General features: G+C 66.2%; 47 protein-coding genes and 1 riboswitch (2 of these 48 running past the window's edge). Of the genes, 30 read left to right on the top strand and 17 right to left on the bottom strand.

Features of this window, described 5'->3' with window-relative positions:
• The 8 genes from VGM20_01255 to VGM20_01220 form a co-directional block, all read right to left on the bottom strand.
• Nucleotides 1–902: the 5' portion of an NAD-dependent epimerase/dehydratase family protein gene (locus VGM20_01255; GenBank protein ID HEY4099485.1), read on the bottom strand. 7 nt of this gene lie to the left of the window's left edge; the window shows 902 of its 909 coding nt (coding positions 1–902); the start codon lies at nucleotides 900–902; the stop codon falls past the left edge of the window.
• Between the two features lie 2 nt (nucleotides 903–904).
• Complete coding sequence (locus tag VGM20_01250; GenBank protein ID HEY4099484.1) at nucleotides 905–2,122, bottom strand: glycosyltransferase; 1,218 nt, start codon at nucleotides 2,120–2,122, stop codon at nucleotides 905–907.
• Complete coding sequence (locus VGM20_01245) at nucleotides 2,112–2,798, bottom strand: polysaccharide deacetylase family protein (protein ID HEY4099483.1); 687 nt, start codon at nucleotides 2,796–2,798, stop codon at nucleotides 2,112–2,114. The genes VGM20_01250 and VGM20_01245 overlap by 11 nt, the downstream gene beginning before the upstream one ends.
• Nucleotides 2,795–4,195, bottom strand: a complete 1,401-nt coding sequence (locus tag VGM20_01240; protein HEY4099482.1) for a hypothetical protein — start codon at nucleotides 4,193–4,195, stop codon at nucleotides 2,795–2,797. The genes VGM20_01245 and VGM20_01240 overlap by 4 nt, the downstream gene beginning before the upstream one ends.
• A 4-nt stretch (nucleotides 4,196–4,199) precedes the next feature.
• On the bottom strand, nucleotides 4,200–4,727 hold the full coding sequence (locus VGM20_01235) for a DNA-3-methyladenine glycosylase (GenBank protein ID HEY4099481.1): 528 nt from the start codon (nucleotides 4,725–4,727) through the stop codon (nucleotides 4,200–4,202).
• Nucleotides 4,728–4,738: 11 nt separating this feature from the next.
• Nucleotides 4,739–6,403 (bottom strand): NYN domain-containing protein, encoded by a 1,665-nt coding sequence (locus VGM20_01230; protein HEY4099480.1) that lies wholly within the window; start codon nucleotides 6,401–6,403, stop codon nucleotides 4,739–4,741.
• A gap of 189 nt (nucleotides 6,404–6,592) precedes the next feature.
• Nucleotides 6,593–7,645, bottom strand: coding sequence for a HAMP domain-containing sensor histidine kinase (locus tag VGM20_01225; protein HEY4099479.1), 1,053 nt, complete (start codon nucleotides 7,643–7,645; stop codon nucleotides 6,593–6,595).
• Between the two features lies 1 nt (nucleotide 7,646).
• Entirely contained in the window at nucleotides 7,647–9,149 is a 1,503-nt protein-coding gene (locus VGM20_01220) for a sigma-54 dependent transcriptional regulator (protein HEY4099478.1), read from the bottom strand.
• 348 nt (nucleotides 9,150–9,497) lie between these two features.
• Between VGM20_01220 and VGM20_01215 the strand changes: the two genes are divergently transcribed.
• Nucleotides 9,498–11,867, top strand: a complete 2,370-nt coding sequence (locus VGM20_01215; GenBank protein HEY4099477.1) for a polysaccharide biosynthesis tyrosine autokinase — start codon at nucleotides 9,498–9,500, stop codon at nucleotides 11,865–11,867.
• 78 nt (nucleotides 11,868–11,945) lie between these two features.
• Here VGM20_01215 and VGM20_01210 read toward each other — a convergent pair whose 3' ends face one another.
• Nucleotides 11,946–12,794: a response regulator gene (locus tag VGM20_01210; protein ID HEY4099476.1), complete on the bottom strand. Its 849-nt coding sequence runs from the start codon at nucleotides 12,792–12,794 to the stop codon at nucleotides 11,946–11,948.
• Nucleotides 12,795–13,266: 472 nt separating this feature from the next.
• Between VGM20_01210 and VGM20_01205 the strand changes: the two genes are divergently transcribed.
• Genes VGM20_01205 through VGM20_01190 form a run of 4 tightly spaced genes read left to right on the top strand, consistent with a single transcriptional unit; the run spans nucleotide 13,267 to nucleotide 16,377 of the window.
• Nucleotides 13,267–14,076, top strand: coding sequence for a polysaccharide biosynthesis/export family protein (locus tag VGM20_01205; protein ID HEY4099475.1), 810 nt, complete (start codon nucleotides 13,267–13,269; stop codon nucleotides 14,074–14,076).
• Nucleotides 14,077–14,109: 33 nt separating this feature from the next.
• Entirely contained in the window at nucleotides 14,110–14,847 is a 738-nt protein-coding gene (locus VGM20_01200) for a sugar transferase (GenBank protein ID HEY4099474.1), read from the top strand.
• The gene (locus VGM20_01195; GenBank protein ID HEY4099473.1) at nucleotides 14,841–15,746 is read left to right on the top strand and encodes an exosortase/archaeosortase family protein; all 906 of its coding nucleotides are present in this window, start codon (nucleotides 14,841–14,843) and stop codon (nucleotides 15,744–15,746) included. Before VGM20_01200 ends, VGM20_01195 begins: the two co-directional genes overlap by 7 nt.
• A complete protein-coding gene (locus VGM20_01190; GenBank protein ID HEY4099472.1) occupies nucleotides 15,739–16,377 on the top strand; it encodes an EpsI family protein in 639 nt (212 codons plus the stop codon). The genes VGM20_01195 and VGM20_01190 overlap by 8 nt, the downstream gene beginning before the upstream one ends.
• A 33-nt stretch (nucleotides 16,378–16,410) precedes the next feature.
• On the opposite strand, the gene VGM20_01185 is transcribed toward VGM20_01190, so the two are convergent.
• Nucleotides 16,411–16,938 carry a hypothetical protein gene (locus VGM20_01185; GenBank protein ID HEY4099471.1) on the bottom strand — a complete coding sequence of 176 codons (528 nt, stop codon included), beginning with the start codon at nucleotides 16,936–16,938 and terminating at the stop codon, nucleotides 16,411–16,413.
• Nucleotides 16,939–17,082: 144 nt separating this feature from the next.
• Here VGM20_01185 and VGM20_01180 point away from each other — a divergent pair, with 144 nt between their 5' ends.
• The 9 genes from VGM20_01180 to VGM20_01140 are packed head-to-tail and all read left to right on the top strand — an operon-like array spanning nucleotide 17,083 to nucleotide 27,219.
• Nucleotides 17,083–18,204 (top strand): glycosyltransferase family 4 protein, encoded by a 1,122-nt coding sequence (locus VGM20_01180; GenBank protein HEY4099470.1) that lies wholly within the window; start codon nucleotides 17,083–17,085, stop codon nucleotides 18,202–18,204.
• 24 nt (nucleotides 18,205–18,228) lie between these two features.
• Nucleotides 18,229–19,251, top strand: a complete 1,023-nt coding sequence (locus tag VGM20_01175) for a glycosyltransferase family A protein (GenBank protein HEY4099469.1) — start codon at nucleotides 18,229–18,231, stop codon at nucleotides 19,249–19,251.
• Nucleotides 19,248–19,940 carry a class I SAM-dependent methyltransferase gene (locus tag VGM20_01170; protein ID HEY4099468.1) on the top strand — a complete coding sequence of 231 codons (693 nt, stop codon included), beginning with the start codon at nucleotides 19,248–19,250 and terminating at the stop codon, nucleotides 19,938–19,940. The genes VGM20_01175 and VGM20_01170 overlap by 4 nt, the downstream gene beginning before the upstream one ends.
• Nucleotides 19,937–21,058: a glycosyltransferase gene (locus VGM20_01165; GenBank protein HEY4099467.1), complete on the top strand. Its 1,122-nt coding sequence runs from the start codon at nucleotides 19,937–19,939 to the stop codon at nucleotides 21,056–21,058. The genes VGM20_01170 and VGM20_01165 overlap by 4 nt, the downstream gene beginning before the upstream one ends.
• Nucleotides 21,055–22,440, top strand: a complete 1,386-nt coding sequence (locus VGM20_01160) for a hypothetical protein (protein ID HEY4099466.1) — start codon at nucleotides 21,055–21,057, stop codon at nucleotides 22,438–22,440. The genes VGM20_01165 and VGM20_01160 overlap by 4 nt, the downstream gene beginning before the upstream one ends.
• The gene (locus VGM20_01155; GenBank protein ID HEY4099465.1) at nucleotides 22,437–23,912 is read left to right on the top strand and encodes an O-antigen ligase family protein; all 1,476 of its coding nucleotides are present in this window, start codon (nucleotides 22,437–22,439) and stop codon (nucleotides 23,910–23,912) included. Before VGM20_01160 ends, VGM20_01155 begins: the two co-directional genes overlap by 4 nt.
• A gap of 3 nt (nucleotides 23,913–23,915) precedes the next feature.
• Nucleotides 23,916–25,070, top strand: a complete 1,155-nt coding sequence (locus VGM20_01150; GenBank protein ID HEY4099464.1) for a glycosyltransferase — start codon at nucleotides 23,916–23,918, stop codon at nucleotides 25,068–25,070.
• Entirely contained in the window at nucleotides 25,067–26,110 is a 1,044-nt protein-coding gene (locus VGM20_01145; GenBank protein ID HEY4099463.1) for a hypothetical protein, read from the top strand. The genes VGM20_01150 and VGM20_01145 overlap by 4 nt, the downstream gene beginning before the upstream one ends.
• Nucleotides 26,107–27,219, top strand: a complete 1,113-nt coding sequence (locus VGM20_01140; protein ID HEY4099462.1) for a hypothetical protein — start codon at nucleotides 26,107–26,109, stop codon at nucleotides 27,217–27,219. The genes VGM20_01145 and VGM20_01140 overlap by 4 nt, the downstream gene beginning before the upstream one ends.
• A gap of 41 nt (nucleotides 27,220–27,260) precedes the next feature.
• On the opposite strand, the gene VGM20_01135 is transcribed toward VGM20_01140, so the two are convergent.
• Nucleotides 27,261–31,916: a S8 family serine peptidase gene (locus VGM20_01135; protein HEY4099461.1), complete on the bottom strand. Its 4,656-nt coding sequence runs from the start codon at nucleotides 31,914–31,916 to the stop codon at nucleotides 27,261–27,263.
• A gap of 525 nt (nucleotides 31,917–32,441) precedes the next feature.
• On the opposite strand from VGM20_01135, the gene VGM20_01130 reads away from it, so the two are divergent.
• From VGM20_01130 to VGM20_01115, 4 genes are all read left to right on the top strand, one after another.
• Nucleotides 32,442–33,170: a PEP-CTERM sorting domain-containing protein gene (locus tag VGM20_01130; protein ID HEY4099460.1), complete on the top strand. Its 729-nt coding sequence runs from the start codon at nucleotides 32,442–32,444 to the stop codon at nucleotides 33,168–33,170.
• Between the two features lie 83 nt (nucleotides 33,171–33,253).
• Entirely contained in the window at nucleotides 33,254–33,961 is a 708-nt protein-coding gene (locus VGM20_01125; protein HEY4099459.1) for a PEP-CTERM sorting domain-containing protein, read from the top strand.
• An 86-nt stretch (nucleotides 33,962–34,047) separates the two neighbouring features.
• On the top strand, nucleotides 34,048–35,070 hold the full coding sequence (locus VGM20_01120) for a glycosyltransferase family 2 protein (GenBank protein ID HEY4099458.1): 1,023 nt from the start codon (nucleotides 34,048–34,050) through the stop codon (nucleotides 35,068–35,070).
• Between the two features lie 11 nt (nucleotides 35,071–35,081).
• Nucleotides 35,082–36,095 (top strand): endonuclease/exonuclease/phosphatase family protein, encoded by a 1,014-nt coding sequence (locus tag VGM20_01115; GenBank protein ID HEY4099457.1) that lies wholly within the window; start codon nucleotides 35,082–35,084, stop codon nucleotides 36,093–36,095.
• Here VGM20_01115 and VGM20_01110 read toward each other — a convergent pair.
• Entirely contained in the window at nucleotides 36,071–36,490 is a 420-nt protein-coding gene (locus VGM20_01110; protein HEY4099456.1) for a hypothetical protein, read from the bottom strand. The genes VGM20_01115 and VGM20_01110 overlap by 25 nt on opposite strands.
• A gap of 47 nt (nucleotides 36,491–36,537) precedes the next feature.
• Nucleotides 36,538–36,632, bottom strand: a riboswitch (cyclic di-GMP riboswitch).
• A gap of 229 nt (nucleotides 36,633–36,861) precedes the next feature.
• On the opposite strand from VGM20_01110, the gene VGM20_01105 reads away from it, so the two are divergent.
• From VGM20_01105 to VGM20_01095, 3 genes are read left to right on the top strand one after another with little or no spacing between them, the layout of a single operon-like run.
• On the top strand, nucleotides 36,862–37,719 hold the full coding sequence (locus VGM20_01105) for a glycosyltransferase family A protein (GenBank protein HEY4099455.1): 858 nt from the start codon (nucleotides 36,862–36,864) through the stop codon (nucleotides 37,717–37,719).
• Entirely contained in the window at nucleotides 37,716–38,882 is a 1,167-nt protein-coding gene (locus VGM20_01100; protein ID HEY4099454.1) for a glycosyltransferase family 4 protein, read from the top strand. The genes VGM20_01105 and VGM20_01100 overlap by 4 nt, the downstream gene beginning before the upstream one ends.
• Nucleotides 38,879–40,111, top strand: a complete 1,233-nt coding sequence (locus VGM20_01095) for a VanZ family protein (protein HEY4099453.1) — start codon at nucleotides 38,879–38,881, stop codon at nucleotides 40,109–40,111. Before VGM20_01100 ends, VGM20_01095 begins: the two co-directional genes overlap by 4 nt.
• Nucleotides 40,112–40,124: 13 nt before the next feature.
• Here the strand turns inward: VGM20_01095 and VGM20_01090 are convergent, their stop codons facing one another.
• Together VGM20_01090 and VGM20_01085 are read right to left on the bottom strand one after the other, a co-directional pair.
• On the bottom strand, nucleotides 40,125–41,117 hold the full coding sequence (locus tag VGM20_01090) for a hypothetical protein (protein HEY4099452.1): 993 nt from the start codon (nucleotides 41,115–41,117) through the stop codon (nucleotides 40,125–40,127).
• Nucleotides 41,118–41,119: 2 nt separating this feature from the next.
• Nucleotides 41,120–44,131 (bottom strand): carboxypeptidase-like regulatory domain-containing protein, encoded by a 3,012-nt coding sequence (locus VGM20_01085; protein HEY4099451.1) that lies wholly within the window; start codon nucleotides 44,129–44,131, stop codon nucleotides 41,120–41,122.
• A gap of 258 nt (nucleotides 44,132–44,389) precedes the next feature.
• Between VGM20_01085 and VGM20_01080 the strand changes: the two genes are divergently transcribed.
• The 4 genes from VGM20_01080 to VGM20_01065 are packed head-to-tail and all read left to right on the top strand — an operon-like array spanning nucleotide 44,390 to nucleotide 49,279.
• The gene (locus VGM20_01080) at nucleotides 44,390–45,577 is read left to right on the top strand and encodes a HAMP domain-containing sensor histidine kinase (GenBank protein HEY4099450.1); all 1,188 of its coding nucleotides are present in this window, start codon (nucleotides 44,390–44,392) and stop codon (nucleotides 45,575–45,577) included.
• The gene (locus VGM20_01075) at nucleotides 45,574–46,956 is read left to right on the top strand and encodes a sigma-54 dependent transcriptional regulator (protein ID HEY4099449.1); all 1,383 of its coding nucleotides are present in this window, start codon (nucleotides 45,574–45,576) and stop codon (nucleotides 46,954–46,956) included. The genes VGM20_01080 and VGM20_01075 overlap by 4 nt, the downstream gene beginning before the upstream one ends.
• A complete protein-coding gene (locus tag VGM20_01070; protein ID HEY4099448.1) occupies nucleotides 46,953–48,689 on the top strand; it encodes a polymer-forming cytoskeletal protein in 1,737 nt (578 codons plus the stop codon). Before VGM20_01075 ends, VGM20_01070 begins: the two co-directional genes overlap by 4 nt.
• 5 nt (nucleotides 48,690–48,694) lie before the next feature.
• On the top strand, nucleotides 48,695–49,279 hold the full coding sequence (locus tag VGM20_01065; GenBank protein ID HEY4099447.1) for a hypothetical protein: 585 nt from the start codon (nucleotides 48,695–48,697) through the stop codon (nucleotides 49,277–49,279).
• Between the two features lie 5 nt (nucleotides 49,280–49,284).
• Here VGM20_01065 and VGM20_01060 read toward each other — a convergent pair whose 3' ends face one another.
• From VGM20_01060 to VGM20_01050, 3 genes are all read right to left on the bottom strand, one after another.
• Nucleotides 49,285–49,701 (bottom strand): HNH endonuclease, encoded by a 417-nt coding sequence (locus VGM20_01060; GenBank protein HEY4099446.1) that lies wholly within the window; start codon nucleotides 49,699–49,701, stop codon nucleotides 49,285–49,287.
• Nucleotides 49,702–49,918: 217 nt separating this feature from the next.
• On the bottom strand, nucleotides 49,919–51,133 hold the full coding sequence (locus VGM20_01055) for an amidohydrolase family protein (protein HEY4099445.1): 1,215 nt from the start codon (nucleotides 51,131–51,133) through the stop codon (nucleotides 49,919–49,921).
• Between the two features lie 2 nt (nucleotides 51,134–51,135).
• Nucleotides 51,136–53,301: a PBP1A family penicillin-binding protein gene (locus VGM20_01050; protein ID HEY4099444.1), complete on the bottom strand. Its 2,166-nt coding sequence runs from the start codon at nucleotides 53,299–53,301 to the stop codon at nucleotides 51,136–51,138.
• 101 nt (nucleotides 53,302–53,402) lie between these two features.
• Here VGM20_01050 and VGM20_01045 point away from each other — a divergent pair, with 101 nt between their 5' ends.
• The 5 genes in view from VGM20_01045 to VGM20_01025 are tightly spaced (at most 54 nt apart) and all read left to right on the top strand, a layout consistent with a single transcriptional unit that may run on beyond the window.
• Nucleotides 53,403–54,359, top strand: coding sequence for a glycosyltransferase (locus tag VGM20_01045; GenBank protein HEY4099443.1), 957 nt, complete (start codon nucleotides 53,403–53,405; stop codon nucleotides 54,357–54,359).
• Nucleotides 54,356–55,630: a tyrosine--tRNA ligase gene (gene tyrS / locus VGM20_01040; protein HEY4099442.1), complete on the top strand. Its 1,275-nt coding sequence runs from the start codon at nucleotides 54,356–54,358 to the stop codon at nucleotides 55,628–55,630. Before VGM20_01045 ends, tyrS begins: the two co-directional genes overlap by 4 nt.
• 54 nt (nucleotides 55,631–55,684) lie before the next feature.
• Nucleotides 55,685–56,752 (top strand): hypothetical protein, encoded by a 1,068-nt coding sequence (locus VGM20_01035; protein HEY4099441.1) that lies wholly within the window; start codon nucleotides 55,685–55,687, stop codon nucleotides 56,750–56,752.
• A gap of 25 nt (nucleotides 56,753–56,777) precedes the next feature.
• Nucleotides 56,778–57,656, top strand: coding sequence for an ABC transporter permease (locus VGM20_01030; protein HEY4099440.1), 879 nt, complete (start codon nucleotides 56,778–56,780; stop codon nucleotides 57,654–57,656).
• Nucleotides 57,656–57,671, top strand: partial view of an ABC transporter ATP-binding protein gene (locus VGM20_01025; GenBank protein HEY4099439.1) — the 5' end (the start) only. The gene runs 1,169 nt beyond the window's last position; only the first 16 of its 1,185 coding nucleotides appear in the window; the start codon lies at nucleotides 57,656–57,658; its stop codon lies off the right edge, out of view. Before VGM20_01030 ends, VGM20_01025 begins: the two co-directional genes overlap by 1 nt.

The following is a 57,671-nucleotide window of genomic DNA, read 5'->3' as shown; positions in this document are numbered from 1 at the left end:
GAAGTGCCCAGCCAGTTCGCGAGATGCGACGGCCGCCAGCCCAGATCGTCCGCCCGCCGCACCGGCCAGCGATGGTCCGATCCCGCGGAGGCGAGTCGATACGCGGCGTTGCCGACCGTCGGAAACGGCATCGCACTCATCATTCTCGCCAATCCGACGATCATTCCTCCCACCGGGACCGGCGTTCCCCGCCTGCTCCGTGCCTTGAGCCGGGCATGCAATGCGTCCCGGGTCACGGGCAGCGGATCGACCAGGTGCACGACGTCGCCGCGAGGCGACCGGCCGGCGACGACGATCAATCCACTGGCGACATCCTCCGAATGCACCAGCGGCATCGTCCCGTTGCGTGGACCGACGAACAGATCGATCGGCCCGACGGCGAGAGCGACCGATGTCGGCACGGTCACCGTGTCATCGACCACGATCCCGGGGCGCACCACGACGACGTCCTGCGTGGCACCCCGCGATCGCACCAGCGCCTCGGCCGCACTCTTGGCGCGGGTGTAGATCCCCCGCCGTTCCGGCATCGGCTCGAGCGCCGACTCCTCGTCGATGTTCTCAGCTCGCCGCGCCGTCTGGAGGACAACCAGTGAACTGACGTGGACCATCCGGATTGCGCGGGCCGCATCGAGCACGGCGCGCGTCCCCTCGACCAGCGATCGCTCGACCTCCTCGGGCGCACCGTCAAGTTGACCGCCGGCGTGGACCACGACGTCCGCACCGTCGACGAGCGCCGCGAGTGTCCGTGGTTCGAGCAGGTCACCGGTGATCCATTCGACTCCCGGCGGCGATTCACGACGGCGGCGGGAGAGCGCCCGCACCTGCACGCCGGCGGCGACCAGCTGCCGCACCAGCGGGGCACCGATTCTGCCGGCCGCACCGGTCACCGCAACGCATCGCATCGTCAGCGCGAGACCGGTGGTGGCGCAAATGGCCGCCCCGCGAGGGCGTCGGTCACGATCGACTCGACACGAAGCAGCCGGGCATCCCAGGTCATCGCATCGGCAGCGGCACGCCTCGCGGCGCGCTCGGCGCTGCGGTCCCCTGGCGCGAGCGCGGCAACGAGCGCCGCGTCCCATTCGTCCACCGTGCGGGCAATCGTCACCACGTCGGCGAACTTGTCGAGTTCCGGCGTCGAAACGGCGACGATCGGCTTCTCCATGGCGAGATACTCGCGCAGCTTGATCGGATTGGCGTGATGAACCTGTGTCGTCATCCGGTACGGAATGATCGACACGTCAAACCGGCGTCCGTATGACGGCAGTGATTCGTAGGGCCGGCGCCCCAGAAAGTGCAGATTGGGCTGCGTCGGAAGCGTGCTTTCCGGAACGGCGACTCGGCCGATCAGGACGAACTGCCAGTCGGGATGCCTCGTGGCGAGCTCTGCCACGAGATCGAGATCGATCCACGCCTCGATCAAGCCGAAGAATCCGATCACCGGCCCCCGCAGCTCCCGGATATCGCCAGGAACTGTCGCCTGCTCGTCTGTCGCGCGCCGGAAGTGTGCCACGTCGACCCCATGGGGAGCGACCGCAACGTGCCGGGAGACCTGCTGCTTGCGCTCGACCAATGTCGCCGACGTCACGAACACGAGGTCGGCGCGTTTGCTCAGCGCAGCGTCCATTGCGGCGACGTCCGACGCATCCATATCGGGCAGCGCGGAGTAATCGTCGACGCAATACTGGACGATGAGATCCTCGCCGACCTCTCCCGCCAGCGCGCCGACATGCGGCACCGCGAACCACGACACCACCGCCCCGCCCCGCCGCCTGGCGTCGGCGGCGACGCGCCGCACCGAGCGCCGCAGCCACCAGCGGTTGAAGGCGTGAACTCCGGGCACTCGACGAAAGGGGAGTTGCAGGAGGGTCCGGACCTCGACCTGCGGTGCAGGCGTGCGCGCCGGTTTGAACGCCCCGACGATCTTGGCAACCATGCGCCGCATGTCGCGGCCGGTCGTCTTTGGCGCGCGCAACCCCGGGCACTCGAAGTAGCGGAGTTGCGAACGCCCGCCGAGCCAGCGCGCAACGTGATGCGCCGAGGTGCGGTTCTCCGCCTCCCAGTCGGTGCCGAAGTAGAGATAGGTGATCGGCGCACCGTGGTCGAATCTCCGATCAGCCGGCATGCGGTGTTCCCAGTGCAACGAATCGGATCGGCGTTGCCGCAAGGATCGCCGGTATCGCCGCCGCGGTGTGCTCGTGCACGTCGTGCAGGAGGATGATCTCACCGGGTCGCCACGTCCGGGTCCGTGCCCAGCCAACCAATTCGTCGGCCGCCGCCATCCGGAAATCCTTCGGATCCTCGTTCCAGAGCACGATCGCGTTTCGCTGGCGCCAGACGCCGATCAGTTTTGTCGTCGTGAGCTTGCCGTGCGGAGGCCGGAAGAGCGGTACCGGCGCGCCCGTCAGGTCTTCGAGAAGCCGCCGCGTCTGTGCCGTTTCCTGCAGGAGCATCTTCGCCGACGTCGCAGCCGGTTCCGAATGCGTCCACGAGTGGTGTCCGACAGCGTGCCCCTCCGCCGCGATGCGGCGCACCACATCGGGATGCGCTGCTGCGTGCGCGCCGATCAGGAAGAAGGTCGCGCGGGCTCCCGCGGCGCCGAGGGCATCGAGAATCTTCGGCGTCCAGACCGGGTGCGGGCCATCGTCGAAGGTGAGCGCAACCGACCCCGATCCCCGTGGGAGACTGGCGATGAGCATTGAACGCGGGACCACGCGCAGGAGGACTGCTCTGGCCGCCTGACGAAACGGATTCGGTCGATCCCCTTCGTGCACCACCGCGCGATTTGCGGTGGTACTCACGCGCGCTCCGCGATCAGCCGGTCGGCGAGGCGGAGCGACAGCGCGACCAGCGTGAGGCCACTGTTGGCCACGCCACCGCTTCGCAGCACCGAGCCGTCGCAGACGAAGACGCCGGGAATTTCCGGCACGGCGAAGAAATCGAGCCCTCGCGCCGCCGGATCGAGGAAGCCTCGCGCCGTACCGGAATGGTGCGCAGCAGTGCGATAGTCCCACCGCGACGGTTCGACGAGGCGCTGGGCGACGATGTCATGCGACATGCCGGCGAGGAATTGCCGCAGGCATTCCTGATACGAGGCGTCCTCATCGTCCCGCACCTGCCAGTTGAGTTGGGGACGCCCAGACGCGGGCAGCAGCACGCCGCGATCGGCGATCGGCAGCTGTTCGCCGAGCATCAGGATCGAATAGTAGTCGCCGCGAAAACCGGCGCGCGTCTTGAACAGGAGTGCCTCGCGAATCGCCTCGATGTTTCCGAGCAGTTGCATGATCTTGCGCGGCGAAAACGGATCGTTGCGCAGATCCGAGAGCACGTACCGCGCTTCACCGGTGATCGATCGCAGGTCGAGCGATAGCGCGGGCCGGAGGTAGAACACCGCCTTGAGCCCCTTCGCCTGGTAGACGAACCCGGTGCGGATGCTCAGCGGTCCGCTGTCGACACACGAGATCTGCTTGAGCATGCTGTCCGGGCGCAGCTGCACCTTTCCGACATACGCCATCGGGTGATCGTGATAGCCGCCGAGGCACGTCCCGAACCGGGAGATCGACGCGGCGAGAATCACCGGCGTTGCCAGGCCGCCCGCCGCAACGATGACCTGATCGGCCTCCAGGACCGAGACGCCGTCGTCGCCGCGGACGATGACCCGCGCGGGAGCGGTTCCATCGGCTCCTTCGATCCGCTCCACCCGTCCGTATCGGATCGTCGCGTCGGGACCCGCAAAGGCCTTCTGCGCGAACGTCCATGCGTTGACTCGCCCCTGCGGCACCACCATGTGCGCCGCGCGCGCCGTCACAGGGGTCGCCGCGGCGTTGCGGTCGCCGATGGCCGCAGTCTCCGCGATCTGCGCGTCGGAGAGGAAGAACGACCACGCCCGCCGGTACCACGGCGCCATGTCGGTCGGGTCGAGTCCGCACCCGCGAAGATCGTCGTGATCAAGTTCGATCAGCGCGTTGTGCCAGTAATTTGTGGTTCCACCGAGCCCGGCCGCACGATTGATGGTGGTCGTCACACCACCGGTCGGACAGTCGATATCATCGAGGAGTGGATGTCGCCTCGCGGATTGCTCCACGACGGTTACCTCGAAGGCGCTTCGCAGCCGCATCGCGAGCACCGAACCGCACAGCCCGGCGCCGACGATCACCAGCCGCTGCCGCGACCGGTCGCGCGTCATGCGATCCGCCATGCGGTCATCGATCGACCCGCAGCAGGAACCGGAGCGGCCAGTCCACCGCCTGGCTGATCCCGATGCGCGGCGTGACGTCGATCGGCCCCGCGATGCTGGGCGTCGACGTCAATCGCAGCGCGCTTCGACGCGTGTGGCGCATACCGTTCTCCGCTCCGGTGAGGGCAAGCAGCTGGCCGACCTTCCCCGGACCATTGGCGAGGTGACGGTCCGCGACAGCGCCGCGGCGCGAACGAATCGCCTCCAGACCGCTCCGGGGAACCAGCGCGCGGATCAGCACGGCTGCTCCATCTTCGCCGGTCGGCGCCGTGATGTTGAGGCACCAGTGAATGCCGTACGACTGGTAGACATACCACGTATCGGCCGGCGCGAAGACACCGTGGGTCGCGCGCCGACGCCGATATCGCCAGGCGTGCGACGCCGCGTCGTGCACGCCGAGGTACGCTTCGGTCTCAACGATGATCCCGGAAACACGTTCGCCCCCGAGATCGGAGGCGAGCGTTCGTCCGAGGAGATCGCGCGCCACGATCACCGCGCGCGGACTCAGCCGGCGAGCGGTTTCGAAGTCCGGCGTGGCGATCGCTTCGCCCCTTTCGATGCGCGCGGAGCAGCGCCACCGGTGGTTGCCGGTTCAGGCGCGACGACCGGCGCATTGCTCGGCGCTGCGGCTGCTTCAACCGCCGCTTCGCCGGCGCGATGCCGCTTCCCGCCCCGCTTCCCTCGCCGATTCCCGCGACGACCAGGCACTTCTCCCTCCGCTTCCTCCGCTGCATCCGGTTCACTCGTGCTCGGCGTCACCGTCGGGATCGGCAATTCGACGGTGTTGGCGAGCGCCGGCTTGAGATCGATGACACCGACCATCTGCAGTTCGGGTGGACGCGTCGTCGATCGCGACGAACCGCCGCGAAAGCGCAACGCGGCAGTCGGGCGCGCCGTGGCGGCCGCTCCTTCCACCGCCGGCGCCTCGGGCTGCCGTGACATCTGGAGCGCGAGGTCGGCCTTGTGCGGCGAGACCTCGTACTGATTCTCGGCGACCATGCGCACGTCGGCCACCTCGGCGTCGTTCGCCTGGCGCAGCAGCTTGCCGAACCGGTCGGCGTCGAGGAGCGGATCTTCCTTGCCATGGAGTACCGCCATCCGCGCGCGCAGCGCTTCGTGCTGGACCGGTGCCGGAAGTTCGCCGAGCGAACGTGACAGGAGGTGGAACGCTTCGGCGAGCGTGAGTCCGGAGGTTGCGGGAGCGGCGGCGACCGCGGCGCGCGGAGCCGGAGTTTCCTCGGCCGCGCCGCCTCGCGACCGCCCTCGACCACCGCGACGATGACGTCCACCGCGCGCGGCACCCTCGGCGGGCTCGGCCGCCGTCGCAGCAGGCGCCGCCCCGCGACCACTGCCGCCGCGCGCAGGAGCCGATGTGACCGGTGCGATATCGAGCTGGCCGTTCTCCTGCTTGATCACCTTGATCAACCCGCGCGTGCCGGCTTCGGTGACGAACTTGCTGAAGCGGCTGTACCCCGCGGCGCCCTCGTCGAACGCGGGATCGATCTGCTGCATCACCTGCTTGAGCCGGTCGGCGCGCATCACATCGCCGTTGCGCACCATCTGCTGCACCGCCTCCGTGACCAGCTCCCACGGGTCGCGCGGCGGGCCGGCGCTGTCTGCTTCCTTGCTGAGGCCGGCGAGATCGCTGTATGAGTAATACTCGTCGCAATTCTGGATCAGGATGTCGCTGGCCGACTCGCGGATCCCGACACCGATGACGTACTTCCCGTATTCCTTGAGTTTGAGCACTAGCGAGGAAAAATCGCTGTCGCCCGAGAGCAGCATGAAGGTGCCGATTTCCGGCCGCGTGAACACCAGTTCGATGGCGTCGACGGCGAGACGGATGTCCGTCGCGTTCTTCTTGGCGGTCCCGAACGCCGGCGCAAAGATCAGGTCGATCGACGATTCCGAGAGCGAGACGATGTGCTGCGGGTACCGCCGCCAGTCGGCGTAGGCCCGCTGCACCGCCACCTTCCCCTTGATGATGTCGCTGTTGAGGAGCGTCCGGAGCTCCTTGGCGAGATCAGACCGGATGCCGAGGGTGACGTTGTCGAAGTCGATGAGGAGCGCCGCGTTCGGCGCATGATGAATGGGAGCGATCGAGGGAACATGGTGAGCCGGCGCAGCGGCCTGCTGCCGCCCGGCCCGATGGGCAGAGTGCGAAGTCACGACGATACCATTGTCTGGGCCGTCCCCGGTCTCGGCGTCAGCCGCGCACTGCGCCACAAGGCGCGGCGGCGGCGACAATCGATGATCGAGACAGCACGTAAAGCGGCACGGCGCCCCAGTGGCGCCTGCGTCCGCGTGAACCAAATGTAATCGGCCGTCGCCCGGACGGCCGCGGGCGGCACCGTCCCATCAGCTGATCAGTGCTCCCTGATCGGCAATCGGCAGCTCCAGCCGGAACGCGAAGCAGGTCCCTTCCCCCTGGACCGTCTTGACCGAAAGTTCTGCTCCCATCGCCTCGACGAGCTTGCGGCAGATCGACAGCCCGAGCCCCGATCCCGAGAACGCGTAGTCACCCGCCTGCTGGCGCCTCCGGAACGGCTCGTACAGCGTCGGCATCGCGGCCACCGGAATGCCGCGCCCGGTGTCGCGCACCGAGCATTCGATGATGTCGCCGCCGATCTCGACGATTCGCACCTCGACGAACCCTTCGGCGGTGAACTTGAGGGCGTTGGTGGTGAGATTGAGCAGAACCCGATTGATGGCGCCCGGATGCCCGCGGCGAAGGTCACTCGATGGCGCTTCGAACCGCAGTTCGAGACCCTTCTCTTCGGCGATCGGAAGGACGATGTCCCGCACCGCCTCGATGACCTCGGCGATCGAGAACGGCTGCGCCTCCCGCCCCACCAGACGGTCTCCGCCGCGGACCAGCTCGATCACGTCACTCGCCACAGCGTTGAGCCCGAACGCCGCGGAATACACCAGCCCGAGCTGGCGCTCCTGGAGCGGGGTCAGCGGACCGCTCCGGCCGTGCAGCATCGTTTCGGCGAGAAAGAGGATCGACGTGAGTGGTGAGCGAAGATCGTGGGCGACTTCGACGATGAGGTCGAGACCGCTCGGTCCGGTCATCCGATCCTGGAATCGCTCCGACCACCTCGGCTCCAGGCCGCTGGCCACCTGCTCGAGACCGTGCAACAGTCTCAAGACGTCCTGGCCGTCACCGTCACTCTGCAGCAGCAGCTGCCGGCGCAGCAGCGTCACCACCCGCCGGGTGAGCGCAGACACGGCATGATCGTCGGTCGGGACACCGCCGTTGCAGGCGTCGGCCACACGGGCCACGACATCGGCCACGCTGGCGGCGACTTCCGCCTGCGAAAGCGCGTCCTCGGAGAAGGCGCGCCAGCTGTCGACCAATGCCCCGGCCGCTTCATCGAGGCGCTGACGCGCCGCGGCCGAGAGCGCCACGTTACTCCCCGCGGTCGTCGCGCTGCAGCCCGTGCTTCTCCATCAACCGGTACAGCGTGGTGCGGTCGATGTTGGCCTGCCGTGCCGCTTTCGACATGTTGCCCGCGGCCCGGGCCACCAGCCGGGTGAGGTAGTCGCGCTCGAATTGCGCGATCACGCGGTCCTTCACGTCGTGGAACGGACCATCGAGTTGCGGCGCCGCCGTGCGTTCCGGGACGACCTCGGCGTCGTCGTAGATCGGAATGTCACCCGGCTCGATCACCTGCTCCGGTTCCACGAGGACCGCCACATGTTCGATCACGTTCTGCAGTTCGCGCACGTTGCCGCGCCACGCCCGCGAACGCAGGTACTCGATCGTCGACTCGCTCAGCCGCGGCGCGCGGTCGGGCATCTGGCGATGACGATGCCAGAAGACGCCGAGAAAGTGATTCGCGAGCATGGCGATGTCCTCGACTCGCGTGCGCAACGGCGGCAGCGTGATCGGCACGACCCGCAGCCGATAGAAGAGATCGCTGCGCAGGACGCCACGATCCACCGCTTCCTGCGGATCTCGGTTGGTCGCGGAGACGAATCGCACGTCGACCGAGTCGCCCGTTTCGGCGCCGACCCGGCGAACCACGCCATCCTGCACCACACGCAGCAGCTTCGCCTGCAGCGGCAGCGACATCTCGGTGAGTTCGTCGAGGAAGAGCGTCCCGCCGTTGGCGGTCTCGAGCAGGCCGGGCTTGTCGCGGTCGGCCCCGGTGAAGGCACCCTTGCGGTGGCCGAACATCTCCGACTCGAGCAGCGGCTCCGGCAATGCCGCGCAATTGATCGGCACCATTGCCTTCTTCACCCGGCGGGAATGCTGATGGATGAACTGGGCGATGACTTCCTTGCCGGTCCCGCTCTCGCCGCTGATGAACACCGAGGCGTCGGTCGGCGCGACCTTGCGCGCCAGCTCCACCGCCTTGCGAAACGCGGGAGAAATACCGATCAGCGCATGTGTGTCGGAATGCGAGTGCTGGCGCATCACCTGCAACCGCAGGTCGGCGGCTTCGCGCCCCTTCATCACGGCGTGCGACGCCCGCCCGATCAGAATCTGCAGATGCGTCGCGGAGAACGGCTTGGGGAGATAGTCCCACGCCCCCATGCGCAACGCTTCGATACTCGACGGAACGCTCGGATTTCCGGTCATCACCACCACGAGGCAGTCGCGGTTCGCTTCGAGCGTGGCGTTGAGCAGCTCCAGTCCCGGAACCTGTGACATGAACAAGTCCACCAGCACCAGGTCGAACTGCCGCCGCCGTACCAGATCGAGCGCCTCTTCGCCCCGCCCAGCCAGTGTGACGTTATACCCTTCGCCGCGAAGGACCGACGCGCAGCTTTCGCGCAGGGTCCGCTCGTCGTCGACGATCAGCACCCGGATCGAAGCCTTGACGTCCGCCGGAAGGGAAAGAATATCCCGTCCCCCCAGCGGCTCGCTGGAGCCAACATCGGTTCCGGCCCCGGATACAGCGGTCATCGTCGCAACTCCTCAACGTCAGGCGTGGGATTGGTCCAGCAGTCACCCAAGGCGAAAAACGTGCCGCACCTGTGGTGCCGGTCCATCGAACCAACCGCCATCTAAGCTATATCGTTGCCTCAATAGCGCATCCGTGTTGCGCAACAACTACGATACGTTGCAAGTAGCCAACAACACTACTACGACAGCTGTAGCCTTGTGGCTGCGGTCTGCGGTATCATGTTTGCGTACTACACCACGGCGGGGCCGGAACCCGGTTCCGTCTGGATTACTCCAAGTGCAGAGCCTATGACGAACCTTGCTTCACATTCCGGATCCCTTCCCGCCCCGATCGGTTCACCTGGGCTGGTGCCCGGGTCGCCGCTCACCGGTGCCAGCGGCGGTCCGCGGACCAGTCCGCTGCTCCGTTATCTCGGTGCGGTGAGGCGGGTGAAGTGGCTGGTCCTTCTCTTGACGCTCGTTGGCCTCGGCGGCGGATACCTTGTCAGCCGGCTTCGGCCGCCGAGTTTCGTGGTGCGTGCCAAGCTGCAGATCGCGCCGAGCGAAAGCCCGACCTTCCAGTCGGACCAGTGGCGGGAATACATCCAGAGCTACGCGGTCATCGAGCCGGTCGTGAAAGCCCGCCGGCTATATATCACCGGCCCCAAGCGCGTCGGCGGCCCACCGCTGCCGCAGGGACCGAGCGGTCCGAACGCCGGGCTGTTCAACGGCTTCGATATCGGCGCCAACTACCGCCCCGGCAACTACCGGTTCAAGGTTTCCGAGGACGGCAAGCGCTGGGAACTGAGTGACATCGTCACGTCGCAGAAGGAGCAGGGCGTCGCCGGCGACAGCGCCGGGCGTGCCTTCGGCTTCCAGTGGCTGCCGCTGATCGAACGCCGCTGGTACGGGCAGACCTTCGACTTCACCGCCGTCACCACGCACGAAGCCGCCGACAAGGTGATTTCCAATCTCACCGTCACGGTCGTACCGCCCCGGAATCCGCGCTTCATCACGCTGGTCTTCACGGGGCAGGAGTCCGAGCCGACCGCCGGGACGCTCAACGACATCATGGCGCAGTTCGTCCAGGGTGCGGCGCTGACCAAGCGCCACGATTTCACCATTGCCGCTCGCGCCCTCGATTCCCAGCTGGTCGAAGCGCAGGGCAAGCTCGATGCGGACGACGCCACGCTGCAGCGCTTCCAGATCCAGACGATCACGCTGCCCCGGCAGGACCTGGCGGTTGCACCCGGCTTGCAATCGACAACCCCCGGCGCCTACGCGGAATTCCTCAACAAGCGCAATGAAGTCGAGACGCTGCGCAAGGAGCGACGCGATCTCGCCTCCGCGCTGACGCGACTGCAGCGAGGTGACACCGCGGTCGCCGACGCGTACGCCCTCAATCCCGTGACCAAGCTCTCGCCGGAGCTCATGAGCTACGTCAACGAATTGATGGCTGACGAACTCCGGTACCGCCAGAACAAGGGCCGCTACACCGATTCGATGGTCACACCCGACGGCAAGATCAACATGCCGCGCGACGTGCAGGATATTCACCGGCTGCGCACCGTCACGATTCCGACGTATACCCGTGCCGACCTGACGCTGCTCGACTCGATGATCGCCCGTGGCGATTCCGAAATTGGCATCCAGAAGGGCGAGTTGCACGACATTCCGCAGCGGTCGATCGAGGAATCCGAGTTGCAGCGACGGAAATCGGTCGACGAGAGTGTCGTTGCCGACCTCACCAAGCAGGTGTACGCTGCGCGCGCACGTGAAGCGACCGCGGTGCCGGACGTCGCGGTGCTCGATGCCGCGGACGCGCCGTTCCAGCCGCAGAAAAATCGCGCGTCGCTGATGATCATCCTCGGGGCCATTGTCGGCCTCGGCGCCGGCCTTGGGTTGGCACTCCTGCTCGACATGACCGACAAGCGGGTCCGCTACGCCGACCAGATCACCAGCGGTCTCGGATTGACCATTCTCGGTGTGATTCCGGAGATTCGCCGCGCCAAGGGCGAACAACCGTCGGCCGAGGAAGCAGCGCAGGTCATCGAATCGTTCCGCACCGTACGCCTCAACCTGGCGCACGCGCTGGGCGAGGGTTCGGTGATGCTGACGATCTCGAGTCCATCACCGGGCGACGGCAAATCGCTGGTGTCCTCGAATCTCGCGTTGTCGTTCGCCGAGTCAGGCTATCGCACGCTGCTGATCGACGGTGACTCGCGCCGCGGCGAACTGCACCGGACCTTTGGTGCCGAGCGGCGGCCGGGACTCCTCGACTATCTCGCCGGCGAATTGCCGATGCGCGACCTGCTTCGCCCGACGTCGCATCCGAAGTTGCAGCTGATCACGGGGGGCTCGCGCAAGCGCAACGCGCCGGAACTGCTCGGCACGAACCGGATGCGTGAACTGCTGGCGGCGATGCGGGAACAATTCGAAGTGATCGTCGTCGATACGCCGCCGCTCGGCGCCGGTATCGATCCGTTCGTGCTCGGTACGCTGACCGGCAATCTGGTCCTGGTGCTTCGTGCGGGGGCAACCGAACGCGACCTCGCCGAGGCGAAACTGCAGATCGTCGACCAGCTGCCGATTCGTCTCATCGGTGCGGTGCTGAACGACGTCCGGTCGACGATGAACGACTACAAGTACTACTCGTACAGCTACGGCTATGGCGCCACCGACGAACCGACGGAGCGGCCGTCGCTCCCGGCGACGAGCGGGGCCACGCCGATTCCCTGAGTGGAACGCAGCGGCGAAAAACGCACAGGCCCGGTCTCGTTCGAGATCGGGCCTGTGTCTTTACCGGGCAATGAGCGGTCAGCCGGCGAGGGCGTGCGCCATCCGGTCGACGAGTTGATCACCATCCGGCGGGAGCAACGACGGATCGTCGACGACGACGACCGTCGAGCGAACCCGTTCGACCGCAATCTCGGCGGCGTGTGCCAGCAGATCGCGAAAGCGGTCGGCCATCCGTTCGGCCCCGTCGGTCGTCGCGCCTGGTACGACCGCAATGAAGTCACCGGACGCGAGGCGACCGAGTGCATCAGCCGACCGCGCGTTGCCGCGGAATGCCGCTACGGCCTCGGTGATACGGGGAGTCCCTTCGCCGCTGAGGATCGACCAGCCGACACATCCGACGGCGCGGCCAAGTCGCTTGGCATCGCCGATCAATTCGGTGGCGCGCCGCGCCAGTCCCCAGCGAGTGTACAATCCGCTCCCCTCTTCGATCATCGCGCAGCGACGGAGACGCCGCGTGTCACGATAGGCCGCGAGGTAGACGCCGAGCTTGTGCAGCAACGCTTCGGAGTCGAGCGGTTGGCCGTAGAACTCCCACGCGCCCGCCGCGTAGGCGTTCAGCCGCTGCGGCCGACCCGACGGACCGGCGGTCGTGATGATGATCGGAAGCGAGGACCCGAATTGCGGATTGGCCCGCAGTTGCTGGCAGACCTCGAGCCCGGAGAAATCAGGCAACTGCTGATCGAGGATGACGAGATCGGGGTCGGTTTCGACAGCGAGCCGGAGGGTCTCCCGGGCGGTATACGCGTGGGTGACCTTGTACCCGCTTGCGGCCAGGATGCTCTCGACTGCGCGAGCGGTCCATTCCTGATCGTTGGCGATCAGAATAACCGGAGTGGCTCGCTCGGTCAGGGTGTCCGCAGTCGACAAGGGACTCTCTACAGCTTCGAATGACGATAGGCGGGTCAAATCCGATGCGCCCGCGCGACAGTTCTGTGACAAGGCGCCACGCTCCAGACCGAGCCAAGGGAAAAGATCGGCGAGCCGAATGAAGTGTGTAACCCGTTGTGGCCACTAAATTTATACAACAGCACCGCAACTGTAGGCCGCACCCAGCACCAGCCCGGAAGGTGATCCCCGTGCAATGTTTCTGCCGAGCCAGCATGGAACCAACGAGGGGTGTTGCCGACTGCTCGCCCCACAGTGTTGCAAATTCACGGCGATCCGTAGATGTATTGCAACAACTTCGTCGCACCATGGTGACCATGCGTGGCCGCGATCTTGCCTAAGTTGTTCGCGGCCCGTGACTTACTGTGAGTGTTGGAATTGCGCCGCGGTGAGCATGGGATGTGCTTTTATCCCGGTTCGTTCGTCCTAACCTGTCTGCGCGGGAGAAAATCGCGTGAGGATCTGCCAGCTGGTCGCCGGCGCGCTTGTCGTCGGTGTGATGGTACAGGCGTCTGCGCAGGTGCCGACGCAGCAGCCGACAACGATGCAGAGCGATACGGCGCTCGTTGCGGCCAAGCGGCCGATGGTGACGCGAGCCGAATTGCAGGCTGCGCTCGACGACATTCAGCGCGGCCTCACCTCGACTGCGTACAGCCAGGCACTTCGGATGTCGAAACAGGCGGCTGCCGATGTGATTCGTGATCGGCTCACCAATGGAGATATCCACCCCGCAGATGAGATCAAGGTGGAAGTGCTGACGGAACCAGGGTTGAGCGCGACATACACGATTTCACCGCGCGGGACGCTCGATCTCCCGGGTGGGGTATCGATCGACATGCACGGGATCCTCCGGTCGGAGGTGCAGGCCTATCTGACCCAGCAGCTCAAGCGCGTCGTCAACGACCCCGCCGTCACGGCGACGACCTTCGTGCGGATCTCGATGTTCGGCGCGCTCAACAAGCCGGGCTTCTTCCAGGCGCCAGCGTCGCGACTGATGAGCGAAGAGATCATGATCGACGCCGGCGGTCCGGCAAACAACGTGCGCTGGAACAAGTCCACGATCAAGCGCGGTGATCGCATCATCGTCGATGGCGATGAGTTCGCCGATGCGGTACAGAAGGGGCTTACGCTCGATCAGCTCAACGTCCAGGCGGGTGACGAGATCACCCTGGCCACCAAGCCGTCCGCTGCGTTGTTCTGGCGGATCATTGGTGGCGCGACGGCTCTCGGAGGGTTGGTGTATCTTGTCCATATTGTCCTCTAGCACACTGCCATGTCTGGTCCTTTGACGTCAACGATGCCTCGCGCCGAAGACACGCCCATTCCCCGCACCCGCCCCGCCACGACCGTGGTTCAGGGGGTCGCAGAGCGGCGCCTGTCACGCGACGAACGGCTGATCCGCGGGCTCAACGTCGTGGTGGCCACGCTGATTCTCGTCGCATCGCTGCCCGCGTGGATCGTCATCGCAATTGTGGTGAAGCTCACGTCGCGCGGCCCGGTCTTCTACACCCAGACGCGCGTCGGCCTCGATCTTCGGCGCCGGGCCGATCGGCGCACCGGACGTGCCGGGTCGACGCGGCGACTCGATGATTGCGGCGGCCGTCCATTTACGATCGTGAAGTTCCGCACGATGAAGATCGACGCGGAAGCCGCCGGACAGGCGGTGTGGGCGTCGACGTGCGATAACCGCCTCACGCTGGTCGGCGGATTCCTGCGCAGTTGCCGTCTCGACGAGTTGCCGCAATTGCTCAATGTCATCCGCGGCGACATGAATCTGGTCGGTCCGCGTCCGGAACGTCCGCAATTGTTCACGTCGCTCCGCGAGCAGATCCCCGACTACCAGCGCCGCCAGCGCGTTCGCCCCGGGATCACCGGGCATGCGCAGGTCCACTTGCAGTACGACACCTCGGTCGAGGACGTCAAGCTCAAGGTGCAGCACGACCTCGAGTACATCGCCCGGCGGAGCATCTGGGAGGATCTCCGGATCATGCTCAAGACGATTCCGGTGATGCTGTTCCGGAAGGGTGGATGGTAGCACCGACCGCCAGCGCGGCGCCGGTCCGGCCGGTCTCGGCCCTCGCGGTTCGTGAGTGGCCTCTGGCGACCTGGCTTCCGGTCTGCGCCGCCGCGGTCGCCTTCGTGCTCCTGTTCGCGTCGCCGGTCTCGACCTTGTTCCATGACTGGATGCACGACGACGACGCCAACTACGGCCTGCTGCTTTTCCCGGTCGCCGTCTGGCTGGCGTGGCGCACCGGGCTCCGCACCGACATGGCACCCGATCGCCGCGGCGGGACGATCATTCTCGTCGCCGCGACGCTGATCCGGCTTCTCGGGTCGATCGCGGCCGAATTCTTTTCGCAGCGATTTGCGATCTGGCTCGCGATCGTCGGGCTCATCGTCTTCTGCTTTGGCTGGCGGCAGGTCCGCAGCTGGTGGTTGCCGCTGATCGTGCTGCTCCTGGCGATTCCGCTCCCCGCCCTGTTTATCAACCAGCTGGCGATCCCGCTGCAGTTCCGGGCGTCACGTCTCGGCACGGCGATGATCCACTGGCGTCATATACCGGTGCGAACCCAGGGGAATGTGATCCAGATTCCCGAAGCGCTCCTCTTCGTCGCCGAGGCGTGCAGTGGCTTGCGATCGCTGTCGGCGCTCGTGGCGCTGGGTGTGCTCCTCGGCGGCATGTACCTCGGCACCGTGGTGTCGCGCATCGTCCTGGTGGCACTGGTCGTTCCGGTGGCGGTGCTGCTCAACGGCGTCCGGATCTTCCTCACCGCGTTCCTGATTCATTTCGTCGATCCATCACTCGGCACCGGGCTGGCGCACGAGCGCGAGGGAATGCTGATGTTTGCTGCGGCCTTCGCGATTCTCGGGGGCTGCACTGCAGTTGTCCGGCTGGTCGAGCGCAAGGTCGCTCCGGGAGCGTTGCATGGCTAGCGGCAGCTGGATCCCCGCGGGAATTCTCGCCGCCGGGTGCATGATCAACGGCACCGTTGCCGCGCGTCGCGCCGGACCGGTACCGTTGCGGGCACCGCTTGCGACCGTTGCGCCAACGATGAACGGCCTTGCAGCGATCGACGACACCATTGCCGCGGACGAACGTCGCGTGGCGGGGATGAGTTCGTACGTCCTGCGCTTCTACGGTTCGCGCACCGCGCCGACGTTCACCATCTACGTGGGATACTACGACGAACAGCGGCAGGGGAAGAGCATCCATTCCCCGAAGAACTGTCTCCCGGGAGACGGCTGGGAGCCGGTCGAGTCAGGGGCGCGGACGATTGCCACGGCAACCGGGCCCGTCACGGTCAACCGGTATCGCGTGGTCAACCAGGGCCACAATGCGATGGTCTATTACTGGTACCAGGGCCGGGGCCGCGTGGCGCATGATGAATTCAAGGTGAAATACGAATTGCTGCGTGACGCGGCACTGCACGGGCGGACCGAGGAAGCGCTTGTCCGGATCGTCGTTCCCGTGACCGGCAATGATGTGGCGCACGCCGACAGCGTGGCGACCTCTGTCGTGGCACCGCTCGTCTCCGACATGAAGCGGGTCCTTCCCACGCTCTGATCGCCAGCGTGGGAAAGCCCGCGCCGCGCCGGACTAGAGTTGCTGGCCCACCACCAGCCCTTCGCCCTTCTGGCGGGAATCTCCTTCATCGAGACGCTGGCTCGCCATGATCCCGCGCCAACCCGCCCACACAAAGAGGAGCGCAAGGAGTCCGGCAAAGCCCGCGGTCTTGAGCCCCGCAATCGTGAATCCTCGCAGCTGGCTTTCAGCGATCATCCGGCGCGACTGCAGGAAGTCGAGCCCGAAGAACGGGATCAGGATCAGGAAGAGGACACCGATCACGATCGCCGCGATCGACGCGCCGCGCACCGCCAGCCGCTGGCCGCTCAACGTCGCCAGCCACGCGATCAGCACGAGAACCACTGCGAGCTGCGGGGCGCTTGCCAGCAGGAGACCGACGACCTGGAACCGGTACTGGACACCGATCGACTGCGTCGCTAGCGCCGTCACTCCGACATCCGAGAAGGTCGACAGCATGACGACGACCAGCAGCGTGACCAGGGCGGGGAGGAGCCCCTGGGCTCGGGTGGACAGCAGCGGAGTCGTCGGATTGGCGGCCATGCAGGTCCTCAAATCATCAAGGTGATTCGGTCGGCCCGGAGCGGGCAGCGGGGCGGATCGTGAATCGAATAGAATGGACGAAGCCGCTTCAGAGCAAGTCACGGGCCGACTGTCCCGTTTCTTGCTTCATGAGCGAGAGACCCTATGCGAGTCCTCCATCTGACGCTGTCGGCTGCCCGGGGTGGCCGACGAGATGCGATCCTGACCCTCATCGACCATCTGCGCCCACTCGGCGCAGAATGCGGGCTCGTTGCGCTCAGGAATCCGGAGCCGGAAGTCGCCGAATTCGCCGACCGCGCCGATTTCGTCGGCGGGCTCTCATTCGCGGCCCGTCCGACCCGGGCCGAGCTCTCGCAGGTGCGCCGGATCTGCCGGGAGCGGCAGGTGGCGGTGATTCATGCGCATGACCATGGAAGCCAGTATGTTGCGTCGGCGCTACGGTTGACCAATCCACGAGTCCGCACGGTGATGACTTTCCACCGCAGTCTTGGAATCGAGACCGAAGGGGCGAGAAATTTCCTGCGAAACGCGATTTCCCTCCCTTTGATCGATCGCGTCCTGACGGCGTCGGACGACCGTCGCAAGTACTTCATTGCCAATACGTTGGTCCGCAAGAGCAAGGTCGCGGTCATCCCCATCGGCATCGACCTGACCCATTTCAGGCCCGACCCGGGAGTTCGCCACCGTCTCCGGGAATCGCTGGGCATCGGCGACGAGCCACTGGCGCTGATCATCGGACATTTCGGTCCCGAAAAGGGGGTCGACCTCGCGTTGCAGGCGGCCACAGCAGCCGAGGGATTCCTTGGCAACTCACCCTGGAACGTGGCGGTGCTCGGGACCGGCGCCCCGGATCGAACCGCGGCGCTCGAGGAGCAAGCCCGCGCGACGCTGGGAACCCGCGTCCGATTCCATGGATTCCAGTCGAATGTGGTCCCCTGGCTGCAGGGAGCGGATCTGTTGATCCATACGCCGCGGCTCGAAGCGTTCGGACTGGTGGTGGTCCAGGCGATGGCGTGTGGCCTCCCCGTTGTCGCATCGTCCGTCGGCGCGATGCCCGAATTGATCGACCACGGACGGACCGGCATTCTCGTCCCGCCTGACGACATCGAACGGCTCGGTCGCGAGGTCGCCCGGCTGGTGCGGGACGGCGATGAGCGCCGCCGCCTCGGAGAACGCGGCTTCGCACGCGCCATGCAATTCTACGACGCGCGGCACTACGCCCGCCGCCACGTCGCGCTCTACCGTGCACTGGTGCCGGATCACTAACCGATGTCGACCACCGAGGTGACCGTGTCTGATACCCCAGCAGTGACGATCGTCATCGTGCCACGGGATCGCTTCAGCAGCGTCGAAGCGTGCACGCGATCGATCCTCGAACACACCCCCGAGCCGGTCAAGCTGGCGTTTCTCGATTTCGGATACTCGCGCCGCACCGTCCGCGACCTGCGTGAACTCTGCGCCGGGCGGCCGTTCGAGATCGTCCCCTGCGGGCGCACCATTCCGATGGACGCCTTCCGCAGTTACCTCGGTCGGATCGATACGCCCTATACCTGCTGGGTCGACAACGACACGTTCGTGACGCCGGGGTGGCTCACCGCGATGCTCGATGCCGCGACAACGCGCGGGATGCGCGCCATCCTGCCGCTCACGTTCGAGCGGGAAGGACTCGACATCGACGCCAGGCGCCTCGAGCTGCGGGTCCACATTTCGCATTCCGAACTGCGCAAGGTCGCGGTCGGCAGCGAGGACTACATCTTCGACTACAAGCCGTTCCGCCGCGCGGCGCGTGACGAAGTCCCCGCCGGCCCGTGGACGGTCGACTTCTTCGAGCTGCATACGTTCTTCGCCGAGACCGCACTCCTTCGCCAGATCGATTTCCCGTCGATGGTCGTGCGTGAGCATATCGACATCGGCATCCAGCTGCAGCGGATGGGAGTACCGATCTGGTGCGTGCCACAGGCGGAAGTGATCTTCGACAACATTCACACCCGGCCGACGATCGAAGACCTGCGGTTCTTCACCTTCCGGTGGTCGGACACCCTCGTGGATCGCAGCCACCGTCTCTTTGCCGAACGGTGGGGATGGCGGTTCTACAACGAGCAGTTCCTGAAGAACTGGGCATTCCGCCGGCGGGTCTTCTCGACCGCGCGCTTCTGCGGATTGCCGCACCGCGCCGCCGACCTGGTCTCGCGCGCGATGGTGAAATTCTTCCGCCCCGCGCTGCCCGCGGCGCTGCGCGCCGATCCGACCGACCGGTCGGTGCGGGTCTTCCCCGAGTCAGCGTCGAGCAACGAGGCGGTACCGGCGTCGTGAGTCCGATCGAACTCCGGGGATTCGCTGCTCCGGCGCCGCCGAACTTTCGGCGCGGTGCGCAACCGACGCGCCACCAGGTGCGACGGTGGTCGACGGTGCGCGCGCTGGCGGATGGGCTCGGCGGATCGGCGCTTGATTATGGCGCGGGGTGGGGCGACATCACGGCAGGCCTCGCACCACAGTTCACCCGCATCATTGGCGTCGACATCGATCCGGCGCGCGTCGAGTTTGCAGCAGCCGAGTGGGCCCCGGTCGAGTTTTCACGGTGCGACGAGGGCGCCGTTGCGTTCGACGATGCCTCGTTCGACGTCGTCTTCTCGATCGTGGTGATGCACTTCGCGCCGTCGGCGGAGGGGTATCTCGCCGAGTGTCGCCGAGTGCTGCGGCCCGGAGGTACGCTGGTCATCATGGTGCAGAACCCCGACTCGATGCTGCGCCTCATTCGCCGCCTCCAGGGACGCCGTGTCTGGGACGGCGGCATCGGTGCCGACTCGGTCGCGGGCTTCCGCGCCTTCCTCGCTCGCGGCGGGTTCGCGGTCGACCGGGAAGCTGGCTTCTTCGATCCGCCGTTCGATCGATTGAAGGGTCCCGCGGACCTGCTCCTCTCGATGATGAATGGTGCCGGACAATGGTTCGGCCTCGAGCGTCGCAGTTCCTACATCGGCTTCCGGTGCCGGCGGCTGCCATGACCGATCGGCACCCCCCGTGGGAAGTCGTGCACTGCGTCTTCTCGGTTGCCATCGGCGGACAGGAGATGGTGATCTTGTCACTCGCGGCGCATGCCAATCGCGCGCTCTTCGCGCCGCGGGTGCTCTGCCTGCACAGCGCCGGCGAACTTGCACCGCGGTTCGAGGCACTTGGCATTCCGGTCGACGTGCTTGACCAGCCGGTCGGTGCCGGCGCGTCGGTGGCGACGATCGCGGCGCTTCGCCGCTACCTGCGTCGCCGGCGACCCGCGATCCTCCACACCCACAATCCTACGCCGCATCAGTACGGCGCTGTCGCGCGCATGGTGACCGACGTCCCGGTGCTGGTACACACCAAGCATGGCCGCAACCAATTGCTCAACCTCAAGGGGCGCCTCCTCGAACGGTTCGCCGGACAACTGACCGACGCGCTGGTACCGGTGTCGCTCGACGCCGCCGAGGTCGCCCGAACGGTGGAGCACGTCCCCGCCAACCGGATCCGCGTGATCCGCAACGGCATCGATGTCCGTGCCGGCAACCCCGTACCGCAGCGAACCGGTGGATGGCGCGCGGTGCACGTGGCACGCCTGAATCTCGTCAAGGACCAGGAAACACTGCTGCGCGCCGCCCGGATCGTTGCCGACCAGGAGCCGGCGTTCCACCTCGACATCGTCGGCGATGGAGAACTGCGCGATCCACTCGAACGGCTGGCGTCCGAACTCTCGCTCGGCGAGACCGTCACCTTCCATGGCATGCAGCAGGACATTCGCCCGTTCCTTGCCCGGGCGGACGCGTTCGTCCTTTCGTCGACCAGCGAAGGGATTGCCTTGACGCTGCTCGAAGCGATGGCGGCGGGTCTTCCAGTGGTCGCAACCGACGTCGGCGGCAATCGCGAGGTGGTGGTGCCGGGCGAGACCGGATTCCTGGTGCCATCGGGCGATCCTGCGGCGCTCGCCGGAGCGATGACGGCGCTCTTTTCCAGCCCCGCCCGGATGCGGCGCTTCGGTGACGCCGCACGCCGGCGCGCGGTCGCCGAATTCTCGGTCGAATCGACCGTCGCCGCCTACGAGGCGTTGTATCTCGGCCTCCTCAAGCACGTCAACCGGACGGTGCCCCAGTGAGTGCCGATCCGTTCGTCACACGCGTCCGGCGCTGGATGATTCGTGGCTATGAAGACGGCCTGCATGGACGGTCGATCTTCCGCTACTGGCGCGAACTCGAGGCGTCGCAGTGGCGCTCGCGCGACGAGATCGCCGCGATCCAGTTCCAGGGGCTGCGCCGGTTGCTGCTGCACGCCCAGTCCACCTCACCGTGGTATGGCGACACCTGGCGTGCCGGCGGGCTCGATGCGCGGCGGCTCGACGGCCCGGAGGATTTCGCGAAATGGCCGGTCATCGATCGCGCATTGGTTCGTGAGCACCGGCTCGCGATGCGATCGACGGCGCCCGGGACGTCGCTGATCACCAAGGCGACCGGCGGATCCAGCGGCGTACCGCTCGAATTCGATCTCGACACCGACAGCTACCAGCGCCGCATGGCCGCCTGGCATCGCGGCTATTCGTGGGCCGGCGCCGGTCCCGGCACGAAGCAGTGGTATCTCTGGGGGGTGGCACCGGTGTCGTCGTCGTCGTGGAGCAAGCGCAAGGCGAAGCTCTATGACCGGCTGTACCGCCATACGCTGGTGAGCTGCTTCGACCTCGGCGACGCGAGCGTCGACCGGTTCTTCCGGTCGCTGGTGCGGACCGAGCCGCGCGCGATCGTGGCATACACCAACGCGATCTATGCCTTCGCCCAGATGCTCGAAGCGCGCGCGCTGGTGCCGCCGGTCCCGCACAGCATCGTCGTCGGCGCCGAGCGGCTGCATCCGTTCCAGCGCGAGGTGATTGAACGCGTCTTCCGGGCACCGGTCTTCGAAACGTACGGGTCGCGCGAGTTCATGCTCATCGGCGCCGAATGTGCGGTGCACGGTGGACTGCACCTGACGTCGGAGCAACTGGTGGTGGAGATTCTCGACGACGACGGCGCGGGAGTTCGCGACGGCGTCGAAGGGAATGTCGTCATCACCGACCTGACGAACCTCGGGATGCCGTTCGTGCGATATGCCACCGGCGATCGGGCAATCAAGGCGAGCGGCCCCTGCGCGTGCGGCCGCGGGCTGGACCGTCTCGCCCGGGTGACCGGCCGGCAGCTCGATATCCTCGTGACGCCCGATGGCCGGCGCCTTCCCGGCGAGTTCTTCCCGCACATCCTCAAGGATCTCCCCGGCGTCAGGCGATATCAGGTGATCCAGGAAGTGGCCGACGCCGTGATAATCCGGATTGTCTCGCCGCGATGGGCACCCGAACATGAAGCATGGCTTCGCCGGGAAGTGGCGGCCGTCGCCGGACCGGCGCTCCGCGTCTCGATTGATGTGGTCGACGACATTCCCCTGACGGCGGCGGGGAAATTGCAGGTGGTGGTCAATCGGCTCGGTACGGCACCGACCATCAGGGAGCGACCGTGACGACGCTGGGAGCAAACGAACCGCTTGGATCCGACCTCGTTGCCGCGGTGCGGCAGGCGACGGAAGCACCGCCCCCGCGGCGCTCCGCTGTCAGCGGGTTCTCGTTGTCGGTCGCGAGTCAGGGCGAGCGCCTCCTGATCCCGCTCGTCGGGATCTATCTCGGGTACGCGGTCGTGCGTCTTCCCGAAGTGTTCATCGAACTCGCGCTGCCGCATCTGCCGATGATCCTGATGCTGATCTTCATGGCGATGCTCGTCGTGACGGTTCCCACCGATGCGTGGCAGCTGATCTGGCGGCGATCACCGGCGTTCCGGCTGGTGATGATGCTCGCCGTACTCGCTTTCGTGACGGCACCGATCGGAATCTGGCCGAGCGAATCGTTCCAGTTTTTCCGCGAGAAGTATCTCGTCGTCGTCATCATCTTCATCTGCTGCCTGGTCTTCCTTCGCGATCGACGAAGTCTGCGTCTCGCGGTGGCGATCTACGTCCTCTGCGTCGCCGCGGTGTCGTACAACGTGCTGCACACGTACGATCCCAACGCGGTCGTCCTCAACGAGGACGGCGACCCGATCGATCCCGACGTGCTGGCTGCGCGCCCGGAATTGCGGCGCCTGCAGATGGTCGGTGTGTCGCTCGACCCCAATGACTTCGGCGCCGTCCTCGGGACCACCTTTCCGCTGGCGCTCTGGCTCTCGGTGGGATCGTTCCGCCGCCGGGTGTTCTGGACCGGGATCGCCGGCCTGATGGTTGCCGCCGTCGTCCCGACGCAATCGCGCGGCTCCGAACTCGGCTTCCTCGCGGCCGCCGTCGTGATCGTCGCCGCAGGCGCGCGAGGATGGCGACGATGGTTTTCCTTCGCGCTGGTCGCCGGGTGCGTGGCGATGTTCGTGATGATGGCGACCGGCATCGGCGCCGGCGCGCGGTTCTCCGATTTCTCATCGGATGACTACAACGTCTCCGGCAACGAGGGACGCCTGTATTTCTGGAAGCAGGGGATGATCTGGATGATCAAGCGCCCCTGGGGCTACGGCATCTCCAACTTCTCGACCTATTTCGGGATGCTCAACGGCGAGGAACGCGCCGCGCACAGCTCGTGGGTGCAGTACGGCATGGAGCTCGGCGTGGCCGGGCTGGTCCTGTTCATCCTGCTCTGCTACTCGCTGGTGAAGGGGTTGCGCGCCATTCGAAAACGTGCCGCCGCGCGCCGTGCAATCGATCCCGAGGCGAAAACCGAGGAGACCCTCGCGGGGCACATGCTCGCGATGCTCACCGGCGTGCTCGTCACCGGGACGTTCCTGTCCAACGCGTACTATCCACTGATGTACATGGCGCTGGGACTGGCCGGAGCGACGGTGCTCGGCTCCAAACTTCCGGAAGAAAACCCGGCGGAACAGGCGCTCCCGCCGGCGCCCGGGCGCGGGGTACCGCGGCGGCGCCTGCGGGCGTTTCCCGGACCGGCGTCCACCAGCTGATCGATGCGTCTGCTGCTGCTGACCAGTGTCTATCCCTCGCCGCGGCGGCCGGTCAAGGGAGTCTTCAATCAGCAGCTTGTCGCAGCGCTGCGCGCCGCAGGCGATGACGTTCGCGTCGTGGTGCCGGTGCCGTGGACCGACCTGCTCGTGACGCGTCCCACCGCACCGGCGGCGCACGAGACGCGCTACCGCGTCTGGTGGTATCCCCCTCGAATGGCGCATCGGACTCATCATCGCTGGATGGCGCGCAGCGTTCTCGCATCCGTGACCGCAGCGACGCGGGATTGGCAGCCAGATCTCGTGGCGGGGTACTGGACCCACCCCGACGGCACCGTCGCGCTGCACGCCGCGCGCCGCCTCGGTGTGCCGGGCGTCCTGCTCGTCGGGGGGTCGGACATTCATCTCCTGGCGAAGGATCGATCGCGCCGAAAAGTCATCGTTGACACGCTGCGCGACGCGCGCCGCGTGATCACCGTGGGGCACCCGTTGCGCGATGCCGTCATCGCACTCGGCGTCGACGCCGATCACGTCGGGACGTTTACCCGGGGCGTCGATACCGCGCGATTTCATCCCGGCGCTGCCGACCACGCCCGCGCGGCGCTTGGGCTGCCGCTCGATCGTCCGATTGCCGTCTGGGTCGGCCGGATGGTACCGGTCAAGGGAGTCGACGTGCTGCTCGACGCGTGGCACGCAATTGCACGGCATCCGTCGCACCCACTCCTCTGCCTGGTGGGCGACGGCGCCGGACGGCGATCACTCGAACGCAGGGCGGCTGATCTCGGCGACACCGTCCGATTCATCGGCAACACGCCGCACGCGCAGCTCGGCGACTGGTATCGCGCAGCCGACGTGAATCTGCTGCCGTCGAGATCGGAGGGGATCCCCAACGTGCTGCTCGAAGGGTTGGCGTGCGGCGCACCGTTCATCGCAAGCGATGTGGGGAGCGTGTCGTCACTCGTCGTGGATTCCTGCGTCCTCGTTCCGCCGGGTGACCGAACGGCGCTCGCCGATGCGCTGCGACACTGGGCCGAGATTCCGCCGATGTCGCGCCGGGTGACCGTGGCGATCGACGATCGCGCCACCGCGACCGCCGCACTGCGCCGGCAATTTGCCGACGTCATCGGCGCGACAGACCCGCACCTGCAGCCCATCGCGTGACGCTCCCGCGCAACGCCCAGCTCTGGTGGCCCGGCTGGCGCGCCGCTCGGCGCCGGACCCGCGCGCATCGGTTCGACCCGTCACGGCCGGTCACGGTGCATCTCATGTTCGCCGATCATTTCGAGCCGCGCTGGAACCGCCCGTCCGACGCCACGGCTCGCGCCCGCGTCGCCGCGTGGGCCGATGCGTGGCCGCGGATCGCCTCACGATTCCGTGATGCGCGCGGGCACCCGCCGCGATGGACGTTCTTCTACCCGCAGGAGGAGTACCACCCGGCGCTGATCGATCCCCTCGCCGAGATGACGCGTGCGGGAATCGCCGACGTCGAGATCCACATTCACCACGACGGCGAAGGCGAAGCGGATTTCACCGACCGGATGGAGCGGTTCATCGGCGAACTTTCGCGCAACCACGGGTTGCTGCATGAGCGTGACGGTCGGCCGACGTTCGGCTTCATCCACGGCAACTGGGCGCTCGACAATTCCCGCCCCGACGGTCGGTGGTGCGGGCTCAACAACGAATTGACGCTGCTGCGGCGCCTGGGATGCTACGCCGATTTCACCATGCCTGCCGCGCCGGACCCGTGTCAGACCACGTTGATCAACGCGATCTACTGGGCGGTCGACGACCCCGCGCAACCGAAATCGCACGACACTGGTCGCCTCGTCGAGCCCGGCGCCACCGCGCCGGACGACGCGCTCCTCTGCGTCCAGGGTCCGCTGACGCTGCGGCGCCACCCGCGCTGGCGTGTGCTCCCCACACTCGAAGTCGGAGAACTCGCGGGGTACGCCGCACCATCCCGCGCGCGCGCGCGGGCATGGATCGACGCCGCACCGCGAATCGGCAACGCGATCTTTCTCAAGCTGTATACCCATGGCGCACCGGAAAAGAACGCTGGTCCGCTCCTCGGCGGCTTCATCGAAGAGACCATTGCGCTGCTCCAGGCACAGTGTGAGGCGCGCCGCTGGGAGCTGGCCTTCGCAACGGCGTGGGAAACGTATCTCGCGGTCGAGCAGGCGAGAGCCGGAGCGCAGCCATGATGCGGATTACGGACATCCGGGCGCGAAATGGTCGGGGACAGGCGATCGAAGGAACCATCGGTGAGCACACCCTGTGGTTCGACTTTCGCGACCGCCCGGCACCGGCGCTCCGCGCCGACCCGTTCCTCGCCGCGGCATTCCTCCCGGCCATGGCTCGCGGCGAGGCGATTGAAGTCGACGACCGGTTCCCGGTGTCGCCGCAGTTGCTCGCGGGTCTCGCGCAATTGCAGGAGATCTACCTGCGATGGTACAGCTGGGCGCGCCCAACCGTCGTGCAGGCCACCAACGTGTCGCCGGCGCCGGTCGGCGACGGAACGGCCACCCTCTTCTCGGGTGGCGTCGATTCGTCGTATACGGTCGTTCGCGAACACGAGCGGCTGTCACACCTGCTGCTCGTGGACCGGGTCGATCTCGGCAAGACGCCGCTCGACGCCGTCTTCAATGAGGTGATTGCCGAGCACACGACCACTGCCGCGGCGGTCGGCGTGAAGCTCGCCGTCGCGCACACCAACATCAAGGACATCTGTCACGCCTTCGGACTCGACTGGAGCGATTATCTCGGTCCCGCGCTGAGTGCGGTCGCAATGGCCGGCGGATTCGCCACGCTCTTCATCCCGTCGAGTGCGTCGTGGGCCGATCTCACGCCGGCCGGGAGCCATCCCGTCACCGATCCGAAATGGTCGACTGAAGGATTGCAGATCGTTCATCACGGTTGTGGCGCGCGGCGCATCGACAAGCTCGCGGCGATCGCCGTCCCGGGACTCCCCCGCCTCACCCGGTTACGGGTCTGCCTCCAGGGCGGACAGCATAACTGCGGCCGGTGCGAGAAGTGTCTGCGCACCATGGCGGGTGCGCGCGCCCTCGGCCTGACGATTCCCACGTTGCCGCGACTCGACGACCTGGCGGCGCTGCGACAGCTCAACATCCGCTCGCAGCCGATTCTCGAGGACTGGATCGAATTGCTGGACGTAGTCTCACCAGCTGACGATCCGGAGTTCTTTGCCGCGCTGTCGGCGCTGATCAAGCGGATCCGGGTGCGCTGGCTCGTCCGCGATCTCGACCACACGCTGACCGGCGGACGATTCCGCCGCATCCTCCACCGCGACTGAACCACTCCCGGCGTCGCGCAGACGCCGGGAGCAATTCACCTTCAGCGCTTCGGCGTGTCGGACTGGCCGGTCGTGCTGCCGGCTGCCCGGCCCGGTGCGAGCGACTGCAGCTTCGCCATGACATCGGCGGTCAGGTGGATGTGCGACCGGTCGACCCATGCCAGGAAATCACCCAGGTCGTAGAAGCCATTGTTGTTGCCAAGCCGGTCGAGCACCGTCCGCTGATCGGTACTGATCGTCGCCGATGTGAAGAGGTCCTGCACGGCGGCCTGCGGGTCCGGAAGTGACACCGATACCACGTTGAGCGAATCGACGAACACCGCCTGCACGCTGGCGTCGCTGGCGAGCTGCACCTGGATCGTGTCGATGTGCATCCCGACCGAAAGCGCCTCAGTGGAACGCTGCCACACGACCGGCGAGTTGACGGAGCCTTGCGAACGGGTCAACAGCAGGCGTGACGAGGTGGTCGACGCGATCCAGCTGTCGCCGCTGTCATCGCTCTGGACCATCGCCGAATCGGTTTCGACCGCGAGGATGCTTGCGGAGCCCGCCACCTGCAGTGCGCGCGCGCTCTTCCCCTTCGGGTTGACCGCGATCGTCTTCTGTGACTTGGTGCTTCCGGTGACTTCCATCGTGTCGATGATCCGCGCCGACGTTGCTCCTGCCGCCACCGTGATCGTGTCGACGTAGACGCCAACCGCGAGTGATGCCGTGTTGGAGACCCACGACACGGTGCCGTTGCCGGTGCCGGACGAGGCACTGAACGAATTCCAGCTTCGGAGGTTGCTGGCGTGCCAGTTCGTCGTCGACGCCCCGGTGCCGCTCAGCGTCACCGCTGCGGCGTCGGTCGACGTCGCCGTCCCGGCCTTGACCGACTTGTGGTGCCCCTGCGGCGCCACGGTCACGATCAGCGGCGTCGATGTGATGCGCAGGGTGTCGAACACCATCGCCGGCGAACCGTTCGCCGCCCCCGGCGCCGTCACGGTGATCGTGTCGACGTACACGCCCGCCGCCAGGCCGCTTGCGTTGCGATTCCACTGCACCACACCCGATCCGGTTCCACTCGCGACCGTCAGCGTCGTCCAGCTCTTCTTGCCCGTGGCGGTCCATGCGGTCGTTCCGGCATTCGTGCCGGTCAACGTCACGGTCGCATTGTCACCCGGCGCCACCGACCCCTGCGCCACCGACAGGCTGCGCGCGGCAGGCGAGACCGTCAGGGCGATCGCGACCGGCGCCGCCGTGATGGTCAGCGTGTCGATCACCGTAGAGGGTGACCCGACGGCGCCGACCGCCGCCACCGTGATGGTGTCGACGTATGTCCCGGCGACAAGACCTGCGGCGTTGCGGGTCCAGGACACGGTCCCGCTCCCCGTACCGGTCGCGGCCGTCAGCGTGGTCCACGGCTGCCGCTTGGTTGCCGTCCAGATCGTCGTGCCGGCGTTGCCACCGCTCAGCGTGACCGTCGCGTTGTCGCCCGGTGCGCTATTCCCCTGCTGCACCGACACATGGCGCGACGACGGCGCCACCGCGAGGATCGTCGCGGCAGCAGGAGTCACGGTGAACGAATCGATGACGGACGACGGCGAACCGACCGCGCCCGGTGCGTTGACAGTGATGGTGTCGACGTACAACCCTGGGGCGAGGCCGGCGGTGTTTCGCGACCAGACCACCCGCCCGTTGCCGATGTTGCTGGCAGTCGTGAGCGAGTTCCATGAATGCTTGTTCGTTGCCGTCCAGGCAATCGACGCAAGGAGCTGCACATTCGCCGTGTCTCCCGGCGCGACGGTGCCCTGCTGCGCCGCCGCATGCCGCGATGCCGGATAGACCACGAGCGCCACGACCGGCGCGGTCACGTGCAGAGTGTCGAAGATCATCGCCGGCGAGCCGTTCGCGGCTCCCGGCGCCGTGACCGTGATGGTGTCGACGTATGTCCCCGCCGCGAGTGTCGATGCGTTGCGGTTCCAGCTCACCGTGCCGCTTCCGGTCCCCGACGCAACGGTCAGCGACGTCCAGCTGTGCTTCGCGGCCGCGGTCCACCCGGTGGTCGACGCGTTCGTCCCGGTCAGTGTCACCGTCGCGTTGTCGCCCGACGCCGCTCCTCCCTGCTGTACCGTCGTGCTTCGCGCCGAAGGGGAGAGCGCCAGCGTCACCGGAACCACAGCCGCGGTGACCCGGATAGTATCGAAGATCATCGCCGGCGAACCGTTCGCGGCACCCGGTGCCGACACCGTGATCGTGTCGACGTAGGTCCCGACGGCGAGCCCCGTCGTGTTGCGATTCCAGCTCACGGCGCCATCGCCGGTTCCGCTCGCGGCCGTGAGAGCCGTCCACGCCTGCCGCTTCGTCGCGGTCCATCCGGTCTGCTGTGCGTTGGTGCCGGTGAAGGTGATCGCGGCGTTGTCGCCGGCGGCCGCCGTCCCCTGCTGCAGGGAGACATTTCGCGCCGCCGGTGCGACGGCCATCGTCACCGGGACCACTGCCGCGGTCACCCGCAGCGTGTCGATGATCCGGGCCGGCGAGCCGTTCGCGGCACCCGGCGCCGTCACGGTGATCGTGTCGACATACGTCCCCACGGCGAGACCGGTGAGATTGCGGCTCCACGTCACGGTGCCGTCACCGGTCCCGTTTTGAGCGGTCAGCGTCGTCCATGCCTGCCGCTTCGCAGCGGTCCAGCCGGTCTGCTGCGCATTGGTGCCGGTGAAGCTGATCGCCGCATTGTCGCCTGGCCCGGTCGTGCCTTGCTGCGCCGAGACGTTTCGCGACGCTGGAGTGACCGCCATCGTCACGGGAATCGTCGCCGCGTTGACGCGCAGCGTGTCGATGATGCGTGCCGGAGATCCGTTGGCCGCGCCCGGCGCCGTGACGGTGATCGTGTCGACGTAGGTGCCGACTGCAAGCCCGGTGGCGTTGCGGCTCCAGGCCACGGTTCCGCTGCCGGTTCCGCTGGCCGTTGTCAGCGTCGTCCATGGTTGCTTCTTGGTCGCCGTCCAGCTCGTCGTCGCGGCGTTCGTGCCGGTGAGTGTGATCGTGCCGTTATCCGACGGCGCCGTTGATCCCTGCTGCACCGAGACGACGCGAGCAGCCGGCGTGACCGCAAGAGTGACTGGAATCACCGGCGCGGTCACATGCAGCGTGTCGTACACCACCGCTGGCGAACCGGTCGCACCGGTGGCCGAGACGGTGATCGTGTCGACGTAGGTGCCAGCCGCAAGGCCGGTGGGATTGCGGCTCCACGCCACGGTGCCGTTGCCGGTCCCGCTGGCGGTGGTGAGTGTCGCCCAGGACGCCTTCTTCACCGCGGTCCACGCAGTGGTCGACGCGTTGGTCCCCGACAGCGTGACCGCCGCATTGTCACTCGGCGCCGTGCTTCCCTGCTGGACCGACGCGGTCCGGGCGTTCGGTGCGACGGCAATCGTGAGCGGCGCAGATCCGCCGCCCAGCGCGAAGGCCGCGCGATCAAGCCCCCAACCGGTATTGTTGTCGAACCCGGCCGCATCGATATCGAGCGCACCGTTCTGCAGCGCCTGACGGACACCGGCGAGCGTGATCGAGGGATTCTTCTGCACCAGCAACGCGACGGTGCCGGTCACGTGCGGCGTGGCCATCGACGTTCCCGACTTGAATCCGTACGCACCGCCCGGCAACGTGCTCTCGATGTTCTCACCCGGTGCACCGACCCACACCTGCGATCCGGCGCTCGAGAAGCTCGAACGGCCGTTGGATGAATTCAGCGACGACACCGCAATCGCCGACGGATATGCCGCCGGATACTCGACCGCTCCGCCGTTGTCATTCCCTGCGGCAGCGACGAGGAAGGTTCCCGATGCCGCAGCCTGGTCGACCGCGGTCTGGTAGGCGCTGGAGAATGCCCCGCCGATGCTGGCGTTCACGACGCGGATGTGCTGCGACACCGCCCACTGCAGCGCGGTGATCTGGGTCGAGGTGTACGCGGCGCACTGACCGCTGAAATTGAAGAAAACCTTGATCGCGTACAACGACACGTTCGGCGCGACACCGACGACACCGACGCCGTTGTCCTGCGCGGCGACCGTGCCGGCCACGTGGGTGCCGTGGCCGAGGCACACACTGACGTCGTCCTGCCAGTCCGACGGAGAGGTGCCGCCATCGACCGCGCTGTAGCCACCGGCCCAGACGAGATCGGGGTGGGTCGGGTCGCCGCCGCTATCCATGATCCCGACCTTCACGCCGTCGCCACGATAGCCGAGGGCCCAGGCGTCCGGCGCGGTGATCTGGGAAATCCCCCAGGGGAGATCCTGGCTCTTGGTTCGAGCGACCCGCGCTCCATCTCGCGTTTCCTGCAGGAACATCAGCCGGTCGGCTTCCATCGAGAGGACATTGGGATCGTTGTTCAACGCCTCGAGGCGCGCGCTATCCGTCATGGCAAAGACGGCGCTGATCATCTCCGAACGCCCGGTGACATTCAGCGCATCGGTGCTCGCCAGCCGCGACTGGATCTGGTCCATCTCGGCCGATGGGACCGGCGGTGTGCCGGGAGCGACGATGTGCTGGCGCGTGTCGGATGACTTGAGCATCACGATGACCCGCCCGCCAACCTGAGCCACCGAGTCCCGCAACCGAGCCATCTCGGCGGGTGAACGGGTTTGGGCGGACGCGGCGGCGGGGACTCCGACGACGAGCGACGCGAGCAGCGGAACGTATCGGACAAACACGCGCATGATGGTGACCTGGAAAGCGTTGGACAGCAGTAGCCGAAGATGCGAGCTAGTATCGGCCGAGAACTGACCGGTTCTTATGCAGGTCCCGTTCCATGAGTCGTATTCCGATCAAATGCCAGTTTTAGCTGTTTTCTTGCTGTCATCCCCGGGAAATGACAGAGACTGATCGTCAAATTTTTATCCAATTTCTATCTGCGGGAGAATTCCGCTTGCGAACCGATTGTCGCGTCAGGTCCACAAAATGGCCGATGTGCCCCCTCGGGAAGGTGCCGTTGCGATGCCGCAACAAGTTGTGGTTGACGGGCTACGACACCGTCTGGATGCACACCCTCATTTTCATCGATTCTCTTGCCGGCTTTCGCGACGTAAGACATGTTATACCAATTGGTTACGCATGATTGATCTTCCGAGGAGGTCTTGTCGACAATGCGGCCGCTCAGGTGGCATACCGTATGCTCCTGAGGGGCCCGTAAGCACTTAGTTCGAGTCTGCAGAGCACAACCTTTTTGAATCGGAGTAAATGACATGCTGCGCCGTATTGTTGGTGGCGTTGCCCTCGCTGCGGTCCTTGCAACCGGCGCAAGCGCGCAGACCGTTCCCGTGCAGTTCCAGGTTGCCAGCTGCTCTGGCGTCAACGTCTTCAACGACGCTTGCGGTTCCAGCGCTTCGATCGGCTCGTACAACGGCCTCCAGGGCCAGTTCTCGAGTGGTCCGACGTTCCAGATCTGGTGCGTCGACGAAACCGACCAGATCACGCCGGGCATCCCGACCGGCTTCTACAACGCCTTCGCGACTTCGCTGAACGGGCCGTTCACCAACGTGTACAAGCCGGCTGGCGCCCCGCTGAACTACACCGAAGCGGCGGTGCTTACCCAGGAAATGAGCGGCACGGATGACTTCATCGATCCATCGAACCCGGCCACCGCTCATGGCGCGACCACGTGGGGCGGAAACCCGCAGATCCAGTTCGCAATCTGGACTCTGATGGGCTACGATCCGACTGGTCACTCGGGCTACAATGCGGCCGATGTCGCGCACTGGACAGCTTTTGCGGCCGCCAACACGGCGTCGATCGACCCGAACGACTGGGTGATCATCTCGGACGCCCTCGGAGCGGGTCACGGTGAGCAGGAGTTCCTGGCGCAGGTCTCGTTCCCGGAGGAAGTGCCGACCCCGGAGCCGGGCACGATGGCGATGCTGGCAGTCGGACTCGTCGGGATGGCGGGTGCAGGTTTCCGCCGCCGCCGGAAGTAGCATCCGAAGCAGCTCTTCGCAGGTCTTTTCACGGTGCCGCAGATGCTGCGGCACCTTGACCTTTTCAGGACGGAGTACACCGCATGATTCGTAGTGTCGCAGCTGGCGCGGCCCTTCTCGCATTTGTCGCGGTCGGCGCCCAAGCTCAAGCCCCGGTCAACGTGCAGTTCCAGGTGGCCGGCTGTTCAGGGGTGAACGTGTTCAACAATCCCTGCAACATCAGTGAATCGATCGGCTCGTACAACGGCCTGTCGGGTCAGTTTGCCGGCGGGGGGACGTTCCAGATCTGGTGCGTCGACGAAACCGACAACATCACGCCGAACATTCCGACCGGATTTTACAACGCGTGGATCACCTCCCTCGGCGGAAGCGATTTCAGCCAGGTCAATCAGCCTGGCATCGCGCCGCTTGCATATGAGAAGGCAGCGTCGCTGGTTCAGTTCATGTCCGGAACCGACGATTTTTCGAGCGACAATCCCCACGGGTCGCCGGGATGGGGTGGCAATCCGGAGATCCAGTTCGCGATCTGGACAATCATGGGATTTGACCCCTCAGGTCATAGCGACTACGACGGCACCGACGTCCAGCACTGGATCGACCTTGCCGACGCCAGCTCGATCATCCCCAGCGAGTGGGTCGTCATCTCGGACGATCTTGGCGCTGGCCACGGTGAGCAGGAATTCATCGCGCACGTGCCTGAGCCGACCGTTCCGGAGCCGGGGACGCTCAGCCTGGTGGCGTTCGGACTCACTGGTCTTGCCGGTGCAGGTCTGCGCCGCCGCCGCAAGTAGTTTCACCCAGCGGCACCGAGTAGCTTTGAAGCGGGTTCCGGCACGACGCCGGAACCCGCTTCAGTTTTCCCCTCAACACCCCGAGCGTGGCGGACCTTTCCTCTCCAGCGCGCCCTGCCCCGACTGTCACGATCATCATCCCGATGCGCAATGAGCGGGAGAATATCGCGACATGTCTCGCGTCAGTGCTCGCCAGCGACCTCCCCGCGATGGGGACGATCGAGGTGCTGGTCCTCGACGGCGCCAGCACCGATGGCAGCGATGAGATCGTCCGCCGCATCGCCGTGGAAGATCCACGGGTGCAACTCCTCGACAATCCCGATCGTCTGCAGGCGGCCGCGTTCAATCGCGGCCTCGCCGCTGCGCGCGGCGACTTCGTGGTCCGGATGGATGCCCACTCGAGCTACGCGGCAGACTACGTGGCCGAGTGCGTCCGGCTCCTCGAAGAAACCGGCGCGGGGAATGTGGGTGGCGTCCAGCGCGCACACGGAACGACGTGGGTGACCCGCGCGATCGCCGCGGCGGTTTCGTCCCCATTCGCCGCCGGCGACGCGAAATATCGGAACGCCACTGCCCCGGCGTTCACCGACACCGTGTACCTCGGCGCCTGGCGCACGACGACGCTCCGCGAGCTCGGCGGCATGCGTACCGACTGGGCGGTCAACGAAGATTACGAGATGAACATCCGGCTCCGCGCACGCGGCGACACCGTCTACCTCTCGCCGACGATCCGGTCGACCTATCAGGTCCGCGGCACACTTCCCAAGCTCGCCCGCCAGTACGCGCGATATGGCTTCTGGAAGGTGCGCACGCTGCTGGAGCACCGCACTTCGATTCGCTGGCGCCAGCTGGTGGCGCCGACGTTCGTCCTCTCCGTGATACTCACGCCGTGGCTCGTGGCGCACCTGGGAGTGCTCGGCGCAGCACATCTCGTGGCGTACGCCGCGGTCTCCGTCCTCGCAAGCACTCGGATCGCATCCAAGCAGGGACTCGCTCTGCTTCCGATTCTTCCGATCGTCTTCCTGGTGATTCATCTGGCGTGGGGGATCGGCTTCTGGGCCGGACTCGCCTACTGGCCGATGAGACATGAGCGACAGGGCCGCGGATGAACCGGAGGACGATGCCGGTCAGATGGTGGCTCGCCTGGGGCGGCGCCGCAGCCGCAGTATTCGCTGCGATCGGCCTTCGAGCCGGAGGCGATCAGTGGTGGCCCGTGTTCCCGCTCCTCTTTGGTCCGCGCTGGATGGCCCTCCCCTTGCTCGTCCTGCCGCTGCCGCTGCTGCTTTCGCGGCCCCGATCCGGGATCGTTCCGGCGCTGCTGACCATGGTAGCGGTCCTCGCCGGAATTCTTGGCATGCGCATCGGACCGGCGCGGATTGGTCTCGCCGCCTCGGGCCCGACGATGTTCCGGCTGGTCGAATTCAACATGGCGACCAGCCAGGCGGTAACGAGAACCACTCTCGCGCGACTCGACTCGATGGATGCGGACGTCGCCACCCTGGTCGAGTGTCCGTCGTATTCCGATGCGATTCGCGTCCCCGCAGGATGGAATTTCAAGTCGGGCGGAGAGCTCTGTTTTCTCTCGAAGTTTCCGATCGTCGCGTGGGACTTCCGATCGCAGGATGACATCTGGAAGCTCCACGGCAAGCTCGCGATCGCGAAGGCGACGATCCGGATCGGGTCGCAAGCTGTCACCATCGCCCTGCTGCACCTGAAATCGCCGCGCGACGCGCTGATCGAGTTCCGCCATCCATCGGCGTGGCCCGGTCTGTCGACCGGCGTCGATTCGATTTCGGCAATCCGCAACGTCGAATCGCGGCTGGCGATCGCGTTCCTGCAGCCTGTGATTGATTCCGGTGGCCCGCTGATTGTCGCGGGGGACTTCAACACGCCCGAGGAGAGCCGGATCTATTCGCGGTGGTGGTCGCGATTTTCAGATGCGTTCGAGGAGGCGGGGATCGGTGCGGGCTACAGCTGGCACTCACGCTGGCATGGGATCCGTATCGATCACATTCTGATGAACGATCGGGTCGCTTCCCGGCGAACGTGGATCGGACCGGATCTCGGATCCGACCACGTTCCGGTGCTTGCGGATCTTGTCGTCCGGCCTCAGCGCACCAGCACGGCGCGATAGCCGGTGAGCGACTGCATGACATAGGTCTGGCGGGCGGCCGCCGCAGCGATCGATGCCTGATATTCTCCGGCGAGCGACAGGTCGGGGACGTAGATCTGGGCGACGCTGCCACCCGTGACGGCCCCCGTGACAATCAAGTTGGCGGTACCGGACTGGATGGTGGCGAAGCCGTCATATCCGATGAGCTTGACGCTGTCGATCGCGGGTCCACGCACGGCGAACTGTGCTGCACCGTCGTCGGTACGCGGCGTGACCAGCTGCAAGGTGAGCCATCCGCCGCTCGGGGCCGGTGGCGGCGTGGTGACGCTGGTGCCAGCATCGGAACTGCACGCGGCGGCGAAGGCGAACGCAGCGGGAGCGACGATCCGAACAAGACCACGGACAGACATCTTCATGACGAGCCTCAGCCCAGGTTGACCTGGTCCGGTGACCAGGGAGTTACGCTGGCGGCTGGGCGGGCATGGCGCTCGCTGTATTGAGCGCGGTAGCTCCCTGACTCTGCGACCCTGCGTTTCCACAGGTGTGCTCTGGGCAGCGTCACGACGATTTTCCGGAGCGACTTTCGCCCCGACGCTGTTCGATATTCGCAATAGGCAGACCACTCGGATTAGCCGCTTGGCGAAAATTATCAAATGCTTTCGTAACAATGACTTACAAATCTGTTGCGCGCTGGCATCAGCATGGTAAACACGATGAACTGTTTATTTTTTGATCGGTATCTTGCGGTGAGAATTCCCGGCTGGATGCAACTCGCGGGGCTGCACTAGTGAGCCCCCGGGTCGCCTTCGTCATCCCCGCCTACCAGGCGGCCGAGGTCGTCCAGCGGGCGATTTCGTCAGCACTCTCGCAATCCACTCCGGCCGACGAGCTGATCGTCGTCGATGATGGTTCACGAGACGAGACGGCGGCGGTCGCCGCCGCCGCGGGGGCGCGGGTCATCCGTCAGGAGAACCGTGGACCAGCTGCCGCGCGCAATACGGGGATCAGGGACGCCCGGGCGGAGTGGATCGCGTTGCTGGACGCCGACGATATCAGCCGCCCCGACCGACTCGAACGTCAGTTACCGCACGTTGCCGATCCAGAGGTCGCGGTCATCGCGGGTCTTTCCGCCCGTGAGGACCGGATCTCGGCGATGCCGGAAGGGGACATCGACTTCCCGCTGCTCTGGGAGCGCAACTACATCCCGACGTCGACGGTGCTGCTGCGGAAGGCTGCGTGGGAAGCGGTCGGCGGATTTGACGAAACGCGGGAGCTCATCGGGGTGGAGGACTACAACCTGTGGCTGCGATTGGCACACGCCGGATGGCGATTCGACCTCCTGCCGTACCCGCTGGTCGACTATCGGCCCACGCCACAGAGCCTCACCGCACAGACGCTTCGCTTCGCCAACGCGGAACTGACCAACGTTCGTCGCGTCGCGGGGCAACTCGGTCTGCCCGGCGACCTGCTGCGGCGACGCGAATTCACGATCTACCGCGAGTACGGACTTGAGCTCTACCACTACGGCGAGACCAGGTCGGCGCGCGAGTTTCTCCGGGAGGCGTCGCAACGAGGCCCACTCGACTGGAAGGCGCGCCTCCGGCTGTGGGCGTCCGCACTTCCCGTCGGACGAGCACGCCGATGAGTGACACCAGTCGGCTGGCGATCGCAATCGCGTCGAGTGGTCTGGGCCATATCGCGCGCGGCATCGAGACATGGGCGGACGATCTCGCCAGTGCGCTCCAGCGCCGCGGCGAATCGGTGCGTCTCTATCAGGGCGGCGGCACACCGCCCGCGTGGGGCGAAGTGCTCGCCAATCGCCCGCGCGAGTCGGCGGAGAACGCGGCGCTGCGTCGGCTGTTTCCGCGGCCGCTCGGGTGGCGGATCGGGATGCAGGCGTCGTACGATGTCGAACAGACCACCTTTGCGTTCTCCCTCCTTCGCGCGTTGCGTCGCCAACCGGCCGATATCCTGCACGTGCAGGACCCGCTCGTCGCGCTGCGGCTCGATCAGATGCGTCGGATGGGACTCACCCGAACGCGGACGATTCTCGCGCATGGCACCGAAGAGCCGGGCGGTTTCCTGCAACGCCTGCGCTACGTGCAGCACCTCTCGCCGATGCAACTCGAACGCTGGCGTCGTGAAGGGGTGTGGCGCGAAAGCTGGACCGCGATCGGCAATTTCGTCGACACCGATCGCTTTCAACCCGGGAACGCGCCCGACGTTCGCGCAGAGCTGGGGATCCCGGCCGACGCGGTGGTGATCCTGGCACTCGCCGCGATCAAGCGTGCGCACAAGCGGATCGACTGGCTGATCGACATGGTCGCGACATATCGTGCGCTGCATCCGGACGTTCCGGTCGTGCTGGTCGTGGCCGGCGGACGCGAACACGACACCGAGGAGCTGATCAGGGACGGCACCGCCCGTCTCGGCGACAGCGTCCGCTTCCTGGTGCGTCACCCTCGCCAGAAGATCCCGGCGCTCTGCCGTGCGGCCGACCTCTTCGTCCTGGCTTCACTCTTCGAGATGATGCCGATCGCGCTCCTCGAAGCCGGCGCCTCCGGGCTTCCAATGCTGACTCACGATGAAGCGACGCTGCGCTGGATGACCGGTGCGGGCGGGACACCGGTCGACATGACCGACGTGCACCAGGTCATTCCGGTGTTGCACCGTCTGCTCACCACACCGACGGAACGACGCGCATTGAGTGCGGCGGCGCGGGCACATACCATGGAGACATTCGCGACCGATGTGATCGTCGATCGCATCGTCGAGTACTACCGCAGCGTCGCCAGGGGCCCGGCATGAATCGCCGGGAGACGGCGTGGCGCGTCGTCGCGATGGCGTGGCTCGCGGTGATCGGGTGGCTCACCCTGCGACCCGCGCCCGACCAGGCGGCCCGAGTTGCCGCACTCCACTGGTACTGTATCTCCTGCGGCGACAGCGGCTCTGCCGATATCGTCCTCAATATCCTGCTGTTCATCCCACTCGGCCTCGCGGCACGCGCACTGCGAATCCGTTGCAGTCGCTTGCTGGCGGTGGTGGTTCCGCTGACCGTGATGATCGAGGTCACGCAGGGCCTTTTCCTGGTGGGACGCGATGCATCGCTCGGCGACGTCCTCACCAACACTACCGGCGCGGCGCTGGCGTGGTGGCTCTATCCGGCGATGTCACGGCTGGGCGGACAGAGCGCCACAGAAGGGCGCCGGCACGCCGCCGCGGTGCTCGGGTGCATCGCCGCCGTATTTCTCATCAGCGGCGTCGCGTTCTCTCCCGTTCCGGCCGACGACGGTCCGTGGGTCGGGCAGATCCTGTATCGGTGGGCCGGCCATGATCCGTTCCCGGGAACGATCCAGCGCGCGAGCGTCAACGGCACCACGATTCCGAATGACCCTCTCGATTCGATGCCGAGGGTGACCGATCGGATCAATCTCACGATTGAAGCGGCGCGAACCAGCGACACGTTGCCGGCGCGATCGGCGTCGCTCGTTCGTGTTGTCGACGCCGATCACCGGACGCGCGTCTCGGTGAGCGAGATCAGTTCGGCGCTGGTGCTGGAAGTTGCGCTTCGCGGCGCTCGCTGGGGATTTCACGCTCCGTCGTGGCGCTTCGACCGGATGATGGACATTCCGCTGGGCACGCCAGTCCAGTTTGACTTTGCCTGGTCGCGCGCCGGCGTACGACTAAACCGGATCGGCCTCCCCGCCGGGGTGACCCGCGCCGAGACGATCACTCCGACGCTCGACGTCGGATGGGCGTTCGTCCATCCCTTCGTCGACACGATCGATCCTCGTGCGATCTGGTGGAGCATCCTCTGGATCGGCTGGTGGTGGGGATGGCTCGGGTGGACGAGCGGCGCCGCCGGCTGGCGGTTCACGGCGGCCGCCGGCTTCGCGTCGGCCGTGATCGTGGCGCTCGCTGCCGCGATCACCGGTGTGGCAGCGGGCGGCGTGGAGCTGTTCGCTGCACCAGCTGCGCTGATCATCGGCGCGACCGCCGTATCCCGTTTGCGGTCGAAGCGCGCCACGAATTCGTGACGCGCGGACTGATTCAGTTGATGGTGATGTCGGCTGCGTTGCGCGGCTTGATGACCCAGGTACCCGTCCCCATCGGCACCAGGACACCTTCCATCGTCACCGTCGCGCCGATCGGGAAAAACACGTGCGGCGCGTTGAGCTGCGCATCGATGAGTACATCGACCGTCCTGGTGGAATCGGCCGGGTCGGCGATGCGGACGATGAAGTCCGGCGACGACCCAACGGTATCCTGAATCATGGCGCCGGTCACCTTGACCAGCGCGGCATCGAGCGTACCACCCTTTGCCGTCCGGGCATCGGTGACCGAGACCGTCTGCGGCGCAGGTGCGGCGCCGGCGGACAGCGGCGTGATCACCCCGTTGTCGAGGATCGGTTGGCCGAGCGCGGCACCGGTTGGCGCGAGCACGAGGACGGTATCGCCGATGTTGTCACCGCCAAGGCCGGAGCGCATCCGTGACGGCAGGACACGAATCGATCCGGTGCTGTCGACCAGGAACGTGCTGGTATCGCGGAACGTCTGCAGCGGCACGGTCACGGCAGCGCGGACGAACGCCTTGCGACCGGGTGCCGCCGCGCGGGCCTGCGCGACGGTGAGGTCGGCGTAGCCGAGACGGATGATGCGGGTGGCGACGATCGAATCGGCAGTGGTTACGAGCCGGATCGAACCGGTATCACCGGCTACCGTGCCGACAGAATCCGACAGCGCGTGCTGATCGATGACGACGCGGTAGGAACCGATCGGCAGTGAATCGAATGTCGCCACTCCCTGGGCGTCGGTCGTCGCGCGGCGGAGGGTATCCGAGCCGCCCGGCGCCAGCAGATCGACGGTGGCGCCCGTGAAGGAGGTATCCGCCGACGTGAGCGAGTGACTGTCGTCGCGATCGAAATAGACCGCGACCGAGAGGTGGCCCACCGAAAGGGCGGGATAGGTCAGCTTCTGGCCTGCATTGGTGCAGGCGGTGGCCGCGATGACGGCGAAGCAGCAGATCGATGAGAGTCGGCGCATGGTCAGTTCTCCACCCGGATACCGATCCGGAGGACTCGCGGCTCTCCCCGGCGGCTGAGAAGTTTTCCGAAGTCGGGGTTGGCGATGAGCGGGAGCACGGTTTGTCCCGACCCGTCTGTCGTGATGCTGCGCGACGGATCGACGAGCACGGCCGCGTGATCGTACAGTCCGGTCGTCGACCCGATCAGGTTGAATCCGTCGATCGTGATCGCCCAGCCGTGACGGATCGCGATCGAAGCCTGCAGATCGACCGCGTGAACTCCGGGATCGCGACAGCTGTTGCGCTCCGCAAAGGCACCGGCCTGCGAGCCGAGGCACGCATTGGCCGCCGTGAGCGCCTGCATGCCGTCGATCGACGTCGCCACGAACGCCGGATCATTGTTCCCCGATCCATCGCCGTTGGCATCGACGCCAGGCTGGAACCCCGGTGTGAACGGAAATCCGGACCGATATCGGTAGCGTGCGGCCACCGTGATCGGCGACGCCCCAGCCGACGTGTACCGCAGCGTTGCCGCGATGCGATGCGGCACGTCGAAATCGGACCGGCCGTCTTCCCAGCGCGCTCCGTTGAGGCCGTCGGGGAACGGCGAGAGGCGATCGGCGGGATCCGCGCTCAATTCGCCGGGGAGATTGTCGGTCGTCCGTGAGTAGGTGTAGGAGACCAATGCGTTGAAGTGCGCGGCGAGCCGGTCGTCGAGCGTCGCCGTCGCTTCGTAGTAGTCGTTGTAGCCGGTCGAGGTGAGCCCGTAGACCATGTCGAATTCCGGAAAGCGACGATTGGATCCGACGTCCGGGGTGACCAATCCACCGAACTGCTGGAGCGCACCGTAGATCGGACGACCGTCACTGCCGGTCGCTACCACGCCGGCAACACGATTGAGGTCCTCGCGCTGCAGCAGGTAATCGCCATGGCGATAACCGCCGGTGAACGTCAACGTCGCTGCCCCGGCGAGGTGCTGGACGAGCGCGAGGTCGGCCTTGAATGATCGCGGCTTGCGGACGTCGGGACCGAAGGTGGTCAACGCTTCACCGGCATCATTCCCGGCCGAGGCGCCAACGGATGGCCAGTCGAGTGTACCGGTCGCACGCCGCACACTCACGGTTCCATCGAATTCCGCCGCTTCCGCCAGCGCGGTGAGATCGTATTGACCGGAGAGGATCCCGGCGTCGCCACGAACGAGTGTCCGCCCGCTGCCGCTGACATCCCATGAGAAACTGCCGCGCGGCCCGATGTCGCGGCTGGTCTTGTCCGCCGGCACCACGTTATTGGGAAAGCCGGAGACGCGTCCCCACTCGGCGTTGCCGTTGACGGCGTCGGATGGGAGGGTCTCGTGATCCAGACGGAAACCGGCGGAGATCAGCAGCGCCGGCGTGGCCTGCAGTTCATCTTCGACAAAGAGCGAAATGTCGGTCACACCGAGGTCGGGCGCGGGCGCGGAATTGATCGCCTGGTAGAAGGCGCCCTGCCCGGCGCCGAATGTCGCGACGTCGCCGAAATAGAAGCGCCCGGCGCCCCCAGGAAGCCAATCGTAGTTCACCGTGCGGTGCTGCAGCGCGCCGCCACCCTTCACCGTGTTGATGCCGGAACGGTAGGTGGCGGTTTCGGAGAGTTCGATGCCGGTTTCTTCGAAGGTTCCGGGGAGCGTTGCCGCACCACCGACAGCGACGCCCTCAGCAACGATTCCGGTGTACGGCACGGCGGCGCCGGTCCAATCACGCTTGCTGGTGTGGAAGCCGAGACGCGTCTCGCTGGTGAGGTTGTCGCTGCCGGTGGTGAGCGACCCCGCTGCAGAGACGTCGTGCGCACTCAGATGCGCGCCTGCAGCGCTCGCAAGCTCGAGTCCGACATCAGGATTGTCCTCGGTCCATGACGCCCCGCCCGCTCGCAACGCCAGCGCCGTGTTGGATCCGAACCGCCAGTCGAGCCGGCCGCTCGCGCTGCCGCCCTTCCAGCTGCGCACCGTCGGCGAGAGCCAGCGGCCCAGATCGAGGGCCGGCGAATTGGTCGGCAAGGTTACCGTCTTCGGCACAGCAGCGACCGAGTCGGTCACCGCCGACCCCACTGCGAACGGATTCGCCGTCGGCAATTCGATCTGCTGGTAGTCACCACGAATGAACCAGGATGCCGTATCGCGCTTGATCGACCCACCGAGTGCGATTCCGGCCTGGAACGAGGTCGCGCTCGAATCGCCCGGATTGTCGGCACCGCGGCCGCCGAGCTTGGCGCTGCTGAATGTCGCCCACGGCTGCACGGTGACTTTTCCGTTGCCGCTGCGGGTATCGGCCGCCATCAACGCACCGAGCGACGTGGGCCATTCGCCGCTGCCGGCAAAACCGGTGAAGAGCGTCTGGGTCACGCCGTCGCGCGCGAAGAGTGGCGCCGACGCAGGTTCGCTGGGCATGCCGGGGTGGCGAAGCAGCGCTTCACGCATGCCGTCGACGACGAGCGATGAATAGGCCGGGCGGAGTCCGTCGCCGCTCAGGACGAGACCGTCGCGGCCGTCGAGCGGGACATCCGCTTCGGAGAATGCGCTGGCGGTGCCGGTGATGTCATGTCGCCGGGCAAAGAGGCGCAAGGCGTCGCCACTGATGGCGCGTTCCGCAGTCGTGGTCGCAACCGTTGCCGACGAGGGGATCTCGTCGACGGTGGTGATCGGCGGCGGCCTTCTCACCAGGGTGATCGTAAGCGATGACCGACCGTTGCTCACCACGGAGACGCCACGCATCCGGACTGGTTGATAGCCGAGTTCTTCGGCGAGGACCGAATAGGAGCCGGGAGTGAGACCGGCAAAGGCCACAACACCGAGTCGATTGGTGGCGACCGTGCGATAGGCCGATCCGTTGCGTTCGAGGGTGACAGTCACGTCGCGCAGCGGCGCGTGGCCCTGGTCGACAATCGTCGCGGTCAGCGAGCCGGCAGTCAGGCTCTGTGCCGCGGCGCGAGTCGTGGCCGCGAAGATTGCAAGTGCCGCCGCGAGGAGGATCGTGCGGCCAATCGGCTGGGAAAGACGCATCGGCATAGCCGTCCAGGTTGCGCGAGTCAGTACGGATCGATCGAATGGAGAACGGGTTCGATGGTGCAGGAGCGGTGCCATCTGTTGGTAGAAGACGAATCTGCGATCGCGACATGCCCAATGTCGACCTGCCGAGACACTGGGGTTCGGCCAGCAACTTCGCGGCTGTTGCGTCAACGCAACACCACTAGGATTGCCTGCGGTGTCGCCACAATTCCGCCTGTCGTGTCCGAATAACACAGCTACCTTTACGGTCAGGTGTCCCGACTCTCATTTCGTTCGCGGCTCTTCCTGACGCTCCTCTTCGTCAGCGCACTTCCCCTCTTGATGGTTGCCGGGGCGGGGGTCTGGGCTATCCGCAATCCACCCGCGATCAACGCGAGTCAGGTCATCGCGCCGGTGGCGACAACCGACGTCGACCTGATGCAGCAGATCGGGCGGAACACTCCCGCGATTTCGCCGTCGCTTCGTCAGGCGATGCAGCGTCATCAGGCTGCGATCGACACCCTGCTGATCAGCGTGACCCGAACCCAGGATCAGCAGTCGCGGTGGCCGCAGGCGGCGGCGCTCTTTGTGGTGGTCGCCGCGACGGTGATGGTCATTCTGATTGCCGTCGCCGCGCCGATGCTTTCCCGGCAGTATGCCTCGCCGCTCAACGAGATCGTGGAATGGACCCGGCGCATCCAGCGCCGCGAGCCCGTTCCCGATGCCACGAAACCGGGGACGATGCCGGAGCTGGTGACGCTGCAGCGATCGCTCTATGAGCTGCAGCAGGGGCTGGAGCGTGCCCGTGCCTCGGAACTCGACGCCGAGCGGCTTCGCGCGTTCGGCGAGGTCGCACGGCGGGTCGCGCACGAGATGAAGAATCCGTTGACGCCGATTCGTCTTGCGGTGCGCCAGCTGGCGAAGCGCGCGCCGACCGACATGCACGACGAACTCGAAGTGATCGCGGCGGAGTCAGCGCGCCTCGAGGGGATGGCGCGCGAATTTGCCGAACTCGGCCGGCTGCCGGAGGGAGTGGCTGCACCGGTCGACCTGCGCGAACTGCTCGAGGATCTGTTGCGAAACACCGTGCCGGAGGGGATGGCCCGGGCGATGCACTGCCTCGATGACAACGCGACGATCGAGGGATACTATGACCCGTTGCGTCGCGCGTTCAGCAATGTCTTGCGCAATGCGGTCGAGGCATGCGATGGGCATGGAACGATCGCTGTGGCGATCGACCGTCAGAACGGAAGGCTTCGCGTGGCGTTGAGCGATGACGGGCCCGGCGTCCCGGAGGCAACGCGCGAGCGGATCTTCGAGCCGTACTACACCGAAAAGGGTGACGGTACCGGCCTCGGCCTCGCGATCGTACGGCAGACGATCGAACAGCACCACGGGACGATCGCGGTGACGGACACTCCGGGCGGCGGGGCGACCTTCCTCATGAATTTCCCCGCATGACGACCACCATCCTGATCGTCGACGACGAAGCCAACATCCGCCGGATGGTCGGCGCGCTGCTCAAGTCGGAGGGATTCGACGTCGCCGAAGCGGCCAACGGCAACGCCGGATTGCTGGCGATTCCCGACGTGCATCCCGACATCATCCTCCTCGACCTGATGATGCCGCCGGGTCCCGACGGCCTGGCAACACTCGAGAAAATCCGTACCGGCGATCGCGACATCCCGGTCATCATGATGAGCGGCAAGGCGCAACTCTCCGACGCAGTTCGCGCCGTGCAGATGGGCGCGTTCCAGTTCCTCGAGAAACCGCTCGCGCCGGAATCGCTGCTCGTCGCAGTGCGCTCGGCCGAGACCCTGGTCCGCACGCAAGCGGAGAATCGCGCGTTGCGCCAGGCGCTCGGCCCGCAGCCGACGCTGGTCGGTACGTCACCGGCGATCGAGCATGTGCGGCAACAGATCGCCCAGGTGGCACCGACCGACGCCCGGGTCCTGATCCTTGGCGAATCGGGGAGCGGCAAGGAGCTGGTGGCCAACGCGATTCACCGCTACTCGCCACGCGCCCGGGGTCCGTTCGTCTCGGTGAATTGCGCCGCGATTCCTCGCGACCTGGTCGAGAGCGAAATGTTCGGCCACGAGCGTGGTGCCTTCACCGGTGCCACTGACCGCCGGATCGGCCGGTTCGAACTGGCCGACGGCGGGACGCTCTTCCTCGACGAGATCGGCGACCTGCAACTCGAGGCGCAGGCGAAACTGCTGCGGGTGCTGGAGAGCGGGGAGATCCAGCGGATCGGAGCGGAGCGGAGCCAGCGGGTCAATATCCGGACGCTCGCCGCCACCAATCGCAGGCTGGAGGTGTCCGTCGCCAACGGCCTCTTTCGCGAAGATCTCTATTTCCGGCTGAACGTCTTTCCGATCGAAGTCCCGCCGCTTCGCGACCGGTTGATGGACATTCCCGACCTGGTGGAACATCTGGCGGCACGGCTGCGGCCACGGCATCCGCCGCGGTTCACGCCCGAGGCGCTCGCCGCGCTCGCGACGCACAGCTGGCCGGGGAATGTGCGCGAGCTCGCCAATATCGTCGAGCGGCTCGCGATCATCGGCGGCGACGAGGTGACAGGCGACCTGGTTCCACGCGTCCTCGCGCGCACCGGCTCGCACCCCGCCGCACTGGTCGCGGCCGCCGATGCGGAGTCGCGATTCGTGGACAACGGACGGGGATTGAGCGAACGACTCGATGATACCGAACGTGCATTGATCAGCGGAGCGATGGCGACGGCGAACGGCAACATCGCCGAAGCCGCCCGCCTGCTGAAAACCGATCGCGGGAACCTGTACCGGCGGATGCGCCGGCTCGGCATCCGGGGAGGGAACGAATGATCCGACAACTCTGGCGTACGGCGATGGCCGCCCTGGTCTGGAGCGGCGCGGCGGCTCTATTCGCGCCGGGACACGCCCAGGCGCAGAATCCGAGGACGCTCGACATCGGCGGACCTCCCGGCGATTCAACGGCTCATCGGTGCTACACCGACTCGACCCTCACCGCGGCGCTGCTTGCTTTCAACGGCCACGCCGCGGTCCACGTTTTCGGCGGCACGTCGGTGATCCAGCCGGCCGACACGATCCAGGGGAGCTACGGCGTCTTCGCCGGATCGCTGCGCGTGGATGGCGCGATTCGCGGGTCGCTGATCGTCTTCAACGGCGATGTCCGGTTGACGGCGACCGGCAGGGTCTCGGGTGACGTGACGGTCCTTGGCGGTCAGCTGACGGTCGATCCGGGCGGCAGGATCGACGGGCGTTCGTTCACCTGCAGCGATCCCGTGTCGCTCGATCGCTATTCCGACGGCACCCTCGTGGTGCGGCCGGCATCGCATCCGGTCATGCAACTCGCCAACGACCTGACCGCGAACGTCAACGGCGTGCTGCTCTCGCCGTATCTCGGATTCGGCCAGTACAATCGTGTCGAGGCACTGCCGCTGCAGATGGGCGGCAACGCGCGGTGGAATGCCGGTGGGGACGACACGGCGCGGGTACAGGCGTATGCCGTGATCCGCACCGCGCGCGACCCGAGTGCGTCGCGACCCACGGTCGGGTGGCATGCCCGAGGGAGCTGGATGCATCCCGGTCCGCTGCCGTTCACGGTGGGCGTCGAAGGGGGCCAGACGGTCGCAAGTACCGCGGACCAGCCGGCGTCGCCGCTCGAATCGGGGATCAGCGCGCTGGTCCTGCGCCGCGACTACGCTGACTGGTATGTCCGTCGCGGCGGAAGCCTCTTCGCCAATCTCCATCCGAATCCGGAACTCACCGTCGGCGCGCGATACGAGGTCGCGCGGCAGACGACGGCGCTCGCCGTCAACGCGCTCTCGCTGCTGCGTGCCGACGAGACGTGGCGACCAAATCCGCTGATCGACGATGGCAAGTACCATATCGCGTCGGTGACGCTGGACTGGGACGCCGAAAACGAGATGAACCACCCGGTCTTCACCTGGCGCGCAGCCGTCACCCTTCGGCGCGTGACGAGCAACGACCTGACGCCTGTGTCGCTGCCGACGTCGATCCGCGATGCGATGCCGATCTCCGATTATGGCGAGACCGACGGTGATTTCGATCTCCACGGGTCGCTGCGGCTGACGCCGGACCAGCGGCTCAACATCCGGATGCTTGGCGGCGGGCATCTTGGCGGCGACCCGCTCACCATCCAGGATCGCCTCGCCGTGGGCGGGATCGAGCCGCTCCCGGGGTACGACTTCCGGGCGGTGAACTGCGACCGGCGCCGCAAGCCCGACCCCGCGACGCCGGCGCTGTGCGATCGTGATGTCGCGATCCAGCTCGAATACCGGCGCACGCTGCCGATCGACCTGCGCACCCGTGTGGGCGGCTACGAACTCGGCATCCGGCATCCGGAGCTGGTGCTCTTCACCGATGCGGGAAGTGCGTGGCTCGCGGGAGACAGCACCGGTCGCGTGCCGTCCAACCGGATTCAGGCGATCCGGGAATGGAAATCGGACGTGGGAATCGGCATTGCGACGAAATGGGCGACGCTGCTCGTTGCCCGCTCGCTGGCCGACGCCCTGCCGGTCCGGGTGGTCCTGCTCTTCTCCTCGCACCGCTAGGCCGGATGCGGCGCGCGCTGTATCTCGTTGCCGCGCTGGTGTGCGGCGCCGTCTTCACGGCGTCGGCGCAGGCGCATGCGCGCATTTCCGCTCATCTCGATCTTCGATCGCCGAACGCCCCCAGCCTGCTGATTCACGTCGACGACCTTTTCACCGATCCGACCTGGCTCGGCGCCCTCGACAAGGCGTACACGATCCAGCTCCATTGGCGGGTGCAGCTGTGGCGGCAGAGCTTCTTCCGCGACCAGCCCCGCTCCCCGGTCGAGTGGGATGTGGTGATGCAGAAGGTCCCGATCACCGATGTCTACAAGTACGCCGAACGGGTGCGTACCGGCATCAGCCGGTCGTTCGCGTCACTCGATTCGCTCAGGGATCTGGTGGGAAGCGACGTCAGCATTCCGACGCCGGCGACGCTCGCTGCGGGAAGCTGGTATTACACGATCGACGCCACGCTCACCGCGGTCGATCAACAACGTGCCGGCGATCCCGGCGGGATCACGGGGTTCATCCAGCGGGCAATTCTGGGAACGGGACCGAAGGTGGATCTCTCTCGCGCAACGACGGTGACATTCACCGTCCCCGACCACTGACCAGCTCAGGACGAGCGGATCGCGGCCAGTGCGTGATCGCCGTAGAAGATGCGGATGTATTTGAGCTGCGGCGCCGAGAGTCGGCGGATCGCCCACGATAGATGGACAAAATGCGGTTCCATCGGCGGCCGGACGGGGTGCATGCCGATTTCATCCGGCAGCCGGCTCCCCTTGCGGGTATTGCACGACGAACACGCGGTCACGACGTTGGTCCACTCGTTGCTCCCGCCGCGTGACTGCGGAATCACATGATCGCGCGTGAGGCACTCGCGCAGCTTGAGCTGGTGCTGCACCCGGCCGCAGTACTGGCAGGTGTAGGAGTCGCGGGCAAAGAGGAAGGTGTTGGTGACCTGGCGACGGAAGCGGCGGGGAACATGCACGAAGCGGACGAGGCGGATGATTGCGGGCCGAGGGAGTTGCATTCGAACACTCCGTATCGGCTCTTCGCCATCGGCCTCCACGATCTCGGCCTTCCCCTCGATGACCAGCCGCAGTGCCCGGCGCGTGGGCACCATCGTCAGCGGTTCGAAAGAGGCATTGAGAGCTAAACAACGCACCCGTCTGGCTCCGGTCGGGGGTTCCTATGGATAACCCCGAGAGGCATGGCGTATCAAGGGACTGGCGGCGGAATGCGGCCGATCAGCGGACCCGCCGGCCCCCGAGCCAGGTCGCGACGACGTCAGTGGGAGCGGAGGCGAGGACCGCCGGGACCGGCGGTTGCTGGCCGGTGACGGTGACTGCTGCGATGTCGGCCCATTTCCCCACCGTCAGCGACCCGCACTCGCGCTGGAGGCCGAGCGCCTCGGCGCCGCCCAGCGTCAGGGCGCGGAGGGTATCCTCGGCCGACCACCCGGCGAGGATTTGCGCCTGGCGCCCCTCGGCGAGGAGATCGAGCGGGGCGACGCTCACCTCGGAGTCGGTTCCGATCCCGATCCGGAGTCCCCGATCTGCGTACCGCGCCACCGGCGCGTCGGCATGGTGGTGGCGCCGATTACTCCGCGGGCAGTGCGCGATGGCGACACCTCGCGCGACCATGATCCTGGTGTCTGCCTCGTCGGTATGGATCGCGTGGGCGCAGAGTGTGCGCGGGCCGAGCACGCCGTTCGCTTCGAGCCACCCGATCGGCGAGACCGGACTGTCGCTCAGCCGCGTTACCCCGCGCGCGCGAAGTGCGTCTGCGAATATTCCGGTGAAGTCGTGCAGCAGCGCGCTCTCGTCGGCCGGTTCGGCGACGTGCACGCCGATCGGAACACCGTGGCTCCGGGCAAGGTCGCTGACCGCCGCGTAGAGCGGCCCGCTCACTGTGTAGGGCGCGTGCGGCGACACCCCGAGGATCACGCGGCCGGTGGAGTGTCGTGCGAGACGATCGAGATCGTGCGAGAAGCGTCGCATCACGGTCGCGGTCTCGTCGACGTGCATGTCGAACGCTTCGTGGTGCGCGACGCCGCTCGCGCCGAGCGCATGCAGCGCCTCGATCACCGACCCGGTGTTTCCCATGTCGCAGATCGTCGTCACGCCGGCGGTCCAGCAGGCGCGGATCCCCTGCTCGGCCGCGTGGAAGAAGTCTTCCTCGGTGCGCGTCGCCTTGAGGGCGATGATCTTCTTGATCCAGAGCCAGAAATCGGTCTCCTCGGCCATTCCTGCGAAGCCGGTGAGCTCGAGGTGTGTGTGGGTGTTGACCAGGCCCGGGATGAGGGCGACGCCGTCCTGATCTTCGCTGAGGGCGTCGGGTGGTCGCGGCACGGCGTGATCGGGACCGATCGCCGCGATCCGGCCGCGTTCGTCGATCAGTACGGCTCCGTTCGCGATCGGTTCGGCGTCAACCGGGAGAATCCACGGCGCCGCCAGCCGCAAGATCAGTTGCCGCCTCCACCTGGCCGGAACGGCGAGTGGATGGGGCAGAACTCCTTCGGTTCGGTGCCGCGTGCGTAGTATCGCACCACGCGCAGGTTGGCGGGACAGAACGGTGTGGCGCGCAGCCCGTTCGACTTGTCGATCTCGACGGCGACGAGCGAATCGCCGGCGTCGGCGAGCGGCGCCCAGTCACTCGGTTCCTTCCGGCGCTGATAGATGTCGAGCATCATCTGCGTCCACGCCGGCGCGGCGAGCTTGCCGCCCTGCGCATTTCCCATGATCGGTTGCGGCGCGTCGAATCCCATCCAGACGCCGGCAACAAGATCGTGGGTGAAGCCGATGAACCAGACGTCGTGATAGTCGCTGGTGGTGCCGGTCTTGCCGCCCGCGGGGAGGGTGAACCCGGCTCGGTAGACCGCGCCGTTCGCCGTGCCGTTGCGGATCACGCCGACGAGCGCCTGGTTCATCGCGTACGCGTCGGCGGGATTGAGCACCGGAAAGCTCTGCGTCTCCGGTTGCCAGATGATCTTCCCGTTCTTGTCCTCGACGCGAAGGATCGCGTTGGGAACGGTGCGGGTGCCGAGGTTGGCGAAGGTCGTGTAGGCGGCAATCATTTCGATCGGCCGGACCGACGGCGTGCCGATGAAGATCGACGGTGCGGGGTCGATCGGTGCGGTGATCCCGAACTTGCGTGCCTCGGCGATCACCCCCTCGACGCCGACCTTCAATCCGACGCGTACGGCGATGCTGTTCTTCGACTCTTCCAGTCCGTGGCGAATCGTCATCATCGAATCGCTGAACGTTCCCTCGTAGTTCTTCGGCTCCCATGGCGGTTGTCCGAACGGCATGCTGACGGTGATCGGCGCGTCGGGCTCCGAATCGCTGAGCGACACGCCCGACTGCACGGCAGCGCTGTAGACGACCGGCTTGAAGCTCGAGCCCGGCTGCCGGAATGCCTGGGTCATCCGGTTGAATTTCGAATCGGCGAAGTCGCGTCCGCCGACCATGGCGAGGATGTGGCCGGTCTTGGCTTCGAGGACGAGCGCGCCGCCCTGCAGGTAGCGCGTCGAATCGTGATCGGCGTCGTCTTCGGATTTCCGGTCGATATACTGGCGGTAGGTCTGGTGCCGGAACTTGCCGACACCGGTGATGCCGTTCGATTCGATCTTCTCGAGCTGCGACTCCAGCGCATCGACCGCGGCCTGCTGGGCGTCGAGATCGAGCGTGGTGTAGATGCGGAAGCCGTCCTTGTAGAGATCGCCGCCGAACTTTGCCTGCATGATCTGGCGCACGTACTCCACGAAATATTCGGCGACGCTCTGATAATCACTTCGCGACGAGAGGGTGAGCGGATAGTTCTTCCACGCCTCCGCTTCCTGCCCGGTCAGGTTGCCGGCCTCTGCCATCAGGTCGATCACCAGGTTGCGGCGAAAGACGGCGTTGCGCGGGTGTTTTCGCGGATTGTAGGTGTCGGGCGCCTTGGGGAGTGCCGCGAGCGTCGCCGCCTCGGCGACGTTGAGATTGCGGGCCGATTTCCCGAAGTACCGGGATGCGGCGGCCTCCACGCCGTACGCGCCGTTCCCGAGATTGATCTGGTTGAGATACATCTCGAGGATCTGGCTCTTGGTGTACTTCTTCTCGATCTCGCCGGCGACGCGGATTTCGCGAATCTTGCGCGGGATGCCGCGGACGCCGGTCTTCTGCCGGTTGATCTCCTCGGGGAGGAGGTTGCCGGCGAGCTGCATGGTGATGGTCGAGAAGCCCTGCCGCAACGACGCACGGAAGACCATGTGCTTGAGCGCGCCGAAGAAGCGGACCCAGTCGACGCCGTGGTGCTGGTAGAAGCGCTTGTCCTCGACGGCGAGGAACGCCGCCGGCACCGCGGGCGACATCTCCTTGAGCGGAACGACCGTCCGCTTGAAGAGCCCGAAATCGGCGATCTGGCGGCCATCGGCCGCGTAGACCTTCGACGCCTGCGCGGGATCGTAGCCGGTGAGGCCGGCGATCGAGCATTGATCGTTGGCGCAGGCACGGGTCCAGAGCCCCACCAGCGCCATCGCGAAAAACGCGATGCATGCCAGGATGCCGATCCCAACGCGCCGTCGATTGTGCGGGTCGCGCCAGTACGCCCGGGTTCGGGCAAACCGCGGAGAGGAGGGGCCTGCCATATGACGGAAGCTATCCGGAGATTGGTCGCCTTGCACGTGAGACGTTGCTCCCTGAAGTTTCAGCACTGCCACGCTGCAATCGGCTCACCTCGGGATGGCTAGTGGACTTTACGGTCGCGATCTGCACGCACGATCGGGCGGCGGCCCTCGACGTCACGCTGGGAACGCTGTCCCACCTGTCGGCACCGGGGATTACCTATGAAATCCTTCTCGTCGACAACGCCTCGACCGACGAGACACCGGCCGTGGCGGCACAGTGGCGTGACCGCGGCCTCCCGCTCCGCGTGGTAAGCGAAAGCACGCTGGGCCTTTCCAGCGCGCGCAATCGCGCCATCGAAGAAGCCATCGGCAGCTATATCCTCTTTCTTGACGACGACGTGAGCGTCGGTCCCGGGCTCCTGGCTGCATACCATCGCACCGCCGGCGAATTTCCGGATGCTCCGTTCATGGGCGGACCGATCGTGCCGGTATTTGAGGGTGAAGCGACGCCGCTGGCACGCGCGATTCTCGAGGCGAAGCCAGGCGCCTACAGCGCACTCAACCTTGGAGAGAGCCCGCAGTTCCTCGAGCCCACAGCCGGTCCCTGGGGCGCCAACTGCTGCATTCGCAGGGCATGCATCGGCGCCGAACGATTCGATCAGCGGTTGTGCTACGTTGGCCGCGGCGGAATCGTCGGCGATGAGGTCGAGTTCCTGACCCGGATCGCCCAGCGTTGCGGGCCGGGGCGCTGGGTTCCCGACGCCTCCCTCCAACATCGGATTCCGGTGTCGCGAGCGACATGGAGTTTTCTCGAGCGCCATGCCCGCGGCTCGGGGCGGACGCAGATGCGGCATGAGATGCTGCACGAAGGCCACCAACAGGTTTCGCTCCGAACGGTGCTCCAGTACGAACGGCGATTCCTCTCGCACTGGATGGACAATCGGCGCGGCTCGGCGGGACTCGCCGACCAGGTGCGATTGCGGTATTCCGTCTGGAAGGAGCGCGGACGGGCCGATGAAGCGCGCGACATGTGGCTCGGCCGCTCGCCCATTGCCAACCAACGCGCACCTCGCCCGTGAATCCTCCGCCGAATCTCCTCGACACGCTTCGCGCGCGCGGCATGGTCCACGACGCGACGCCCGATCTCGCCGGCCGCCTGATGCAGGGGCCGATTACCGGCTACGCCGGCTTCGATCCGACCGCTGATTCGCTCCATGTCGGCTCGCTCATTCCGGTGATGGGGCTGGCGTGGCTCCAGCGGCTCGGCGGCAAACCGCTGGTGGTGGTCGGCGGCGGGACCGGTCTGATCGGCGACCCGTCGGGGAAGAAGTCGGAGCGGCAGATGCTTCCCGACGATGTGATCCGGGCCAACGCGGCGGCGATCCAGCAGCAGCTCTCGCATTTCCTCGACTTCGCGCCGGGGACCGCCGGCGCGGAGATGCACAACAACGCTGACTGGCTGGCGCCGCTCCGCCTGCTCGATTTCCTGCGCGACACCGGGAAGCATTTCACCATCAATTACATGCTGCAGAAGGAATCGGTGCAGACGAGGATGGATACCGGCATCTCGTTCACCGAATTCTCCTACATGCTGATCCAGGCGTACGACTTCGCCCATCTCGCCGGTTCGGCGGGATGCGAGCTGCAGTTGGGCGGGAGCGATCAGTGGGGAAATATCACCGCCGGGATCGAACTGGCGGCGCGCCGCGACCGGCGCAAGGTTCACGGCCTCGTGATGCCGCTCCTGACCACGGCATCGGGCGCGAAATTCGGCAAGACCGAATCGGGGAATATCTGGCTCGATCCCCGGCGTACCTCGCCGTACGCATTCCATCAGTACTGGCTGCAGGTTGATGACGCCGACGTCGAGCGGCTGCTGTTGTTCATGACCTTCCTGCCGGTCGACGAGATCTCCGCCGCGGTCATGGCGCATCACGGAGATCCGGGATCGCGGAAGGCGCAGCGCCTTCTCGCCGACGACATCACGACGAGGATTCACGGTACCGACGCCGTGCGCCGCGCCACCGCGGCCGCGCGAATACTCTTCGGATCGGCGGATCTCAAGGACGCCGACGCCGATACCGTCGCGATGGTGGTTGGAGAGGTGCCGAGCCAGCGACTCGAGGGAGGCGCCCTCGACGGAGGGATGGCACTGGCCGATGCTTTGCAGAAAGCCGGTCTCGCGGCGTCGAAGAGCGAAGCACGACGCGGATTGGGCGCCGGCGGCTTTTCGGTCAATGGCATTGTTGCAGATGATGCGCGCGTTCTCACATCGGGCGATCTGCTCCCAGGCGGCGCCATTCTCCTGCGCAAGGGGAAGAGAAACTGGGCGGCGCTCCTGACATCCTGAGCGCGTTTGGCAGCAAGGAACAACTCCAGAATGACACGACGTTATTCTTCCGGCATGCTCGGAATTCTGATATGGCTTGTGGTGGCCTGCACCTCTGCGGTCACCCCGGACAGTCGTACCATACCGACGGTCCCCGACAGCATCACTGCTCCGGTGCCGCCACCGCCGCCGCCCGTGACGCCGCCACCGCCGCCGCCCGTGACGCCGCCGCCACCACCGCCAGTGACTCCACCGCCACCACCGCCGCCGTCGCCAGACGCGCCCGATCTGGGATTGAACGCCGATCTCCACGGCCGGCTGATCTTCCCGGCATCGAACCTGTGGAACCAGCCGGTGGACACGGCGCAGGTCGATCCCAATTCGAGCGCCATTCTTGGCCTGATCGGCACCGGTGTTTCGCTGCACCCGGATTTCGGCGGCAATCTCGGCGGATCACCGTTCGGCATTCCGTATGTCGTCGTGCCGGATGCGCAGCCGCGTGTCGCAGTGCCGTTCGACTACGCCAGCGAGAGCGATGCGGGGCCGTATCCGATTCCGCCCACTCCGCCGATCGAACCGGGGAATGGCGACAATCACCTGTTGATGATCACCCAGGGCGAGTGGAAGCTGTATGAGCTGTTCGCGCTTACCGCGGCCGGCAGCGGCTGGCACGCCGGATCCGGCGCAATCTTCGACCTCACCAATGGCACGGTGCGTCCGGCGGGATGGACATCGGCGGATGCGGCGGGGCTGCCGATCCTGCCGGGGCTGGTCCGGTACGACGAGGTCTACCTCCACGGCGCGATCAATCACGCACTGCGCTTCACCGTGGTCCGCACCCGCTGCGCCTGGATCGCACCGGCGAGTCATTGCGCGTCGAATTCCTCGAACCCGCTCTACCCGCCGATGGGGATGCGGGTCCGCCTCAAGGCGTCGTACAACATCGCAGGGTTTCCCGCGCCGATGCAGGTGATCCTCCGGGCGCTCAAGAAGTACGGGATGCTGGTGGCCGACAACGGGAGCAATTTCTACTTGAGCGGCACCGCCGACAGCCGGTGGAACGACGACATCAACAACACGCTGAAGCAGGTCCATGTCGGCGACTTCGAGGTGGTGCAGATGACGGGGGTTGTCAGCCAGTAGGGCGTGGCACGATCTTGGCTTGTCGATGACCTCCATGTCCGCGCCCGACATCGCCGTTTCCGATCGCCGCTTCACCCTCGGCGCCGTATGGCGCGACCTGCTGCGATCGCGCGAACTCGTCACGCAGCTGACCCTCCGCGACCTGCGCCTGCGGTACAAGCAGGCGGTTTTCGGCGTGGCATGGGCGATCCTGATGCCGATCCTGCTGATCGGCGCCGGCCTCGTCATCCGCATCGCGGCGTTCAAGCATGCCGACCCCGGCACGGCGCCGTCCCTCGGCGGGATCGCGATCAAGGGATGGGCGTGGGCGTTTTTTGCCGGCGGGATGAATTTCGCCACGACCAGCGTGCTCAACAACGTGCAGCTCGTCACCAAGATCTACTTCCCGCGCGAGATCCTTCCGGTCGCCGCGATCATCACCCAGGTGGTCGATGCCTCGGTCGGCGCCGGGGTGCTGCTGCTCCTGTCGCCGTTGCTGCATTTCACGCTGTCGTGGGCGCTCCTGTGGCTTCCGGTGCTGATCGTGCTGATGATCGCCTTCACCCTCGGGCTCGGCTTTCTCTTCGCCTGCGCCAATCTCTTCTTCCGTGACGTGAAATACATCCTGCAGGTGATCCTGACGTTCGGCATGCTGTTCACCCCGGTGCTCTTCACGCTGGCGTCGTTCGGCCCGAAGGCGCGGCTGCTCCTCCTCTGCAACCCGCTCTCGCCGATTCTCGAGGGGTATGAGGTCGTCACCGTCAACGGCGCGAGCCTGCTCAGCACGCTGCCGGCGCACGATGGCGGTCTCCCGTTGTGGAGCCCGTACTATCTCCTCTATTCGGTGCTCTTCATCGCCGTGCTGCTGCCGTGGAGCGTGTTGATCTTCCGCCGTTCGTCGACGCAGTTCGCGGAGTTCTACTGATGGGCCAGGGGCGAA

The sequence above is a fragment of the Gemmatimonadales bacterium genome, assembly GCA_036500345.1.
Lineage (GTDB): Bacteria > Gemmatimonadota > Gemmatimonadetes > Gemmatimonadales > GWC2-71-9 > Palsa-1233.
This window is presented reverse-complemented; position numbering and strand designations above follow the sequence as displayed.

Coding starts and splice junctions, on each gene's coding strand:
- VGM20_01185 (HEY4099471.1), bottom strand. CDS start 16,938: ATGGCCGCCAATCCGACGACTCCGCTGCTGTCCACCCGAGCCCAGGGG.
- VGM20_01195 (HEY4099473.1), top strand. CDS start 14,841: ATGGTAGCACCGACCGCCAGCGCGGCGCCGGTCCGGCCGGTCTCGGCC.
- VGM20_01220 (HEY4099478.1), bottom strand. CDS start 9,149: ATGACCGCTGTATCCGGGGCCGGAACCGATGTTGGCTCCAGCGAGCCG.
- VGM20_01060 (HEY4099446.1), bottom strand. CDS start 49,701: ATGCAACTCCCTCGGCCCGCAATCATCCGCCTCGTCCGCTTCGTGCAT.
- VGM20_01050 (HEY4099444.1), bottom strand. CDS start 53,301: ATGGCAGGCCCCTCCTCTCCGCGGTTTGCCCGAACCCGGGCGTACTGG.
- VGM20_01075 (HEY4099449.1), top strand. CDS start 45,574: ATGACGACCACCATCCTGATCGTCGACGACGAAGCCAACATCCGCCGG.
- VGM20_01240 (HEY4099482.1), bottom strand. CDS start 4,195: ATGGCGGATCGCATGACGCGCGACCGGTCGCGGCAGCGGCTGGTGATC.
- VGM20_01150 (HEY4099464.1), top strand. CDS start 23,916: ATGCGTCTGCTGCTGCTGACCAGTGTCTATCCCTCGCCGCGGCGGCCG.
- VGM20_01035 (HEY4099441.1), top strand. CDS start 55,685: ATGCTCGGAATTCTGATATGGCTTGTGGTGGCCTGCACCTCTGCGGTC.
- VGM20_01065 (HEY4099447.1), top strand. CDS start 48,695: ATGCGGCGCGCGCTGTATCTCGTTGCCGCGCTGGTGTGCGGCGCCGTC.
- VGM20_01115 (HEY4099457.1), top strand. CDS start 35,082: ATGCCGGTCAGATGGTGGCTCGCCTGGGGCGGCGCCGCAGCCGCAGTA.
- VGM20_01200 (HEY4099474.1), top strand. CDS start 14,110: ATGCCTCGCGCCGAAGACACGCCCATTCCCCGCACCCGCCCCGCCACG.
- VGM20_01070 (HEY4099448.1), top strand. CDS start 46,953: ATGATCCGACAACTCTGGCGTACGGCGATGGCCGCCCTGGTCTGGAGC.
- VGM20_01250 (HEY4099484.1), bottom strand. CDS start 2,122: ATGCCGGCTGATCGGAGATTCGACCACGGTGCGCCGATCACCTATCTC.
- VGM20_01130 (HEY4099460.1), top strand. CDS start 32,442: ATGCTGCGCCGTATTGTTGGTGGCGTTGCCCTCGCTGCGGTCCTTGCA.
- VGM20_01140 (HEY4099462.1), top strand. CDS start 26,107: ATGATGCGGATTACGGACATCCGGGCGCGAAATGGTCGGGGACAGGCG.
- VGM20_01030 (HEY4099440.1), top strand. CDS start 56,778: ATGACCTCCATGTCCGCGCCCGACATCGCCGTTTCCGATCGCCGCTTC.
- VGM20_01100 (HEY4099454.1), top strand. CDS start 37,716: ATGAGTGACACCAGTCGGCTGGCGATCGCAATCGCGTCGAGTGGTCTG.
- VGM20_01180 (HEY4099470.1), top strand. CDS start 17,083: ATGCGAGTCCTCCATCTGACGCTGTCGGCTGCCCGGGGTGGCCGACGA.
- VGM20_01125 (HEY4099459.1), top strand. CDS start 33,254: ATGATTCGTAGTGTCGCAGCTGGCGCGGCCCTTCTCGCATTTGTCGCG.
- VGM20_01090 (HEY4099452.1), bottom strand. CDS start 41,117: ATGCGCCGACTCTCATCGATCTGCTGCTTCGCCGTCATCGCGGCCACC.
- VGM20_01165 (HEY4099467.1), top strand. CDS start 19,937: ATGACCGATCGGCACCCCCCGTGGGAAGTCGTGCACTGCGTCTTCTCG.
- VGM20_01085 (HEY4099451.1), bottom strand. CDS start 44,131: ATGCGTCTTTCCCAGCCGATTGGCCGCACGATCCTCCTCGCGGCGGCA.
- VGM20_01135 (HEY4099461.1), bottom strand. CDS start 31,916: ATGCGCGTGTTTGTCCGATACGTTCCGCTGCTCGCGTCGCTCGTCGTC.
- VGM20_01095 (HEY4099453.1), top strand. CDS start 38,879: ATGAATCGCCGGGAGACGGCGTGGCGCGTCGTCGCGATGGCGTGGCTC.
- VGM20_01190 (HEY4099472.1), top strand. CDS start 15,739: ATGGCTAGCGGCAGCTGGATCCCCGCGGGAATTCTCGCCGCCGGGTGC.
- VGM20_01110 (HEY4099456.1), bottom strand. CDS start 36,490: ATGAAGATGTCTGTCCGTGGTCTTGTTCGGATCGTCGCTCCCGCTGCG.